Source organism: Segatella salivae DSM 15606 (assembly GCF_000185845.1).
Taxonomy (GTDB): domain Bacteria; phylum Bacteroidota; class Bacteroidia; order Bacteroidales; family Bacteroidaceae; genus Prevotella; species Prevotella salivae.
The window spans coordinates 1168529-1226199 of the sequence record NZ_GL629647.1 but is presented as its reverse complement, the minus strand read 5'-3'; the positions used below and the strand labels follow the sequence as shown (position 1 = coordinate 1226199).

General features: G+C 40.3%; 49 protein-coding genes, 1 tRNA gene and 1 pseudogene (1 of these 51 cut by a window edge). 26 read left to right on the top strand and 25 right to left on the bottom strand.

Going from position 1 to position 57671, the window contains the following annotated elements:
* The 9 genes from HMPREF9420_RS05085 to HMPREF9420_RS05045 form a co-directional block, all read right to left on the bottom strand.
* Nucleotides 1-286: the start of a hypothetical protein gene (locus HMPREF9420_RS05085; RefSeq protein WP_007134406.1), read on the bottom strand. The gene continues 335 nt to the left of window position 1, outside the view; 286 of the gene's 621 nt are visible here — the first part of the coding sequence; the start codon lies at nt 284-286; its stop codon lies off the left edge, out of view.
* A gap of 119 nt (nt 287-405) precedes the next feature.
* Nucleotides 406-1395, bottom strand: coding sequence for a hypothetical protein (locus HMPREF9420_RS05080; RefSeq protein WP_007134405.1), 990 nt, complete (start codon nt 1393-1395; stop codon nt 406-408).
* A gap of 21 nt (nt 1396-1416) precedes the next feature.
* Nucleotides 1417-2781, bottom strand: coding sequence for a BT_3987 domain-containing protein (locus HMPREF9420_RS05075; protein WP_007134404.1), 1365 nt, complete (start codon nt 2779-2781; stop codon nt 1417-1419).
* Nucleotides 2782-2799: 18 nt separating this feature from the next.
* Nucleotides 2800-3945: a DUF1735 and LamG domain-containing protein gene (locus HMPREF9420_RS05070; protein WP_044079108.1), complete on the bottom strand. Its 1146-nt coding sequence runs from the start codon at nt 3943-3945 to the stop codon at nt 2800-2802.
* Between the two features lie 5 nt (nt 3946-3950).
* Nucleotides 3951-4994 (bottom strand): glycoside hydrolase family 18, encoded by a 1044-nt coding sequence (locus HMPREF9420_RS05065; RefSeq protein WP_007134402.1) that lies wholly within the window; start codon nt 4992-4994, stop codon nt 3951-3953.
* 42 nt (nt 4995-5036) lie between these two features.
* On the bottom strand, nt 5037-6611 hold the full coding sequence (locus tag HMPREF9420_RS05060) for a RagB/SusD family nutrient uptake outer membrane protein (RefSeq protein WP_044079106.1): 1575 nt from the start codon (nt 6609-6611) through the stop codon (nt 5037-5039).
* A gap of 11 nt (nt 6612-6622) precedes the next feature.
* Nucleotides 6623-9904, bottom strand: coding sequence for a SusC/RagA family TonB-linked outer membrane protein (locus HMPREF9420_RS05055; RefSeq protein WP_248628128.1), 3282 nt, complete (start codon nt 9902-9904; stop codon nt 6623-6625).
* Between the two features lie 150 nt (nt 9905-10054).
* On the bottom strand, nt 10055-11059 hold the full coding sequence (locus HMPREF9420_RS05050) for a FecR family protein (RefSeq protein WP_007134399.1): 1005 nt from the start codon (nt 11057-11059) through the stop codon (nt 10055-10057).
* Between the two features lie 93 nt (nt 11060-11152).
* Nucleotides 11153-11728, bottom strand: a complete 576-nt coding sequence (locus tag HMPREF9420_RS05045) for an RNA polymerase sigma-70 factor (protein ID WP_007134398.1) — start codon at nt 11726-11728, stop codon at nt 11153-11155.
* A 243-nt stretch (nt 11729-11971) separates the two neighbouring features.
* On the opposite strand from HMPREF9420_RS05045, the gene HMPREF9420_RS05040 reads away from it, so the two are divergent.
* From HMPREF9420_RS05040 to HMPREF9420_RS05025, 4 genes are read left to right on the top strand one after another with little or no spacing between them, the layout of a single operon-like run.
* Nucleotides 11972-12673 carry an ABC transporter ATP-binding protein gene (locus tag HMPREF9420_RS05040; RefSeq protein ID WP_007134396.1) on the top strand — a complete coding sequence of 234 codons (702 nt, stop codon included), beginning with the start codon at nt 11972-11974 and terminating at the stop codon, nt 12671-12673.
* Nucleotides 12666-13436, top strand: coding sequence for a hypothetical protein (locus HMPREF9420_RS05035; RefSeq protein ID WP_007134395.1), 771 nt, complete (start codon nt 12666-12668; stop codon nt 13434-13436). The genes HMPREF9420_RS05040 and HMPREF9420_RS05035 overlap by 8 nt, the downstream gene beginning before the upstream one ends.
* A 17-nt stretch (nt 13437-13453) precedes the next feature.
* Nucleotides 13454-14308 (top strand): hypothetical protein, encoded by an 855-nt coding sequence (locus HMPREF9420_RS05030; protein WP_007134394.1) that lies wholly within the window; start codon nt 13454-13456, stop codon nt 14306-14308.
* A 2-nt stretch (nt 14309-14310) separates the two neighbouring features.
* Entirely contained in the window at nt 14311-14757 is a 447-nt protein-coding gene (locus HMPREF9420_RS05025; RefSeq protein ID WP_007134393.1) for a nucleoside deaminase, read from the top strand.
* Nucleotides 14758-14783: 26 nt separating this feature from the next.
* Here the strand turns inward: HMPREF9420_RS05025 and HMPREF9420_RS05020 are convergent, their stop codons facing one another.
* Nucleotides 14784-15770: an esterase-like activity of phytase family protein gene (locus HMPREF9420_RS05020; protein ID WP_007134392.1), complete on the bottom strand. Its 987-nt coding sequence runs from the start codon at nt 15768-15770 to the stop codon at nt 14784-14786.
* An 813-nt stretch (nt 15771-16583) separates the two neighbouring features.
* Here HMPREF9420_RS05020 and HMPREF9420_RS05015 point away from each other — a divergent pair.
* The 10 genes from HMPREF9420_RS05015 (at nt 16584) to rodA (ending at nt 28758) form a co-directional block, all read left to right on the top strand.
* The gene (locus HMPREF9420_RS05015; protein WP_007134390.1) at nt 16584-17972 is read left to right on the top strand and encodes an SGNH/GDSL hydrolase family protein; all 1389 of its coding nucleotides are present in this window, start codon (nt 16584-16586) and stop codon (nt 17970-17972) included.
* On the top strand, nt 17969-19474 hold the full coding sequence (locus HMPREF9420_RS05010) for an MBOAT family O-acyltransferase (protein ID WP_007134389.1): 1506 nt from the start codon (nt 17969-17971) through the stop codon (nt 19472-19474). The genes HMPREF9420_RS05015 and HMPREF9420_RS05010 overlap by 4 nt, the downstream gene beginning before the upstream one ends.
* A 230-nt stretch (nt 19475-19704) precedes the next feature.
* Nucleotides 19705-20577 carry a sigma-70 family RNA polymerase sigma factor gene (locus HMPREF9420_RS05005; protein ID WP_007134388.1) on the top strand — a complete coding sequence of 291 codons (873 nt, stop codon included), beginning with the start codon at nt 19705-19707 and terminating at the stop codon, nt 20575-20577.
* A 260-nt stretch (nt 20578-20837) separates the two neighbouring features.
* Nucleotides 20838-22217, top strand: a complete 1380-nt coding sequence (locus HMPREF9420_RS05000) for an NAD(P)-dependent oxidoreductase (protein WP_007134387.1) — start codon at nt 20838-20840, stop codon at nt 22215-22217.
* A gap of 86 nt (nt 22218-22303) precedes the next feature.
* Nucleotides 22304-22897: a bifunctional phosphoribosylaminoimidazolecarboxamide formyltransferase/IMP cyclohydrolase PurH gene (locus HMPREF9420_RS04995; protein ID WP_007134386.1), complete on the top strand. Its 594-nt coding sequence runs from the start codon at nt 22304-22306 to the stop codon at nt 22895-22897.
* Between the two features lie 10 nt (nt 22898-22907).
* Nucleotides 22908-23930: a rod shape-determining protein gene (locus tag HMPREF9420_RS04990; protein WP_007134385.1), complete on the top strand. Its 1023-nt coding sequence runs from the start codon at nt 22908-22910 to the stop codon at nt 23928-23930.
* Nucleotides 23931-24000: 70 nt separating this feature from the next.
* Nucleotides 24001-24876, top strand: a complete 876-nt coding sequence (gene mreC / locus HMPREF9420_RS04985) for a rod shape-determining protein MreC (RefSeq protein WP_007134384.1) — start codon at nt 24001-24003, stop codon at nt 24874-24876.
* 24 nt (nt 24877-24900) lie between these two features.
* Nucleotides 24901-25401 carry a rod shape-determining protein MreD gene (mreD, locus tag HMPREF9420_RS04980; RefSeq protein WP_007134383.1) on the top strand — a complete coding sequence of 167 codons (501 nt, stop codon included), beginning with the start codon at nt 24901-24903 and terminating at the stop codon, nt 25399-25401.
* A gap of 53 nt (nt 25402-25454) precedes the next feature.
* A complete protein-coding gene (gene mrdA, locus HMPREF9420_RS04975) occupies nt 25455-27305 on the top strand; it encodes a penicillin-binding protein 2 (protein WP_007134382.1) in 1851 nt (616 codons plus the stop codon).
* Entirely contained in the window at nt 27286-28758 is a 1473-nt protein-coding gene (gene rodA, locus HMPREF9420_RS04970; RefSeq protein ID WP_007134381.1) for a rod shape-determining protein RodA, read from the top strand. Before mrdA ends, rodA begins: the two co-directional genes overlap by 20 nt.
* Before the next feature lie 541 nt (nt 28759-29299).
* Here rodA and HMPREF9420_RS04965 read toward each other — a convergent pair.
* From HMPREF9420_RS04965 to HMPREF9420_RS04950, 4 genes are read right to left on the bottom strand one after another with little or no spacing between them, the layout of a single operon-like run.
* Nucleotides 29300-29770, bottom strand: a complete 471-nt coding sequence (locus HMPREF9420_RS04965) for a gliding motility lipoprotein GldH (RefSeq protein WP_007134380.1) — start codon at nt 29768-29770, stop codon at nt 29300-29302.
* Nucleotides 29767-31122, bottom strand: a complete 1356-nt coding sequence (locus tag HMPREF9420_RS04960) for a PSP1 domain-containing protein (protein ID WP_007134379.1) — start codon at nt 31120-31122, stop codon at nt 29767-29769. Before HMPREF9420_RS04960 ends, HMPREF9420_RS04965 begins: the two co-directional genes overlap by 4 nt.
* Nucleotides 31123-31130: 8 nt before the next feature.
* Nucleotides 31131-32279, bottom strand: a complete 1149-nt coding sequence (locus tag HMPREF9420_RS04955; RefSeq protein WP_007134378.1) for a DNA polymerase III subunit — start codon at nt 32277-32279, stop codon at nt 31131-31133.
* A 2-nt stretch (nt 32280-32281) separates the two neighbouring features.
* Nucleotides 32282-33238, bottom strand: coding sequence for a methylenetetrahydrofolate reductase (locus HMPREF9420_RS04950; RefSeq protein WP_007134377.1), 957 nt, complete (start codon nt 33236-33238; stop codon nt 32282-32284).
* Nucleotides 33239-33407: 169 nt separating this feature from the next.
* Here HMPREF9420_RS04950 and HMPREF9420_RS04945 point away from each other — a divergent pair, with 169 nt between their 5' ends.
* From HMPREF9420_RS04945 to HMPREF9420_RS13125, 4 genes are all read left to right on the top strand, one after another.
* Nucleotides 33408-33782, top strand: a complete 375-nt coding sequence (locus tag HMPREF9420_RS04945) for a YraN family protein (RefSeq protein ID WP_007134375.1) — start codon at nt 33408-33410, stop codon at nt 33780-33782.
* Between the two features lie 20 nt (nt 33783-33802).
* On the top strand, nt 33803-34591 hold the full coding sequence (locus HMPREF9420_RS04940) for a biotin--[acetyl-CoA-carboxylase] ligase (RefSeq protein WP_007134374.1): 789 nt from the start codon (nt 33803-33805) through the stop codon (nt 34589-34591).
* Nucleotides 34592-34751: 160 nt separating this feature from the next.
* Nucleotides 34752-35459 carry a UMP kinase gene (pyrH, locus tag HMPREF9420_RS04935; protein WP_007134373.1) on the top strand — a complete coding sequence of 236 codons (708 nt, stop codon included), beginning with the start codon at nt 34752-34754 and terminating at the stop codon, nt 35457-35459.
* A 293-nt stretch (nt 35460-35752) separates the two neighbouring features.
* Entirely contained in the window at nt 35753-35932 is a 180-nt protein-coding gene (locus tag HMPREF9420_RS13125; protein WP_248628077.1) for a lipopolysaccharide modification acyltransferase, read from the top strand.
* Between the two features lie 856 nt (nt 35933-36788).
* Here HMPREF9420_RS13125 and HMPREF9420_RS04925 read toward each other — a convergent pair.
* Genes HMPREF9420_RS04925 through HMPREF9420_RS04915 form a run of 3 tightly spaced genes read right to left on the bottom strand, consistent with a single transcriptional unit; the run spans nt 36789 to nt 38534 of the window.
* Nucleotides 36789-37061, bottom strand: coding sequence for a DUF4834 family protein (locus HMPREF9420_RS04925; RefSeq protein WP_007134370.1), 273 nt, complete (start codon nt 37059-37061; stop codon nt 36789-36791).
* A 49-nt stretch (nt 37062-37110) separates the two neighbouring features.
* Nucleotides 37111-37821 carry a CDP-alcohol phosphatidyltransferase family protein gene (locus HMPREF9420_RS04920; protein WP_007134369.1) on the bottom strand — a complete coding sequence of 237 codons (711 nt, stop codon included), beginning with the start codon at nt 37819-37821 and terminating at the stop codon, nt 37111-37113.
* A gap of 20 nt (nt 37822-37841) precedes the next feature.
* The gene (locus HMPREF9420_RS04915; protein WP_007134368.1) at nt 37842-38534 is read right to left on the bottom strand and encodes a phosphatidylserine decarboxylase family protein; all 693 of its coding nucleotides are present in this window, start codon (nt 38532-38534) and stop codon (nt 37842-37844) included.
* A 137-nt stretch (nt 38535-38671) separates the two neighbouring features.
* Here HMPREF9420_RS04915 and dnaE point away from each other — a divergent pair, with 137 nt between their 5' ends.
* A complete protein-coding gene (dnaE, locus tag HMPREF9420_RS04910; RefSeq protein ID WP_007134367.1) occupies nt 38672-42379 on the top strand; it encodes a DNA polymerase III subunit alpha in 3708 nt (1235 codons plus the stop codon).
* A 112-nt stretch (nt 42380-42491) separates the two neighbouring features.
* Nucleotides 42492-42806: a thioredoxin gene (trxA, locus tag HMPREF9420_RS04905; RefSeq protein WP_007134366.1), complete on the top strand. Its 315-nt coding sequence runs from the start codon at nt 42492-42494 to the stop codon at nt 42804-42806.
* Nucleotides 42807-43387: 581 nt separating this feature from the next.
* Here the strand turns inward: trxA and HMPREF9420_RS04900 are convergent.
* The gene (locus HMPREF9420_RS04900) at nt 43388-44182 is read right to left on the bottom strand and encodes a hypothetical protein (protein ID WP_007134365.1); all 795 of its coding nucleotides are present in this window, start codon (nt 44180-44182) and stop codon (nt 43388-43390) included.
* Between the two features lie 301 nt (nt 44183-44483).
* Between HMPREF9420_RS04900 and HMPREF9420_RS04895 the strand changes: the two genes are divergently transcribed.
* Both HMPREF9420_RS04895 and HMPREF9420_RS04890 read left to right on the top strand, forming a co-directional pair.
* Nucleotides 44484-46118 carry a glycoside hydrolase family 43 protein gene (locus HMPREF9420_RS04895; protein ID WP_007134364.1) on the top strand — a complete coding sequence of 545 codons (1635 nt, stop codon included), beginning with the start codon at nt 44484-44486 and terminating at the stop codon, nt 46116-46118.
* 28 nt (nt 46119-46146) lie between these two features.
* Nucleotides 46147-48717, top strand: a complete 2571-nt coding sequence (locus HMPREF9420_RS04890; RefSeq protein WP_007134363.1) for a glycoside hydrolase family 88 protein — start codon at nt 46147-46149, stop codon at nt 48715-48717.
* 95 nt (nt 48718-48812) lie between these two features.
* On the opposite strand, the gene HMPREF9420_RS04885 is transcribed toward HMPREF9420_RS04890, so the two are convergent.
* From HMPREF9420_RS04885 to HMPREF9420_RS04870, 4 genes and pseudogenes are all read right to left on the bottom strand, one after another.
* Nucleotides 48813-48885, bottom strand: a tRNA-Lys gene (locus HMPREF9420_RS04885).
* Between the two features lie 302 nt (nt 48886-49187).
* Nucleotides 49188-50174: pseudogene (locus HMPREF9420_RS04880) on the bottom strand (AI-2E family transporter); the annotation flags it as partial.
* Nucleotides 50174-50764 (bottom strand): thymidine kinase, encoded by a 591-nt coding sequence (locus HMPREF9420_RS04875; protein ID WP_044078772.1) that lies wholly within the window; start codon nt 50762-50764, stop codon nt 50174-50176. The gene HMPREF9420_RS04875 and the pseudogene HMPREF9420_RS04880, both read right to left, overlap by 1 nt.
* 458 nt (nt 50765-51222) lie before the next feature.
* Nucleotides 51223-51573, bottom strand: a complete 351-nt coding sequence (locus HMPREF9420_RS04870) for a hypothetical protein (protein ID WP_007134359.1) — start codon at nt 51571-51573, stop codon at nt 51223-51225.
* Between the two features lie 270 nt (nt 51574-51843).
* On the opposite strand from HMPREF9420_RS04870, the gene rsmI reads away from it, so the two are divergent.
* The 3 genes from rsmI to HMPREF9420_RS04855 all read left to right on the top strand — a co-directional run bounded on the left by rsmI (nt 51844) and on the right by HMPREF9420_RS04855 (nt 54055).
* On the top strand, nt 51844-52554 hold the full coding sequence (gene rsmI / locus HMPREF9420_RS04865; protein ID WP_007134358.1) for a 16S rRNA (cytidine(1402)-2'-O)-methyltransferase: 711 nt from the start codon (nt 51844-51846) through the stop codon (nt 52552-52554).
* 6 nt (nt 52555-52560) lie between these two features.
* The gene (locus HMPREF9420_RS04860) at nt 52561-53415 is read left to right on the top strand and encodes a Cbp1 family collagen-binding glycoprotein adhesin (RefSeq protein WP_044079104.1); all 855 of its coding nucleotides are present in this window, start codon (nt 52561-52563) and stop codon (nt 53413-53415) included.
* Nucleotides 53416-53479: 64 nt separating this feature from the next.
* The gene (locus HMPREF9420_RS04855) at nt 53480-54055 is read left to right on the top strand and encodes a manganese efflux pump MntP (RefSeq protein ID WP_007134356.1); all 576 of its coding nucleotides are present in this window, start codon (nt 53480-53482) and stop codon (nt 54053-54055) included.
* 138 nt (nt 54056-54193) lie between these two features.
* Here the strand turns inward: HMPREF9420_RS04855 and HMPREF9420_RS04850 are convergent, their stop codons facing one another.
* The 3 genes from HMPREF9420_RS04850 to HMPREF9420_RS04840 are packed head-to-tail and all read right to left on the bottom strand — an operon-like array spanning nt 54194 to nt 56435.
* Nucleotides 54194-54631: a hypothetical protein gene (locus HMPREF9420_RS04850; protein ID WP_007134355.1), complete on the bottom strand. Its 438-nt coding sequence runs from the start codon at nt 54629-54631 to the stop codon at nt 54194-54196.
* A gap of 8 nt (nt 54632-54639) precedes the next feature.
* Nucleotides 54640-55869, bottom strand: a complete 1230-nt coding sequence (locus tag HMPREF9420_RS04845; protein WP_007134354.1) for an outer membrane beta-barrel protein — start codon at nt 55867-55869, stop codon at nt 54640-54642.
* Nucleotides 55866-56435: an RNA polymerase sigma factor gene (locus HMPREF9420_RS04840; protein WP_007134353.1), complete on the bottom strand. Its 570-nt coding sequence runs from the start codon at nt 56433-56435 to the stop codon at nt 55866-55868. Before HMPREF9420_RS04840 ends, HMPREF9420_RS04845 begins: the two co-directional genes overlap by 4 nt.
* Nucleotides 56436-56642: 207 nt before the next feature.
* On the opposite strand from HMPREF9420_RS04840, the gene HMPREF9420_RS04835 reads away from it, so the two are divergent.
* Complete coding sequence (locus tag HMPREF9420_RS04835; protein ID WP_007134352.1) at nt 56643-57260, top strand: DUF4840 domain-containing protein; 618 nt, start codon at nt 56643-56645, stop codon at nt 57258-57260.
* Nucleotides 57261-57671 lie beyond the last annotated feature (411 nt).

The window sequence follows — 57671 nt, the reverse complement described above, 5'->3', positions numbered from 1 at the left end:
TACCATAATATCTAATCGTTTTGAACATCACATAATTATTAATAGTATCCTGATAGACATTTAAAAAGGAGGCTTTATTTTCTCCCAAAGGGAATTTTTGTACACATTGAAGTGAGTTGTCCTTTAAAGAACTAATTGATTCCCTTTGAGCATGGGTAACGGTTATATTAAATGACATAATTAATAACCACATACACTTTAAAATATTCATTTTCTTTGACCTTTCTTTTTCGATTCTTTTTATACTTCCCTCATTTGATGATACGATTTTAATTGTGTTAACCATATGAGGAGTCTTTCTTACAAGGCATAATCTCATACTTTGATTTCATTCAAGAAAAGGACTTACTCCCCCTAATATATAATGGGGAATAAGCCTTTTTAGATATTTTGTTGTTTATACTTTTATTGTTTAGGTAGACAGAAATAGCCACGATAAAGTCGTTTGTTTTTTATGACGGAGACAATTCCCCATACGTTGATGCCATCATTTTTAATGATCTCAACTTTTGCGGGGGCATAGTGGGTTGTTTCTCCATACCATTGTGGGCAAGCGTCTACTCTTGCATTCTCATATACGCCAACAGACTCATCTCCATCGAAGAAAATGCGAATAAATCTATAATCAGAATACTCGTAACCAACTCGGTTTTCTGTTCCTACTTTGTGATTGAATGCTGTGAGATAATTATAACGCTCAGGTGTCCATTGCTGTAAGTCTTCATCCCAGAAAACGCGTTTGACATCACTATTCATGATTTCTTGTTTTTCTTCGTCTGTGAATGGGATGTCTGTTTCGTTTACTGTTACTTTTACCTGAGCTGTAAGCCCAGCTGCATCTGTAATCTTGATAGTGGTTTCACCTGTATGAATGCCACGGATATGGACGATAGAGTCTTTTTGTATTGTTACAAACTTTACCACATTTTCATCTCCGCTTTCAACTTCGTAATCTCCATTTCCCTTTTTTATGATGATTGTCTTATCATTTAAGTCATGGCCGAGAAGTTTTTTGATACTAATCTCATTCGTATCAAGAACGATTGAAGTGTACATGGATTTTACAACTATACGTTTATAGTTATCTGCATCATCAGATAAGATAAATGCTGTAAAACCTTGTTTAAAGCTTTTGATATTGATATTATCTTTATCAATGGTTGCAACAGCTATTTCTGGAGCTTCATTGATAACCTTATAGTTTCCACCGCCATTAATGATTTTGGTTGAGATTTCTTCACCTACAGGAACCTTCAGCGTGTCAGATTCTAATTTTAGTTCTGTTTCTTCTGTTGCGATATCCTTTGGATTAACTTCAGGGGTGTTACTGCAAGCGGTGAATCCGCTTGCAAGTAACAATGAAATTAATGATGAATATATTAATCGTGTTTTCATCTTCGTTTATTCTTTAAATGTCTACCAATCTTTTTTATATACACCTGTTTGCAAAACGTTTTCCCCATAGAATGCTTGTGCAACTCGATTGAGAACATAATTTGGAGTACGTTTCGGGTCTAAGCCAAACACCATTGTTCCACCATAGCCATTAGCTTTAATTCTCATGTATACAATTGAAGATGAAGCATATCCACGGGCACATTCAATGGAGCCTAAGATCATGCCACTTTTGGGCATGCCCGGATAATTGCTGCTCAGGTCGGAAGTTCCACCATAATCATGGATTCCATAGTCAACAAATTCTCCTGGTTGATGGCCATCGACACTATAGAGAGAGCCTGTTCCACTATATACATAAACCTCGACAAGTTTATTGGGCATAGCTTTTTTCACCTCATAACACAGTCTTGAAGCATTATTACCAGAAACAAACCCAGGATAATTTCCTCTGCTTGAATACTCATCATCAAAGAATACGCCATCAAGGTTGTAGGCTTCAACCTTTGCTTTGAGTTCTTGTGCGAAATGCTTGCAACCTTCATCAGAAAGATTTGTTATTGCCGCACGATCGTGGTTACCCAATATGCCCAAAATAACTTTCATGCCTTTCTGCTGTAACGGCTCTAAATATTTCTCTTTATATTGCAGCACATGAGATATATTTTCATTGTTGTAATTATAAACTTCTTGTGTTTCTAAGTTATAGTTGATATTTCCAGAAAACAAGATAACTTGATCAAAGAGATATTTGCCAGATTGTTCTAATGTAAAACAGAGGTTATAGAGTGGGTTAGTGTCGTTGATTTCCATACAGCTGATTACTTGTAGCCCATTATCTTTATGACAATTAGGCATTTTGGTAATGTCTTGTACGAATAAAACAAACTCACCTTTCTCTTTCGACACATTGTCATGTGTTCCTTTTAGGCGTAATGGAATAGCATAAATCCCATTTTTTTCTAATTCTGTAGCAGTAGTGTACTTCACATTGATAGGTTCAGATGTGTTATTCCCCGCTTCAATAACAGCCTTTCCTTCAATTGTAACCAGGTTGTTTGGTAAGGCTTGATATCGTGTTTTGTGTTTTGTATTGTAGCTTTCAAGGACAGAAGCGTCATATGAAACAGAATACTCTTGTTTATCTTTCGAGGGAGCTGTTAGGTTTACATAAAACTTTGTAGCCCCTTCAACATTAAATAATAAGGAATCACGCAAGCTAACTCCATACTTATCTGTAAGGAAAGCTAATGTTTTTTCAGGATTATTGTAGCCTGATTCGTCAACACCATTCACATCAATGGTATTAGAACATGCTATTGATAAGCCTGCAATCGCAGCACAAATAAAAGTTGCTTTGATGACAGATAGATATTTATTTTTCATTATAATCAGTATTAAAAGTTATTTAGCTGCTGGTAATGAGACATTCTTCCATGAGAGCGTATGATTTGCTTTCAAATCATTTCCATTGCCAGAATAATCTTTTACGACGAGTGATGAATTATCATCAAATTTCCAATAAGCAACCAATCCCGTTGTTGTTGGCTCTACATTATATATATGAGAGGCAATTTCTTCCTGGGTTCTTACCACGTCCCATACTCTAACTTCGGATATACAGCCCTTTAAATCACGGGTATCGTCATAAGATTTTCCTATAAGGAAATTACGATCATAGCCATTACCTTCTAAGTTAATGTTGATGCTTCTGTCTTCTTCATACATCAATTTACCATTGATATATACTTTTAGTGTTTGATCATCTCCATCATACGTTAATGCCACATGTTGCCATGTATTTGTTTGGAGTTGCAGTTTGCTGTCAGTAAAGTTGGAATAAGAAGTTGCAATCTGAATTTGATTAGGGGGCAGGCCGGCATCACCTATGCGCATAAGGAATTTGCCTTCTATTCCCATAATCGTAGAGATAAGTTTGTCTAATTCCCGAGGATAGACAAGAGCTTCCATGGTTAATTTATTCATGTGATCAATACGACCAGGGGTTTTCCATGGATAAATTTCCAAATAGTTTCCCTCTATGTCGCCAACAACATTGATTAAGGCACCCGCCTTGAACACATAGTAGTATTCTTTGGCTGAGGATAACAGGTCTATGTCAGTAGTGCGGACACTGATTGGTAGAACATAGACTTTACAACGATCTAATCCTCCAAGATTTTGGAACTGAATAGCTGCCTCACTACTTTTCACTGAGCCTTTATTGATAGTCATCTGTGATTCTGATATTTTATAACAGCTGTCAGGAAGAAGTTCTGCTGATGTATAATACTTCTTGTTATATAGTTCTAACAATGTGCCATCATAAGTAATGGCTGCATGAATATCTTTCTCTGTCGGGCGTGCAGTTTTGATAGAAATTGTCTTTACAAGCGTCCCGATGCTTCCTTTTACAATGGTTTCAGAAGTCATCCCCTTGGCATCTATAAAAGCTTTATTGGAGAAATTGTCTTCATCATTGTTCTGACAGGCCACAGTCAAAATAAGAATTGTAGCCCATAAAGGAATAAACTTAAATATATTTTTCATCATATTCATATTTTAACGATTGGGTTCATTATAGAGATAGCTTCTCTTATCGTAGGATATACAAACCTTACATGATAGTAATCATTATTAGCATTGTCAATGGCTAACCCTATAATCTGATAATCTGTGTGTTGTTGAGCAGCAAGTTTTGCTGTACCTAAGACTGAAAGAGATTTACCCCAATAGCCAGTCTTCGTATCTGTTTTATCTTTTGAATACATGGATACTAACGGAATTATCTTATTGTTTGGTACACCTTCTACAACAGCTTTATTGATAGAATACACAATGTCACTTGCGCTCGTAGATGCTTGGCAAGGGATAATAATATATTCACATAGGTAGAATACACTTTTGTCGTCAACATTTTGGGGCTTCCCAGCAAGAGCTAAGACCTTATCTGGATGGCGTTGTTTCCAGTCTTTTGCTATACCGAGGAAGATATTCTCTAATGTGCGTTGAGCAGTCTTCTCTTTTTCTGTCATATAGAGCTTTGTCTTAGCATAGAAAGTCATAACAACCCCATCATAATTAAATGTACTACACAATTTTAAGCGCTTCTGAACTTTATCGACTAAATAGGTTCTGAAATCCAAATTAAAAATCTTTCCAGCATTATCTGGATTATCTTCGAAAGCTTCTTTTTCTGCATCATAATCCTCTTTGATTCTTATGAAGTTTATTTCAAAGAGTGTATGGATGCCTTTCTTTTCTTTTATCTCTTTCATTTCAGAAAGTTCTCTATCATTGAGATTCTCAGGTAAGGTAAGAACCAAATAGTCTAAACTGTCGGGGACTGCTATAATATTCTGACCTTGTGAAGCAGGGATCTTCTCACTATTGTCAAACCATCCAAGTACAATCTTGTGTTTCCCACTTTTATATGTGCGTAAGGCTGAGAGATATCGTGCATATAACTCGGGGTTTTGATTCGAAATACCCGGTGTTTTGACTTTAACGGGCTCGTGATCTGTGTCACAACTCTCCATGGAGAAAGCCATGAGCAGTGCGCTAATTCCGAAAATGATATGTTGAATATAATATTTCATAATTTTCTCATTATCAATTTTACATTAAAATTTAGCATAGTTCTATTTTGTAATCCATACATCTGTAGCCATATTGTTAGGGCCTCCAAGTAATTGAAGAGCTGCATCATTATTTTCTTTATTATTGAGACGTTCTTCCTGTGGATAGTACAGACGGCGTGCTCCTCGTTCTGAATTAACGATTCCACCACTATTATTTACAACTACAGGCATTAGCTTAGGGAATCCTGTACGGCGATATTCGGTCCAGGCTTCTTGACCTAATGGAAAATTAGCGAGCCATTTTTGAGTAATTATCTTTTCAAGTTTCTCTTCTTCAGATGCACTGTTGCTCCAAGCAATTGTTGCTGTAGAAACAGAGCCACTATAAGAATTAAGACCTACAGGGTCATTATAAGGCTCTGGAGTACTGGAATTATCTGAAAGATAAGAGTCTATACCTGTTACTCCCCATTGCTCAAATGACAAACGAATGCCTTGCTCATAAAAGTTTTGAGCTGTCCCTCCCATATTCCAACCACGGAGTGCACCTTCTGCACGTAGGAAAGCTACCTCTGCAGCATTCATCCAAAGTAATTTAGAGTCGGTTGCAACTTTATAGTTCGAATACATATTTGAAACGGCTTGGCTTGGAATACTGATGCCTGAGCGTAAACCATGGAATCCATTAGATGCATTAGTAAAGGTTGACTGTGTAAATATTGCTGCACGACGAGGGTCGTTGTAGCCATTCATATAGCTTATAATATCAGCCCCTACACGAGAGTCACCGTGATTATTCTCAACTCCATTATACTCATGCATGACCACATAGAATGGATTTGTGCTTGAAATGGTAAGTTCTGCATTGTCAGCATTGTCTGTAAACACACCAATAACATGATTCACGGCCTCTTCCGCCATTTGTTTAGCTTTGTCAGGTGAAGCTTTTGCTATATGGATAGCTAAGCGGAGTTTTAATGAATTGGCAAACTTAATCCACTTCTCTACTTTGCCGCCATACACGTGGTCCGCCTTAGGGCTGAAATCATTTGTGCGATTGGCAGTCAGATTCGTGATAGCACTATCAAGCTGTGAAAACATGAGATTATACACATTTTCCTGTGAATCGTATGGAGCTGTGATTTTACCATCTGCACCTACCTTAGAATAAGGTATTGGTCCATATGCATCGGTAATGCGATGAATGCCGGCAACTTTGATGATTTGTGCTACAGATCGAGGCACAATATCTTCTGTTACATTATATACCTGATTACTATAGATAAAGAGCTTTGGAATAAAATCAACGAATAATACTCTATCCCAACCATTCTCAGGACTATATTGTGCAAAGTTCTTTCCTGCAAAACCGGGGTTAGAGTCAGAGATGTAGCCACTATATGAGCCTCCACATAAGCATTCTGTAAATTGGTTTGCATTTACGTCGGTTGGTATAACCCAACTTTCAAGGTTTATAAGAGCTGAACTTAAACTATAAGCATTACGTTGCATCTCCTCTTTTGATACTGCATACGGATCTTGATTATAATCTTCGTAGCTGTTCGTACAACTTATTGTTGTAGTCAAAAGCAGAGCACATAAGCCAGCTCCTAAGGTAATATTTATATGTTTCATGTCTTGATACATTAGAATTTAAGTTTGATATTGAAACCAAGGTTTCTTGAACTTGGTGTCATGAACTTGTCTATGCCCTGATAATAGTTACCTGTTGTAGCTGTTGTTTCAGGGTCAAATGGAGCTTTACAATAAAGCATCAGTAGATTACGACCAACGAGTGAGAATGTAAGTTCTCCAAAGCCAAAGAGTACGTTCTTTTTAAGCGTGTAACCTATGCTGGCTTCTTGTAGGCGAACATTAGTCGCACTATAAGTATAGAATATAGGAATACCATCACTGGCTCCAATAGTTGTAAACCAAGTCTCAGGATTAATAATGTTCTCTCCATCGTTAATAGAGACTCCGCCTTTATCACGAATGTTAGCTGTGGTTTTGGATACACCATAGTAATCTAAGTTTGCCTGTGTTGCTGAGTAAACAATTCCTCCAAATCGAGCAGCTATCATCACTCCTATGCTCAACCCTTTCCATGAAAATTCATTACGCCAAGCCATATTACTTTTGGGAAATATTGAACCCAGCTTTATGTCTTCCACATTTGTATTTTTATAAACTTTGCCACTTTCATCAACGTACACTTTCCCATTGCTATCACGTTGTATGTCCGAAAGAGAATATAAATCTCCTAATGTTCCACCTTTTTTGAGAATAAAGTGTGCAGCACCAAGACCTCCTTCGTCGAGTTTATCAACCGTGATTAGTGCTTTTGTTTGAGGATGTACATAGGCTGTTACAAGTTCTTTAATTTTGTTTCGATTCATACTGAATGTATAATTGCTTCTCCATGAGAACTCTCCCCATGTATTATTATATCCTAATGCTAACTCTAATCCTTGATTTCTAACATTTCCTGTTTGAATATACATCTTACTATAGCCTGAAGAAGCTGATATCTTTGGGTCAAAGGTCTGATTGTATGTCTTGGTTAAATAGTAGGTCAGGTCTATATTAAAATGTTTAAACAGCCGTGTCTGTAAACCAAATTCCCAAGAATCAGTTCGCTCTGGTTTTAAGTTATACATTGGATATGTTGTCTGACTGCTCCATTGCTTTTTGTTTTCATCCCATGTGTATTTGGGATTTGCATACCAACGTGGAAATGATAGTCCAACAGAGGCAAATGAAGCACGTACCTTCAGGTAATCAATCTGTTGAGGGAGATTAAACGATTCAGAAATAATCCAGGAACTGCCAATTGATGGATAGAAAAAGGACGATTTGTTAGAGTGAGGTCCTGCTAACATCGATGGCCAATCGTTTCTTCCTGTCATTGTAAGATAAAGTTGACTTCTCCAACCTAACTCAACACTGGCAAAAAGAGATTTGGTTTGATCATGGTAACCTGACTGTTCGGGAATGAGCCTGGCACGATTAATCTGTGTCACAGTAAAAACATTCGGAATTAAATTCTCGTCAATAGGTCCTCTGTTACCAAGTTGATTCCATTTAATATCGGATAATGAAGTACCAACATTAGCAACAAGAGATAGTTTATCTTCAAAGAAGCGTTTATTGATATTTGCTATAACATCTCCATAGGTTTGTTTCCCATCAGATTTCTGTATGTTGTACATTCCATTAGAACTCCCCGTTAGTGTCATGTTTGTTGATGCATAAAACTTTTCTTCATAAGTATTTATAGAGTTATCAATACGTATACGAGCAACTAAACTTAACCAATCTGTAAACTTATAAGTTAAACCAGCATTCATCATATAGCGGTATTTCTTATTTGTTCGTGGTGTTCGATAGTTAATCCAATAAGGATTTTGGCCTACTAATTCACTGATCAAACCATCCCAATTCTGTACATATATTTTACGTGTAGTATCATAATGTTCATACATTGCCATGTCTTGATAATCATTACCACGTGGAAAGAGATAGGCTGTAACAAGAGGGTTATTATAAACTCCCTGATTAATCATGTTTCGATCGTTTTGAATTATGTAGCTCGCACCAACATCCAGTATCATCCTATCTTTCAATAAACTTGTTGTATTGCGTACAGTAAAATTGTAACGATTATACTTATTATTTGGAACAATACCTGCAGACCTCAATGCACTGGCAGATAGAAAGGTTTGGTTCTTCTCTGTTCCTGTTGACATGGTGAAGGCTTCTGTTGTCATTACTCCTGTTTTGAAGTAGTCCTCAATAGGATTATATCCCATGAAATTACTTTCATTTAGCAGTCGTCCCCAACTATATGATTCGGAACCACTTTCCCGTATGCTAGAGCCTGTACCATATTTATTCTGGAATTTTGGAGTATGGAAGGCTGTTGATAGCTCTGTATTTTGGGTAATTGTAAATAAAGTGTGCCCCACGTTGCCCTTCTTCGTTGTAATAACTATGGCTCCATTTGATGCTTTCTCGCCATATAAGGCGGCTGCAGCAGCACCTGTAAGGACAGACATTGATTCAATATCTTCTGAATTTAAGTCAGCTATACCTTCGGATGTACCTGATGATGCGAATTCAGTAGAACCTTCTTTCCCTGTATTTAGCATGGGAATACCATCAATAACATATAAAACATTACTTGATTGCATGATGGATCGAGCTCCACGCATGACGACTTTAGAGGCTCCGCCAGCTCCTGATGAAGAAGCATTAATGTTGACACCTGCAACTTTTCCATTTAATGAATTAATAAAGTTGGCATCCTTATTTACAGATACTGCGTCGCCAGCAACCTGCTGTACATTGTAGGAGAGAGCCTTTTGTTCACGTTTTATGCCAAGGGCTGTAACAACAACTTCATTCAATTCCTTTGAGTTTTCATGCAGTGTGAGATTTAACTGATTACCATTTACACGAGCATCCTTTGTAGTGAATCCCACGTATGAGCATTCTAATATATCACCACGATTGGCACTGATAGTGTAGTTGCCATCAAGATCGGTAACCACTGCATTGTTTGTTCCTCTTACTTTCACTGTAACACCAATCAAAGGATTACCATTTACGTCCTGCACTTGCCCTTTTATTGTTTGTTTCCGGCCAGTTTGTTTCGGCTTTTGAGACGTGCTTTTTGTGATAATCACATGACGTCCTGATATAGTATATTCTAAATCAGTCTCCTTTATCATTGCATCAAGCAATGCACTTAATTTCTCAGTTTTAGAATTTACCTTAACTTGTTTGGTCAGGTCTAAGGCATTTTGTCCATAGTCGATAGACAAATTGGTTTGCTTTTCAATTGTGCTAATAAGCTGTTGGACTGTAGTAGTGGTCTTGTCGAGTTTCACTACTTGATGTTGTCCCTTCATGCCTATAGTAGTCATTGAAAGAAACAAACCTAAAAGAAAGGTTGTTCTTTTCACTTTTATTGCTTTAAGGTTAATAATATTTTTATTGTTTTATTCCATTATGAAAGTAAAACGGATAGTAAATGTATTTGTTTAGATTTGATTGCTAAGGTTCTTTCTGTCTTCTTAATGTGTGTCCTCCTTTCTGCTTTGGATAAGCTTTATTGTTTGACCATCTTTATAATATTCTAAATTGTTTTTCAGTTTGGTGATTACTTTCATTACATCATCAATCGTTTCTCTATTGGTGAAGTTCATTGTAAATCTTTGATTTGTTTCTACAGAACGACCAATGTCAAACTTAACTTTATATTGTTTTTCTATCTCCCGGAGTATTTTACCAAGAGGTTGATTATTAAAAGATAGATTATGAAGCATCCAATAATTGCATTCTGATGCAAGAACAGATTGTTTCAACAATTGTCCATTGGCCCTATTATAGGCGATTTGTTCATTAGGGCTCATTATTTCGTTATGGCTTTCATCATATAGCTTTACGCTTCCTTTTACTAAGGTAGTTGTAATCTGTTCCTCGTTTGGATACGCTTTGACGCTAAACTCTGTGCCAAGTACTTGAATGTTCAACTTTCCTGAATGTACAATAAAGGGATGTTTTGTGTCTTTAGCTACCGAGAAATAGGCTTCTCCTAATAGATATACATCACGATTCCCGCTATGTGCATTGAAAGAAGATGGATAAAGAATATTCGAATTTGAGTTAAGAATAACTTTTGTGCCATCAGAAAGAATTAAAGAATCAATCTTTCCTTCTGGAACATAGAACTCAACCAATTGTTTCTGTTCAAAGAATTTCTCCGCATATAGCCATGGAAGCACTGCACTTATGATTGGTAGAATCAGTATTGCAGCCCACTGTAGTATCTTCTTTCGCTTACTTTTTCGTTGAATCTTGTTCTCATATTCATTTCGATTTGCTTGAAATCGTTGCAAAGCATCTTGAACATTCATGTCCTCTTCATGAAGATTATTCCATATTTGCAGCATGGCTTCCTCTTTCTCTTCGACTTGAATATCCTTCATTAGCCAATATCTAATGTAATTTGAATATTTCTTAGGCGTGATACCATCGAAGAAATCGTTGATTATATGGTTTAGATTCTCTCGTTTCATGCTTATATTGAGGTTTATATCTATAAGACACTAAATAACGATGATACACGTAATCAATGAATGTTAATATAAATTAAAACGCGAATTATCCTTTCATTTAGTTAAGGTGATTAGTTCAAGTAAGGACATTAACACCAGCACTTTTCTTAAATCACGAAGTGCAAGCATGAGGTGTGTTTCTACAGTACGTTTACTAATATTCAATTTTTCAGCGATTTCGGCATTCGATAATCCTTCTCTTCGACTTAAAAGAAATACATTTCGTCTTTGTGGTGCAAGCTTATTAATCTCTCGATCAATCATAGTCTTTATTTCATCATAGTATAAAAGGTCACATGCAGCACTTTGTTCCTCTACTATCAATGAGCTGTTTAGGCTTATGGTTGGATGGCGAAATGCATCTCTTAGAAAGTTAAGCGTTGTATTTTTCAGTATGGTGAAGATATAACCATCAAGATTTTCAATGCCCATGAGCTTTTCACTATTCATCCAAAGTTGCATAAAGACATCCTGAACAATATTCTCTGCATCGTCTTCGCAGCCACATAAACGACTCGCAAAGCACTTCATCTTTGGGTAGAACTGCTTAAAGAGAAGATTGAAAGCCTCTTCATTTTTCTGCCGAAGCGCAGTAAGTAGAAGTTTGTTTGAAACACTTGTGTTTGTCATGTGGTATGAATAAATAAACTATATCGCTGTACAAAGATATAGATTTTACCAATGATGACCAAATTTCTGTTAGAGTTTGAAGTTTCTCATCATGAAATTACTTGGCTAAATAGCTTGTATATGGCTTTCTTTTTCAATGGGAAGATTTTATTTCTAAAATTGTTTGATGATTTATAAAATGTTATTTATATTTGCAATGTCGAATGTAGTGTGAGCTATTCGATGTGATTTTAAGTAACAATTATGGAGATTAAAAACCTAAGTTTCTGTTATCCTAAGCATTCAGATTCTGTGTTTAGTGATTTCAATCTACAGCTTCAGTCTGGCCGAATCTATGGCCTTCTGGGCCCGAATGGCGCAGGAAAGTCCACCTTATTATATATGATGGCTGGTCTGCTGACACCCGATAAGGGACAAGTAATCCTTGATGGTGTAGACGTTCGTAAGCGTCGACCTTCTATAATGCGTGAGATTTTTCTCGTACCTGATGAGTTTGAACTGCCAAATGTAACGCTTCAACAATATATTAAGACGAATAGTGTCTTCTATCCTCGCTTTTCTAAGGACGATATGAACATCTATTTACAAACTTTTGGCATGACACTTGACGTGCAGTTAGGTGCACTTTCGCTTGGTCAACGCAAAAAGATTTTCATGAGTTTTGCCATGGCAACACACACGAAATTATTGCTGATGGACGAGCCGACCAATGGACTTGATATTCCGGGAAAACGCCAATTCCGAGATTTTATCCAGCAAGGTATCAGTTCAGAACGCATATTTGTAATCTCAACGCATCAGGTGAAAGACATTGAAAGCGTGCTGAATCATGTGTTACTCATTGATAGAAGTGAAATTGTTCGCAATGAAGAATTAAAAGCAGGCACTGACCTTGAAGCATATTTTGAGGCTGCTATGCAAGGAAAGGAGGTACACCATGACTAATGATTTCTTTGATTCTAAACGGTTCTTGTGTTATTTAAGTAAGCTATGGACTGAACAACGGCGTACGCTTCTTATTTCTGCAGCCATACTTTTAGGCATACTTTTCGTAATAGAGCTATGGTCTTGCGTTACATCTTATAGTTTTATTTATTATCCTCATGACGGAAGCAATGCCTCAGATGGCGCTAAAGAGGTGATCTCTATATGGGGAACGATATTGCTCTACATAGGAAGTTGCATTTCTGCCATACGATTTTTCACCGATGGTCAACAGAAAGCAGGACGCATTCACGTACTGACACAGCCCGTAAGCATGTTTGAAAATTGGCTTGCTCGCACTTTGTTATTCGTTGTAAGCTATTTGGTTGTGTTTCATATCATTTTTTATGGACTCGAAATTGTGCGTTTTTTACTGTTCGCTCCGGCCCTACCTAAAGTGGATATCGAAATAGCAAGCCCTATTATTTGGATAGTACGGGCGAGTGATATAGGAATAAATATATTGATAACTATGGCATGGACCGTCTTTGCTATTTCGTTTTTTATGCTCGGAAGCTTAGTCTTTCCGCGCAAACCTCTATTGGGAACAACGATATCGGCCTTTATCTTAGTGCTTATTGGAGGTCTTTTATCATTGTTTTTTGCTATGCTAGGCGAGTACTCTTTCTATTTTGTTTCGGCATGGATAGGTATTCTTGGTGTGATGAATCTTTGGCTTTCTTATCGCCGTTTGTGTGAGTTGGAAGTAATAGATCGTATGTAAAGGAAGGAGGAACGGCAATGAAAACAACAACAAAGATAATTATCGGGCTCATAGCAGCAACCTATATGATTATTTTGATAGTATCAACCACTTCACTAAAAGCGCCAACAAAGTATTTCCAAACGAGCACAAGAGGTATACTTAAAACGCAAAACATAACGGCAGTTCAGGCTTTTGTTTCCCTACTTCAATATTCGGATGACAGTCAGGGCTATATCGTGGAATTGATTCCTGACGATAAGACGAATGAAGTTACTATTGATTATCCTTCAGAAGTCCTTGATGTGAAGATGAAAGGCAGCATCTTAGACATTCTAACAGGGCACGAGTTGGCGAAGTTTAAGGCTGAGAACAAAGACTATGAAATCGTGGAAAATAGGGCTAAACAAACGGAGGCGGAAGAGGATGCAACATCAGATACTTATACCAATAATGTGATTGTGCGGATTAAACTGCCACGGGCCATGTTGCTCAAGCTGCTTGCTGATGCGAGGAGTCTAAATCTAAATGGGGGTGTTTTGCAATTAGATAACCTTAGCCTTGAAACATTTGATTTTCAGCGTGACCTTTATTTATCGCTTAACCATTGTAACTTTAAGCAAGCAACCATATCGGTTGGTTCGCAAACATTATATTTAAGTCACACCCATATAGGTAATCTCACCTTCTATGGAAAGGAGGCTCATGATACTTATAGTGAGACAAGTATAAATGAAGTGGAAGGAACGACGATAGATCACCTGTTGTTGAAGACAACAGTGGATATGACTCTTCAGTATTCCTGTTATAAAAGTATTGAGGTTCAACCGCTGGGCCATGAGCCTGTGGATATTCACTTGAGAGGTGTTAAGGGGAATTGTAAGTTAAAATAAGCATGAAAGAAGCAGACGATAAAGACGAACAGTTCATGCGAAAAGCTCTCTATGAGGCTCAAAGGGCAGCCGAAGAAGGAGAGATTCCCATAGGGGCTGTTATCGTATGTAATGATAGAATTATCAGCAGGGCACACAATCTGACCGAGAAACTGCATGATGTTACCGCACATGCTGAGATGCAAGCCATCACCGCGGCAGCCGATTTACTTGGTGGAAAGTATCTTTCCGACTGCACACTTTACGTGACAGTAGAACCTTGTGTCATGTGTGCTGGTGCCATTGGATGGGCACAAATAGGACGCATTGTCTATGGAGCAAGCGATGAGAAGCGTGGCTATCAGTTTTATGCGCCACGTGCCTTGCACCCTAAAGCTGTAGTAACGCGAGGAGTATTAGAAGCAGAATGTAGACAAATGATGCAGGATTTCTTCAAACAAAAGCGTTAAATCGTAAGCTGTTTTCTTGCAGATCATTAGAAGACTATTGTGCGGAAATAGTCTTTTAATACGCCTTTATAACGATCTTGACTATCGGCACAGAGCACAACAACATGTCGACCATCGCTCAATCTCGGTCCTTCGCACATGCCTTCATAGTTTGCAAAGTCATTATCTACAAGCTGAAGCCACGTTCTCCAGCCTGTAACAAACTGCTTATGTGGGTTGCCTGGCTTTATGCGGAAAACCTTATTCATTACCCAACTATTGATTTTCAACGGACGAACATAAAGTTCTCGCTCAAGCACCAACAGCGTTCCGTCGTCTAATGCTAATAAATCTGATACGCCATAAGCATGGCGATTGTCGCATTTTGCAGTCGATTCTAAGGGCTCATCAATAAGATAAGAGAATTGTTTCTCTTCTTTTAAGTCTGTCGTGAGTTGCTTCAAACGCAGCAATAAACCATTATCTCCTGTGAGAGGAGACTCATTGATGGTGAAGAGTCGATTGCGTTTATGGTCATAAGTGAGGCTTTCTATGCTGCGATTCACTTTACTCCGCTGCCGATAATCTTCTATAATGGTCGAATTAACAACCTTTTTGCGCTCCATATCATAGTCGATTATCTCAGAAGGGGCCTCATTTCCAATATAAAGATGATGCGTTGTAGGATTATAAGCCACAGCCTCTTCGTCAAGATTTGCACCAGGAAGTGGGGTAAATCCTTTGTTGTCTACTCGTTTAATCTCACCATTTTCTGTCAGTGTAATATGGAAAGTGAAGAATCCTTCCTGGCTACCTTTGTCGCTGACAACAGCATAATCGTCATTACCCAGATAGGTAATGCCACTATAATTGCCAGGAGGAATCGTCTTGATAGCATGCTGTCGTAACAAAGTAGCATGCAGCGTGTCACTCATTTCGCTTGTATCAATGGGGCTGAAAATGCCATAACCTTCAGTGAAAAAAGTGATTTGAAGGAGGATGATGATAAATAAAACTACGCGTCTCATATTCATAAGCAAACCATTTTAATGAAGGTTGTTTTTTGTTATCCTTGCTACCTCTTTGTATAAACAACCTAAAAAGTAATGATGCAAAGGTAATAAAAAATACGTTTTCAGGTGATATATAACTTATAATGATTATTAATTTGTGCAGTTTTGTGTGGTGTTTGCTTTGTTTTTGAGTGAAAATGCTATCAATTTATAAATAAACAGGCATCTTGTTCTTTACTTTTTATGTTTTGTTCTGGCTTTAGCTTTGATTTAGAACCAATGTGTTTGTTGATTAAAATCTATCGAATGAAAAGGTTTTCTCAATAGAATTGTTTTGCATATCCATAAATCTCATTTCTCTTTCTAATATCAAAAGTTTTATTTATAGACTTAGAAACAATAGAACGGAGTAATCGTTACTGTTTCTACTTCTATGGTTCTGTAATATGTTGAGCATTAAGTGGTTAGGTGAATCAAAAGGGAGAGCGTACAAAGATGCATCAATTGGTGTTGTAATCTGCGCCAAAACATGCGATGATAAGCGTCAAATCACTCAATGATTTGCATCGAATTACGATGTTACTTGATAAGAGTTGGTTTATATAAAGAATTTGTTTTTGTGTAGTTGCGTGATAAATTTATTCGCAAACAGCAATAGTTTATCGGATTTTATGCTTACCTTTGTCGCCCGTCAGAAAGGGTTGTTTTGAAATGTGTGAAGCATTTGAGAAAACCTTCTGCCACAGCTATCTTTGTAAGGTATAAAAGATTACTGATAAATTGTTTTCAACTATCAACAGAACGCATACTCAATTTAGGTAAAAAATATTTGTAATGGATCAGCCAGTAAGAACTTTTACGTTGGCAGGTTTGGTGGTGTTTTTTCTTCTTCTCATGCATCTTATGCCGTCAATCAGCATAGATGGGACCGAACTTCGCCATGTTAATATACTCAGTCAGCTATTTCCCGATAATCAAAAGAGTGAAGGTGATGTATTGCCTGCACCCAAAGCACCGAAAGCAATGGTTGCCGTTACCGACCATGGAAAGGTGATTTCGTTTAAAGAAAAGTGGCCGAAAGGCGTAGAACCAATAGTAGATTACTCAGAAGGAAAGCCTGGCGGAATGACATTCTTTTATGCACAGCTCGGTCGTTCGAAGCAACTTGACAGACCTGTTCGCATTGCTTATTTTGGAGATTCATTCATTGAAGGTGATATTCTAACTGGAGATTTGCGTGCAATGCTTCAGAATCGGTTTGGAGGAGATGGCGTTGGATGGATTGATTGCACAATGCCTTCATCGACAGTAAGGCGTACTATCAGTCAGAAATCAAACGGAATCACTGCTTATACGGCTATAAAGAAACCATTTGATAAGGCACGTCAGGGGATTTCGCTACGCTATTTTGTGGGTGCTGAGGGCGCAACAACATCGGCACATGGGTCTAAAGCTCAGCCCCATGTTGACCATTGGACCAATGCTACCTTGTTTTTCAGTTCGCCACAAGTCATGCGGGTGAGTGTTCAAGCAGGCAGTTTGCCTTCTTCCGACCATCTTACTGCAGCGTCAAATGATGTTCAAATGCTCAAGACTAAAGGGAAAATGAGCAGTGTCAGCTATCGTTTCTCGGAGATAACTCCCCATACAACACTCTACGGAATGGCTTTGGAATCGGATAGGGGAGTAATCCTTGATAACCTATCAATGCGCGGAGCGTCTGGTGTTCAGCTTGAAGCAATTCCACAAAAGACATTGACTGGTTTTGCACATTTACGTCCTTACGACCTTATTATCGTTCATTTTGGACTGAATGAAGCCGTTAAAGGCAACACCATTCCTTTGTTAAAGGGCTATATGAAACGGATGAAGAAGGCCATAGAAGCCTTTCGTTTGGCTTTCCCTGAAGCCAGTATTCTCGTAGTTAGTGTGCCTGATCGTGACCAACGAACAGCAGATGGCATCACCACACTTCAAGAAGTGAAAGACCTTGTGAGTCTGCAAGCACAGTTGGCTGCCGATTGTCATGTGAGTTTTTATAACTTTTATCAGGCTATGGGCGGTCAAGGCAGCATGAAAAAACTTGTTGATGGCAACCTCGCGAATAAGGATTATACGCATTTAAGCTTTGGAGGTGGGAAGTTAGTAGCCAAGAAAATGTACTCATCTTTTATTGCAGGATTTGATAATTATAAGCGCCGTAAGGCATTAGAACAACAATGATAGAACGTCTTATCAGTCTACTTAGTTACAATCCAAAGGAACCGCTCATCTTTTCAAGCGGACTTTTCTTGATTCTTTTCCTTGGATTCTCGTTTATATACATGCTGCTTCGTCATCGTTTGCAGCCTCGTCTCGTCTTTGTGACACTCTTTTCTTATTACTTTTACTATAAGAGTAGTGGATTATTCTTCTTTCTTTTAGCTGTTGTTACGGTCAGTGATTTCTTCATTGCTAAGCGTATTCAACAATTAGATGATAGTTGTCAGAGTGATGAAGCACGTAAAACAATAGATCGAAAACGTAAGGCTCTTGTGGTGTTAAGCCTTATAATAGACTTAGGTTTGCTTGGATATTTCAAGTATACCAACTTCTTTGCTGGGATGATATGCCAAATGATAGGGCATAATTTCCAACCATGGGATATCTTCTTGCCAGTGGGTATCAGCTTCTTTACCTTTCAAAGCATGAGTTATACGATTGATGTCTATCGCCGAAGTCTTAAGCCTCTGCCACATCTTCTTGACTATGCATTTTATGTTTCGTTCTTCCCGCAGTTGGTAGCAGGCCCAATTGTGCGCGCATCGGATTTCGCTCCGCAAATCAGTAAACCTATTGTTATCACGAATGATATGTTTGCTCGTGGGGTGTATTTTATCATTATAGGTTTATTTAAGAAAGCCGTTATCAGCGATTATATTAGTCTTAACTTTGTCGATCGAATCTTTGATAACCCTATGCTCTATAGCGGTTTGGAGAATTTAATTGGGATTTATGGCTATGCGCTACAGATATATTGTGACTTTAGCGGTTATAGTGATATGGCAATCGGTATTGCTTTGTTGCTCGGATTCCACTTTCCACAGAACTTTAACGCACCATATAGGTCGATAAGTATAACAGATTTTTGGAGGCGTTGGCACATTTCTCTGTCCACTTGGATACGCGATTACATCTATATCTCGTTGGGTGGCAACAGAAAAGGAAAGGTTCGGCAGTATATAAACCTGATTATCACGATGCTGTTGGGAGGTCTTTGGCACGGTGCGAGCCTCAATTTTGTGGCTTGGGGAGGTATGCACGGCTTGGCTTTAGCTATTCATAAGTTTTTTAGTCAACATATTATGCATCATGATCGTAATTATGTGTCGCGTGGAATTAAGAAGGTTTTGGCTGTCGTTCTTACGTTCCATTTCGTTTGTTTCACTTGGATTTTCTTCCGGCAGAATACATTTGCTGCAGGATGGACTATGATTAGACAAATATTTATGAATTTCCATCCCGAATTGTTACTGCAATTTGTCAATGGATATAAATATGTATTGGCCTTTATGGTGTTTGGTTTTGTGACGCATTTCCTGCCTGATCGTTGGCAAGAGGCTATCATTGGAGCTCTAAAACGTAGTAATGTTGTGGTTTATGCTGTACTGATTACGGCCGTGATTTACATTGTTATTCAGGTAAAGAGCTCAACGATTCAACCATTTATCTATTTCCAATTCTAAATGATTTCATCTCGTGCAGAAAGTTTTCTCATTGTTTTTGAGCTAAGTTTCAGTATGAGCGAAATCTTAAATAACACAAAATAACTTTGTGAATTTCATAAAAAACAATAATAATTCAGAGCATTACTTGTTTGGTATATTAATAATGTGTACCTTTGCAAGCCTTTTATACTGAGGTAATGCGTATAGAGTTGGTTATCAGGTTATAAAGAAAGAATAAGGTAAGAAGGATGAGACAGCTAAAAATTCAGAAGAGTATTACGAACCGTTCGAGCGAAGCCTTGGACAAGTACCTTGTAGAAATTGGTCGTGCTCCATTGATTTCAATTGACGAAGAAATTGAGTTGGCGCAAAAGATCAAAAAGGGTGGTCGTGATGGTGAGCGTGCAAAGGAAAAATTAGTCACTGCCAATCTTCGATTTGTTGTATCAGTTGCCAAGCAATATCAGCACCAGGGACTCTCTCTGACCGACTTAATTGACGAGGGAAATATTGGACTTGTCAAAGCAGCGGAGAAGTTTGATGAGACCCGTGGCTTTAAGTTTATCTCGTATGCTGTATGGTGGATTAGGCAAAGTATACTTCAAGCAATAGCCGAACAGAGTCGTATAGTGCGTCTTCCGCTTAATCAGGTTGGCTCATTGAACAAGATTAACCGCGAGATTAATAAGTTTGAACAAGAATATCAGCGTAAACCTTCGTTGTCAGAGTTGTCACATGCTACGAAGATTGAAGAGGAAAAAATTGATCAAAGCTTAATGGCTGACAGTCATCATGTGAGTATTGATGCACCTTTTCAAGAGGGTGAAGACAATAGTATGGTGGATGTGATGGCTGGAGGTGACGATAGTCGCACGGATAAACAGGTAGATCACGAATCAATGGCACTTGAGTTGGAGTCTGTTTTGCGTAAAGTTTTGAAGGAACGCGAGATTACTATCATACGCGAATGCTTTGGAATAGGTTGTCACGAGAAAGGACTTGAAGAGATTGGAGACCAACTTGGTCTAACTCGTGAACGCGTTCGACAGATTCGTGAAAAAAGTATTGCAAAACTTCGTGATAGTGGTTATGCAAAGATATTGATGAAATATTTGGGTTAAAACATCGGCTTTAGATGGAAAGATAATAAGAGAGGCTTCGGTCTCTCTTTTTTATTTGTTAAGCAATTGGATTAGAGTGTCAGTCAAGAATGTTTTAACGCTGTTGTGTGTACCTTTGAATGAATATATGAAAGCATAACTTGTTTGGTTTAGTTTGCTTTATATTTAATTAATGTTAATATGAATTCTAAGCCTTGTTCTTTTGTTCTTAATTTGTAATTAAATGCTTAGTTTTGCAAACTCAACATTACAAAATTGATATGTTAGCGAGTAAGAAAGATAGTATGAGTGTTGAAGAAATCAATTCATTTCAAGCAGTTGACGAAGGGTTTAGTATGCGCGAGGCTATTGCTGAGGCTCAAAAATGCTTGCAATGCAAGGTCCCACAGTGTCGGAAAGGCTGCCCGATAGAGAACGAAATTCCTAATTTTATCCATGCATTGAGTATGGGTAATATGGGAGATGCTATGCGCATTATCAATGAAAAGAGTAATCTTCCTGCTATTTGTGGCCGGGTTTGTCCGCATGAAAAGCAGTGCCAAGGGCATTGTGTGATGAATAAGAAAGGACAACCAATACAGATTGGGAAGATAGAACAGTTTATTGCAGACTTTGATACCAAGATGAAGCTGACGCGTGAAAAGCTTCCTCAAAAGGATAGAGGCAAGATTGCTGTTATTGGTTCGGGGCCCGCGGGTTTGACTGTAGCTGGTGATCTTGCCCGCAAAGGCTTCAGTGTAACTATATATGAAGGGCAAAGTGAGCCAGGAGGTGTATTGATGTATGGTATTCCCGAATACCGATTGCCCAAAAAAGTGGTGCGTGCAGAGATTGAAAAAATAGAAGCTTTAGGCGTAAACTTTATATGTAATGTGCTTGTTGGGGAGCATGGTGTAACAGTTGATAGCTTGTTTCGTCAAGGATTCGATGCTATTTTTATGGGTACAGGAACTGCAATACCTCAAGATATGAATAGTACTCCTGGCGCACAATTACGTGGAGTTAGTCAGAGTACTTACTTCCTTCATAATGTAAATAGTTACAATGAGGGCGCTATAGGACGTGATATGGTGCCTTTAAAAGATGGTGAAAAGGTAGGTGTTATCGGTGGAGGTAATGTCGCAATGGATGCAGCTCGCACTGCTATTCGCCTTGGTGCGGATGTTACAGTGCTTTATCGTCGCACCCAAGAAGATATGCCTGCCATCAAAGCGGAATATGAACAAGCTGTTAATGAAGGTGTAAAATTCAGATGGAATACCTCTGTAACAGAGTTTATTGCAGGTGAAAATGGTCGTTTATCAGCATGCCGTTTGAATACCCCTAAAGGCGAAACTATAGAACCTTTTGACCGCATATATCTCGCGATTGGTAGTCGTCCAGCTAACAGAATTGTAAGTACTACAGAGGGGATTGAAGTTGATGAGAAAGGTTATGTGAAAGTAGTTGACTTCCCTTTTGGCATGACAACACGTCGTGGAGTGTTTGCAGGAGGTGATGTAGTTCATCGTCCTCAGACAGTTGTTTTGGCTATGAAAGCGGCTAAAGATGTGGCACAAGGTATCGCACAATATGTAGATGCGATTAAGTTACTTGAAGCTGCTAAAAAAGTTGAAGAACTGCATTCAGTGGACAAATAAAATACAATTTTTTGTTGTTTTAGTGGATTCTATCAGCAGTTTTTAGTAACTTTGCTCCCAAATATATTATATATTTCGAAATTATAATGGCTGAAACAAAAAAAATTAAGACCGCGTTGATTTCGGTCTTTCACAAAGATGGTTTAGAGGAATTACTCGCAAAACTACATGAAGAGGGGGTAAAGTTCCTATCAACAGGTGGTACTCATAAGTTTATAGAGTCTTTGGGATACGAATGTCAAACAGTAGAAAGTGTTACAACTTATCCCTCTATTCTCGGTGGTCGCGTAAAGACGTTGCATCCGAAAGTGTTTGGTGGTATCTTGGCTCGACGTGAAAATCAAGGTGATTTGGCTCAAATGGAAGAATATGAAATTCCATCTATTGATCTCGTTATAGTTGATCTTTATCCTTTTGAGCAAACAGTTGCAAGCGGAGCTGACGAAGCAGACATTATAGAAAAGATTGATATCGGTGGTATTTCACTTATCCGTGCTGGTGCGAAAAACTTCAAAGATGTAGTTATTGTGCCAAGTAAAGCGGAATATAGTGTGTTGCTTGATTTGCTGAAGCGCAATGGTGCACAAACTGAAATCGAAGATCGTAAGTTGTTTGCAGAACGTGCATTCGGTGTAAGTAGCCATTACGATACTGCAATTCATAATTGGTTTGTAAAATAATTAATTAAATATGGGATTTTTTTCTTTTATTCAAGAGATAGCAATGGACCTTGGTACAGCGAACACTATCATTATCAGTGATGATAAGATTGTAGTTGATGAACCTTCCGTTGTAGCCCTTGACCGACGCACTGACAAGATGATTGCAGTGGGAGCCAAGGCAAAAATGATGTACGAAAAGACTCACGATAACATCAAAACCATTCGCCCTTTGCACGATGGAGTTATTGCTGACTTCACCGCTTGTGAGCAAATGATGCGTGGATTGATAAAGATGGTGCATTCAGGCAGACGTCTTTGGTCTCCATCTTTACGCATGGTAATTGGTGTACCATCTGGTTCTACCGAGGTAGAACTACGTGCTGTGCGTGACAGTGCTGAGCATGCAGATGGTCGTGACGTTTATTTGATTTTTGAACCGATGGCTGCTGCTATCGGAATTGGAATTGATGTGGAAGCTCCAGAAGGTAACATGATTGTTGATATCGGTGGTGGAAGCACTGAGATTGCTGTCATCTCACTTGGTGGTATCGTTAGTAACAACTCTATTCGCACGGCAGGTGATGACTTAACTGCAGATATTCAAGAATATATGAGCCGTCAACACAACGTCAAAGTGAGTGAACGTATGGCTGAACGAATTAAGATTCATGTAGGTTCTGCATTGTCGGATCTTGGTGATGAGGCTCCTGAAGATTTCATTGTTCATGGACCTAACCGCATCACGGCCTTGCCAATGGAAGTTCCTGTATGCTATCAAGAGATTGCACATTGCTTGGATAAGACTGTGGCAAAAATCGAAAATGCTGTTCTTTCAGCATTAGAAAATACACCACCTGAACTTTATGCTGATATCGTTCGAAACGGAATATATCTCAGTGGAGGTGGAGCTTTGCTGCGTGGTCTTGATAAACGACTGACAGATAAGATTAATATACCTTTCCACATTGCTGAAGATCCATTGCATAGTGTGGCAAAGGGTGCTGGAATTGCTCTCAAGAATATAGATCGTTTCTCATTCTTGATGCGATAAAACAAATGTTAAGTGTTGGCAAGTAAAAAGTTCTTTGCTAACACTTAATATTTCATGATAAGGTCTGGTTATGCGTAATCTCTTAGATTTTCTTGTTAAATATAATTATTGGTTTCTGTTTTTATTTTTGGAAGCAGTCAGTTTCGTATTGCTGTTTCAATTCAACAGTTATCAGGGGAGCGTATGGTTTTCATCTGCCAACGCTGTAACGGGAAAACTTTATGAGACAAGTTCTGAGATAGAATCTTATTTCCAATTATCTAAAATCAATTCAGAACTGACCCAACGCAACCTCTATTTAGAACAAAGACTCCACAAAGTAGAGAAACAAATAGGTGACTCTGCTGCAGATTCAACGATGGAAAAGAGTCTGTTAGTGAAGAGTTTGCAGCCCTATCGACTAATCCCAGCCAAGGTCATTAGTATGACAGCGGGGCGCCTTGACAATCTCATTACGATTAATAAGGGCGAAGTTGACGGCATAAAAAAAGACATGGGAGTGGTCTGTGGAACGGGAGTTGTGGGTATCGTTTACCTAACTTCAAAACATTATTCCATTGTAATTCCAATCTTAAACTCGCAGTCTAACATCAGCTGTGTTATCCAAGGGCGAGGCTATTTCGGTTATTTGCATTGGACAGGTGGGGATGTTTCTCAAGCATATGTAGACGATGTACCTCGTCATGCGCATTTCCGTCTCTATGATAATGTGGTTACCAGTGGTTATTCTTCTGTCTTTCCTGCAGGCATTATCGTTGGAAAGATTTTACATGTCTATAATTCCGCCGACCAAATGTCTTATCGTTTACGGGTCAAACTGTCTACCGATTTTGGCAAATTGCGTGACGTTTGTGTTGTTGATAACTCGGCTTTGTCTGAACAAATCGATGTTCTTCGTGCCGCACAAGATTTAATTCGTACGAAAGAATCAGGCAAAGCTAACTAAGAATGATATAAGGAGACACGATACATGAATATAGAATCATTAAGAGAAGCATTGATTTTTGTTGTGTTGTTGCTTGTACAGGTGCTGGTGTTCAACCATGTCCATCTGTTCAATTGTGCTACACCATTGCTTTATATCTATGTCGCGTTGTTGTTTCCTCGTAATACTCCCCGATGGGTTGCATTGATATCATGCTTTGTTATGGGCTTTCTTGTCGACATCTTTTCCAATACCCCAGGAGTTTCTATGGCTTCACTGACATTCCTTGGACTTATTCAACCGCTCGTGTTGAAACTCTTCCTGCAACACGATAGCGCTGATGACATGAAACCATCAATGCGTACTTTGGGTATAGGGCGTTTCGTTTATTACACTATTTTGATAGTGTTTGTTTATTGCCTGCTGTTCTTTACTCTCGAAACTTTTAACTTTTTCAATTGGATTCAGTGGTTAGAAAGCATCGTAGGAAGTTCAATCATCACAATAATCCTTATCCTAACACTTGCGAATTTCCGTTCACGTTAGCTGTAAGGAACGTGATATTGTCATTCAATCAGTTATAAATATTGTTTCATTAAGTGAAAGATTATACTCTTGAAAATAGGCGTTATGTTATAGGTGGTGTAGCTTTGGCGATTGTGCTGGTCTATATCATTCGGCTCTTCACGATTCAATTGCTCAGCGATGACTTCAAAAAGAATGCCGATAGTAATGCTTTCCTCAAGAAAATCGATTATCCTTCTCGTGGCGCTATTTATGATCGGAATGGCAAACTGATGGTATATAACCAACCATCTTATGATATTATGGTGGTCATGAACGAGGCAAAGGACCATATTGACACGCTCGAGTTGTGCAAAGCCTTAGGAATCAGTAAGGAGTTTTTCATCAAACGAATGGATGATATCAAGGATCGTACGAAGAATCCTGGCTATAGTCGGTTCACAGAACAGCTCTTTATGACGCAGCTTTCTGATAAGGAATTCAGTGTCTTTCGCGAGAAAATGTTTCGCTTTCCAGGCTTTTATGTCCAGAAAAGAAGCATCCGTCAATACACCTATCCTTATGCAGCACATGTGCTTGGAGATATTGGTGAGGTCTCTCCGGCTAATATAGAAGAGGATGATTACTATCAACCTGGAGACTATATTGGTAAACTTGGTGTTGAGAAATATTATGAAAAAGAACTCCGAGGCGAAAAAGGTGTGCAGATAATGCTACGAGATGCCCACGGAAGAATACAGGGAAGTTATCGTCATGGAAAGTTTGACAGGCGCCCAGTTGCAGGTCGTGATCTCACGTTGAGCCTTGATGTGAAACTCCAAGCGCTTGCCGAACGTATGCTTCAAGGCAAGATTGGAAGTGTCGTTGCCATTGAACCTGCCACGGGAGAGGTACTTGCTATGGCTTCATCTCCTACATACGACCCACGAACGCTTGTTGGAAGACAACGCAGCAAGGTGCATGTTGCCCTATCAAAGAATGTGTGGAAGCCACTGCTTAATCGTTCTATCATGGGACAATATCCACCGGGTTCGACATTCAAAACAACGCAGGCACTGACCTATCTAACTGAAGGAATTATCACACCCAATACGATGTTCACCTGCCATCATGGGTTCTCATACCGTGGTTTGCATGTAGGCTGTCACGGACACATGTCACCTTTGAACCTCATCGAAGCCATTAGTACGTCTTGTAACGCCTATTTCTGTTGGGGACTCTATTATATGATGGGCAATCGACGCAAATATCATGACGTGCAGGAGGCCATGAATCGATGGCGCGACTATATGGTGAGTATGGGATTTGGCTATAAACTTGGGATAGACTTACCTGGAGAGAAGCGTGGACTCATTCCAAATGCATCGTTCTATGACCGCGCTTACCATAAATCTTGGAATGGTTTGACCGTCATTAGTATCTCTATAGGTCAGGGAGAGGTTAACCTCACGCCGTTGCAGATTGCTAATCTTGGAGCAACGATAGCCAATCGAGGTTACTATTATACGCCTCATGTTGTGAGAAAAGTACAGGGACTACCACTTGATACTGCTTTTACGCATCGTCATCGCACGATGGCCAGCGAACGAGCATACAGTGCTGTCGTTGCAGGTATGCGCTCGTCAGCACTCAAAGGCACGTGTAAGGCACTCGGACATCTGCCATTTACAGTCTGCGGTAAGACGGGAACAGCGCAAAACCGAGGTCAAGACCACTCGGTGTTCATGGGATTTGCGCCGATGAATAACCCTAAAATAGCCATTGCAGTCTATGTAGAAAATGGTGGATTCGGTGCAGATTTTGCCGTGCCAATTGCCGGAGTGCTCTTCGAACAATATTTAACAGGGAAACTTTCGCCGTCGGCTGAGCGCATGGCCGAGGCCTTACAGAATCGCAGAATAGCTTATGGTTCGCATAACAGATAAACAACCCAGTGTGCTTCGTTCGCTTGATTGGTGGACGGTTGCCATCTATATAGCGCTCCTTATCTTTGGATGGGTGAGCGTTTGTGGGGCAAGTTACACCTATGGGGATACCGATATTTTCAGTCTTTCTACGCGTTCGGGAATGCAAATTGTGTGGATTGGCACTTCATTGTTTCTCGGATTAGTGTTGCTTTTGCTTGATGATCGCTTCTATGACACGTTCTCTTATGTCATTTATGGCATCCTTTTGCTCCTGCTTTTCCTAACAATCTTCAATCCACATGAGATTAAAGGTTCGCGTTCTTGGCTCGTATTGGGTCCTCTTCGCCTACAACCTGCCGAGTTTGCAAAGTTCGCTACTGCCCTTGCTATAGCCAAATTGATGGGCTCTTACGGCTTTAACATCCATCGTTGGAAAGACTTTGCCGCTGCATGTGGCGTTGTTTTGCTGCCAATGTTATTCATTGTGGCTCAGAAAGAGACGGGATCGGCCTTGGTATACCTGTCTTTCTTCTTGATGTTCTATCGTGAAGGAATGCCGGGAAGCATTCTGTTCACAGGAGTAGCCATGATTGTTTATTTCGTCGTGGGCATCAAGTTTGAAAGTGTTTCATTATTACATACGCCAACATCTCTCGGTGTTTTCATTGTTATTTTGCTTATCCAGACATTCTCATCTGTAATGGTTAACGTCTATTGTCGCAACAAAAAACTGATGTATTACATGTTGGGAGGCAGCTTTGGTGGAACGCTTTTAGCGCTTCTTTTCTCGCTTTATGTACTCCCGTTCAACATTGTTTGGGTGCAACTTATCATCACTGCGGTGATTATTGTCTATCTTTTGGTGGAATGGTTACGCACGCGTTTTTCCAACTATTTCTTCATTTTGGCCTTTACTATCGGTTCAATTGCCTTCTTCTATTCGGCAGATTATGTGCTCAACAATGTGCTTGAACCTCACCAGCGTGTGCGTATCAATGTGCTTTTAGGCTTAGATGATGACCTCAGTGGAGCGGGATATAATGTGCATCAGAGTGAGATTGCAATTGGATCTGGCGGACTTCAGGGAAAAGGTTTCCTCAATGGAACGCAAACTAAGCTAAAGTTTGTCCCCGAACAAGACACAGATTTCATTTTCTGTACTGTTGGAGAGGAAGAAGGTTTCTTGGGTTCTGCAGGCGTACTCCTATTGTTTCTGCTGTTAATTTTACGCTTAATTCATCTTGCCGAGCGGCAACCCTTCGCGTTTGGACGCATTTATGGCTATTGTGTTTTAAGCATCTTCCTATTCCATGTGTTTATTAATGTCGGCATGGTACTTGGACTTACGCCGGTAATTGGAATCCCGTTACCTTTCTTTAGCTATGGAGGTTCGTCATTATGGGGCTTTACACTGCTGCTGTTTATCTTCCTTCGAATTGATGCCGGTCGTAATCTTGTGCGCATGGATTAGTCGATAGGGGAGCGAGAATGGCTTATATTGCGTTGCATTTGTGCATGATTTGTAATGTGACTTTGTAAAGTTTATTGGCCGTTTTTTAACATTTCATAGGGTGAGTAAATAGAAAATAGCATTTGGAAAATCAGCCTTTATTTCTCCTTTTTAGAAGATTTGAACCTTGTTTTCATTGCAATCAAGTCGCCGTTTGCCTCATTTCATAGAACTATTTGCCTTGTATTATCCTGTGAAAGCATAGCTTCTATATAGTTAAATGCCGCAAATTGTGATTCTTTTATCATCATTTTGAATGATAATTTGTGTTTCTCTGTTTAACCTTTTGATAGTCAATATGATGCGAAAGGACAAAAAATGGTGCGTATTCAGAACAAGAAGGTGTCTCGTTTAGAATACGCGCGTATAGTAATCTCTTTTGTAAAGCCTTTTGATAAGTATTAACACATCTTCCTTTTCGCAGCTATTTAAGGCTTGTTTTGCTTGTTAATAAACATCATTCTGAGGCGTTTTTAGAGCATAGTTCAGCCTACTAAAGGACTTATTTCACTTTAACCAACATAAAACCAATATCACTTATGCCAGGAAGTATCTCGCGTTTCATGTTATGTCTGACACTAACCACGATGCTATCTCCCTTTGCTACGCGGATATTCTTAAGCTTCATATTGTATTGATAATAACTGATTCCGCCTATTCCCTGGCTGTTTCCGTGACGATCCAATAGCTTGCAGTTAATCGTATCACTGTCAATGGTGTGTGAAGGCAATGTAGTCTTGTCGATAATCAGGGTCAAGCCCATAAAAGGATAATAGCCATTGATGCGCAATCCCAAGTAGGTCGCGTAGTCACCTGCCGTTTTGAAACGCTCAATATCATCGAATTTAAGCGTATCATTGCGTTCCCATCCTGTCACAGGAGTATGCTGATAGCTGTCGTATACCTTTTGTTTGTTACACGAAGTCAACAGCATTGCTGTCAGAATGACGATGAACACCCCTTTTATCTTCATGCTTTTGCCTCTGGATTGTCTTTTAGTTGCGCCTCATTTTGACGTGGTTGACGCTGACTATCATTGCGTTTTTCGCCATTTTGTTGGCGTTGTTCGTTTCTGTTTCCACGATTGTTGCGACGCACATTATTATTGTTGCGTGGCTGATTATTATCGCGTGGTGCCTCGTTGTCATTGGTCTGACGAGGTCGACGCTCGTTCTCTGCCCCAGGAGTAGCGTTGTTTGGAGTGTCTGTTTCTTTGTTATTACGTCCAGTAGGACGTTTTTTCTTCTTATGTTTAGCCTTGTCAAAGCGGTTAATATCATCCTCAAGGAGGTCTTTTGGCTTGTTAGGCGTCTTGCTTTTATTATCTTCAGGCAGTGAAAGGGGCTTTTCTCCACGTCGGTTCATCGCAATGATTTGCTGTGCGCGTTGTGCCGAAATAGTCTCTAAATTTGCGGCAAGATGTTTGTCCGTTGAATAGGTAATGAGACCTGCAAGGATATCAGTTTTGAACTGATAATAGTCACTGTCCTGTGTCTGTAGAACGATATCACGAGGCGGAATGCGTTTCCCTGCTTCAACATAATCATCTACTTCATAGTTCAAACAGCATTTAAGTTTGGCGCACATGCCTGCAAGTTTCTGAGGGTTTAGCGATATATCTTGGAACCGAGCGGCATTCGTGCTGACGCTAACAAAGTTCTTCATCCATGTGGCACAGCAGAGTTCACGTCCACACGGGCCTGTACCGCCAATACGTCCAGCCTCTTGTCGTGCGCCGATTTGTTTCATTTCAATGCGCACATGGAAAGCACTTGCGAGATCTTTAATGAGTTGTCGGAAGTCAACGCGCTCGTCGGCAATATAGTAAAAGATGGCTTTATTGCCGTCACCTTGATACTCTACATCTCCAATTTTCATTTGAAGGCCGAGACGCTTTGCTATCTGTCGGCTCTCAATCATCGTGCTATGTTCACGTGCTTTTGCCTCATTATATTTGTCAATATCTACGGGTTTAGCGATTCGATAGATGCGTTTGATGTCATCAGCTGACTTGATATTGGCTTTCTTTATCTGTAATTTTACAAGCCGACCTGTTAGGGTTACCACGCCAATATCATGGCCGGGATTAGCTTCAACGGCTACAATGTCGCCCTTCTTCAAGTCAAGGTTGTTCACGTTATGATAGTAATCCTTGCGTGTATTCTTGAATTGTACCTCTACAAGATCCGTTGTTTCATTGTTCCCCGGCACGTCCGCTAACCAGTCATACGTGTTTAGTTGTCGGTCCTGTCGACTGCAACCTTTGTGACAAAGGCCTCGATCGCAGCCGTTTGCCAATTTGAATTTCATATTCTTGAAGTCCATTTCACTCTTTACTTTCTGATTAATAATACAATCATTTGCAGTGCCAAATCGAAGAAAACGATTCTTGCATTGGCGTTCTGCCCTATATCTCGTCTTGCCTTTTGCAACAGATCATTGATATCTATCACGTTAGCTTCGTTGATAAATCGTGCGAATTTGCGAGAGAAAGTCTCTTCTTCCAGCGTCATAAAGCATAGTTCTGGCACCTGAAAGTTATACATAAAGTTCTCTCTTATCAAACTCATTGTGTAACTGATAAAGCGTCTTTGCTTCTCACGTCCATATGAAGCAATGACCTCACTCCACTTCTTTAGTTCCCTAATGTCACGCTGATAAGCTAATCGCATGAGCATAATGAACATGTCAAGAAAGGCTCTATTCTCATTGCCTGCATCGAGATTCTCTAATGCGCGAAGCCAGTTTCCGCTGGCAATACGTGCAATTCGGTGTGCATGTTCAGTGTCAATGGCGCGTCGTTCGATAAGCGCTTGCTCTATGTCTGCATCATCTATGCGTTTGATATCAATGCGTTGAGTACGACTTTTGATAGTGTCGAGCAGCAGTTCTGGCTCTTCACACACCATGATAAAAATAGTTTGGTGGGGTGGTTCCTCAAGAAGTTTCAGGAGTTTATTGGCACATTCCACATTCATTCGCTCTGGAAGCCAAATAATACTCACTTTATATCCACCCTGACTTGACTTTAGTGACAACTTCTTTATTAGCTCATCACTTTCTCCTGCGCCTATAATTGCCTGTTGATTTGCCGCTTCCATAGCCGATAACCAGCTATCCATGGTGAAGTAAGGTGACTTTAACAGCATCGCATTCCAACGTGAGATGAAGTCGTCACTTGACATCTTATGGTCGGGTGAAGTGCCTGTAGGTTTGATGACAGGAAACGTGAAATGCAAGTCAGGATGCTCCCATTTAGCCAGCATTGCCTCTGCATTTGCGATGGCACGAGGGTCAGAAAGCAATGAAGTTTCGCCGTCACGCTCTCCTAAAAGATAGCTTGCAAAGGCAAGAGCAAGGGCCATTTTCCCACTGCCTGCTGGTCCACAAAGCATCAAAGTGTTAGGAATGCGATGCTCTTTCACTAAGTCTCGCAACCTATTCTTAGCCTCTTCTTGTCCGATTACGTCACTAAACTTCATACTTATAATAGCTTTCTAACGATTTCTCTGACGCTGTCTGCTGCAGAAACCGTATAGAAATGGATGTTATGGAAACCTGCTTCATAGAGTTCCCGACATTGATTGATGCCCCATTCTATGCCCAAGTGTTGTGCATCTTCATCGGTTTTACATTTCAAAACCTCACTTGCGAGTTCCTCAGGAAGGTCACATCGGAAGGTGCGTGGCACCACTGTGAGTTGTGAAAGCCGTGCCAAAGGCTTGATACCCGGTATGATTGGAATGGTGATTCCTATCTCTCTTGCTGCCTGAATGAAGTCAAAGAATTTTTTGTTATCATAGAAAAGCTGAGTCACTGCATAGCTTGCGCCCATGTCTTGCTTTTCTTTTAACCATTCCAAATCCATCTTCATGTTGGGTGCTTCCTCATGTTTCTCGGGATAAGCTGCCACACCATATTCGAAAGGTACACCTGGATGATTGATAGAAGTGCCGTCGTTAAACAAGCCCTTATTAAAGCGATTGACCTGCGAAATGAGTTCTGTTGTATGCGAATGTCCACCTGGTGTTGGCATGAATACACGGTCGTCTTTCGCTTTATCGCCACGTAATAGCAACAGATTCTCAATCTCTAAGAACTGCAAGTCAAGCAGTTCGTATTCTATATCCTCTGCCGTTATGCCACTACATATTAGGTGTGGAATCACCGGAAGCTGATAACGGCTTTGAATAGCAGCTGCAATGGCCACTGTTCCTGGGCGTCGTCGTATACGGTTTCGTGTGAACTGACCATTCGGAAGCTCCCGATACACAAACTCACTATGGTGAGTTGTGATGTTAATATAAAGCGGATTGAGTTCTCTAAACTTATCAATCGTGGCAAAAAGTGTTGCAGTTCCATTCCCTTTTAGGGGTGGAAGTACCTCAATAGAGAACCTTCTTCGGTCTTTATTTTGTTGGATGATGTCAGTTACTTTCATACATTTTATTCTTTGCAAAGGTAATAAAAAAAATGCAACTGACGCAACATTGAATCCAAAAGGAAGTCAAGGAATAATGAATAAAGCTGCAAATGGAATGATTTTTCTCAATGAATCACTTGACGAAACAGAATAAATGTCGTAATTTTGTAGTCCATATTTATAGATAATGGCACGGCATAATGAACTTGGAAAGATAGGAGAAGACTATGCAGCTGAGTTTCTTGAGCATGCAGGTTACGGCATTATAGAGCGCGATTGGCGTCAAGGTCACCGCGATTTAGATATCGTTGCGCGCACGCCTGATGGCACTACGGTCGTCTTTATCGAAGTAAAAACGCGTAGTTCTGACGTTGTTATGCATCCTGATGAGGCTGTAGATATAAGGAAGATACGCAATCTTGGTCATGCCGCGAATGCCTATGTGAAGGAAAAAAACATTGTAGAGGAGTTGCGTTTTGACTTAATCACGATTGTCGGAACAGCCCCAGAGAACTTTAAACTCGAACATGTTGTCGATGCCTTCAACCCACTTTTAATTTAGATTTCGTACAATTCCTGCAAATGAAGATAATAGATTGGTTCAAAAAGAAACAGAAACAAAAGGATAAACCCAAGGTGGTGTGGCTCGAAGAAGCCGATTCTACCAATGACGAGATATGCAGATTGGCTGATGAACAGACGCAAAGAATGGTTGTTGTCGTGACAGATTATCAGCGAAAAGGACGCGGTCAGGCGACAAACCAATGGGAGAGTGAGGCCGGAAAGAACTTGCTTTTCAGTGTCATGGTCCATCCGTTGATGGTTCCTTTGCGTTGTCAGTTCTTGCTTTCTATGGCAGGTGCGCTTGCGTTGAAAGAGGTGTTAGACCGTTATACAAATGATATTACACTGAAATGGCCTAATGATGTCTATTGGAAAGACCGCAAAATTAGTGGCACTTTGATTGAAACCACAATCTCGGCGGGCCATATTAAGGACTGTATCTTTGGCATTGGACTCAATGTTAACCAGCAAACTTTCACGAGTGATGCCCCAAATCCCGTTTCGTTGGCACAGATTTTAGGCCATGAAGTGGAGCGAAAGCCGGTGTTGGATGCTTTCCTTGAATGCTTTGATAAGTATTATTCGTGGATTGAAAATGGGCAATATGGTGATGTTTCTGCCTGTTATCATGAGGCACTTTATCGTCGGAAAGGATTTTATCCCTATCGAGAAGTCGCTTCAAATGAAGTTTTTGAGGCTGCAATCATTGAGGTTGAAGACGATGGAACCATGGTAGTCAGAGACCGAGAAGGTGTTATTCGAGAATATAAATTCAAGGAAATAGAGTGCATCTATCGCCAGTCTTGACAGTCATCTCACTTTTATTTGCAAACGAGTGGGCGGGAATAGTCCTACAAACGGCATCAAATTAAACAATAATATAGAAGAAATTCAATCGTTAAATCATAAACTCAAGTCTCTTTTTTCTATTTCATGATAAACAGAAGAGGCTGTTAATAAAAAATATATGAGATTCAAACGTATTCTACTTAAATTGAGTGGTGAGAGTTTAATGGGTGAACAGGGATTCGGAATCGACCCACATCGTCTCTCAGACTATGCTCAACAGATTAAGGAAGTCCATGAAATGGGCGTTCAAATTGGTATTGTTATCGGTGGCGGTAATATCTTTCGAGGTCTCAGTGGCAGTCAAGAAGGCTTTGATCGCGTAAAGGGTGACCAGATGGGTATGTGCGCAACGGTCATCAATTCGTTAGCGCTCAGTAGTGCTTTAGGTGCGATTGGCGTCAAAACAAAAGTCTTAACGGCTATTCGCATGGAGCCAATTGGTGAGTATTATAGCAAGTGGAAGGCCATAGAAGCAATGGAAGCAGGCTATGTTTGCATCTTCTCTGCAGGCACAGGAAGCCCATATTTCACCACCGATACAGGCAGTTCTTTGCGTGGAATAGAGATAGAAGCCGACGTGATGCTTAAGGGAACACGCGTTGATGGCATTTATACTGCTGACCCAGAAAAGGATGCTAACGCTACAAAGTTTGCCGATATCACGTATGATGAGATTTATACGCGCGGACTGAAAGTGATGGATCTCACCGCAACTACAATGTGCAAGGAGAATAATTTGCCTATTTATGTGTTCAACATGGACGTATATGGCAACTTAAAACGCGTGCTTGACGGAGAAGAAATAGGTACGTTAGTGCACAACTAACATTCTTTTCTTGCACAACATTCTATTAGTTCATGTCGGAAGATGACGTGAATTATATTATGGAGTGTGTGAATTAACGTCGTTGGTGTTGTGCTTTCTTTGTGCAATCTGCTAATAAATACTTCGTTGTAAGTGTGCGTTTCAAGGAAAGCTCAACACTTTCAGCGTTAGAATCTCATGCGGACGCTCACCTAAGGTAGGGTCGCTTATACCATGATTTAATAGTTATTTATGAGAGGAAGCACTATACTTATGGCGTTATCTCCATGCAATAGATATTAACTTTGCGTTTATTGAGATTGCAACGCTGTAAGCGTTGTACTTTTGGTAGCCCAGGGTTGACGAGCGAAAGCGAAGTCTACCCTGGGTTGTTTGTCGTTAGAGGGAACAACGCTGTAGGCGTTGTACCTTTTATTTATTGGCTTTTTATCGCGGCATTCCACGCAGAAAAAGCACAACACCTACGGCGTTGATCTCCTCATTACATGCATAACCCAGGGTAGGCTGACGCCAACCCTGGGCTATCAAAGGTACAACGCCTTCAGCGTTGAACTATGATTGCATGATTTATTACAGCTCTTTACGATATAGTCTCAGCCATTCCGCTCAATCTTTTCCGTCATTTTACGATGTGAAATAGCACAAATCACACGATGATTTGCGTCAAATTATCGTGTGATTTGATGCTAATTGTTGCGTAAAATGCAGCACTTTGTTAAGATAAATATTATCGTGATGGGAGCGCAATGTTATGTCTCACGATAAGGGAGAATCCGTATGAGGGAATGATTGATATGGAAAATCATTTGTGTTTGCATGACATTGGCGCATATTATGATGGTAGTATCCGTTTAATTGGAAGCGGAAAACCAGGCGATTCATGTTGTTAAATATTATCGAATAGCAGTGTTTCCCATTCTTTTTTATTACTTTTGCAATGTATTAATCGGTTAAATCAAAGGAAAAGACATGACAATCATCTTTGTTTTTTATGCAATTTGCATGTACTTCTTCATAAAAAAGAATAATGATTCGCCTACTTGGTTGAAGTTCTATGCCTTGTCTCCATTGGTGCCTACACCATTATTACAATTTATATCCATTTTCTTTCTTGACGCACCAACTGATTCTTGGAAACCCTTTGCAGCTTTTCTGTTGGTCAATAGCCTTCCTTTGTTTATCTTTATTGGTGCATTTGTGGCGTGCAAATGTTATCGGAAAGGATATAAGCGGTGTGCACTTGTGCCTCCAGCACTGTTTATTTTGCTTGAACTTTCAGCCTTTGCTTTTCTCTTTTTGGTATAAAACACCTGTTTAGGTGGGGCTTGTTTATTGCTCTTCTACGTAATCTACGTATTCACCTTCATTCTTTTTGAAAATCTTTTTGTTTGCATCCTGAGGCTCACGCGTGTCAAAGACCTGACCATCTTGACCATAAGTGCGTCGCTGTTGATTGCCTTGTTGTTGCTGACCGAAGCCTTGTGAACGCCTATTAAATTTGTTCATATTACTTCGAAACGTGCTGATGAAGCGGAAAGCTGTAAGCAAAATGAAGATAAAGAATGCTATGAAAAGCAGGAAAATGAATTTTATTAAAAACATAAATAAGCCTCCTTGAATACAAAAATGTGTTGAGTAGCGCCTCGGTTAGTTAGGCTCTGGCTCTCCACCAAAGTAAAATTGAACCGAGAAGATACAGGGAAATGATAATCCACCAAGCCTCAAAGATACCAAAAACGACAAGGCAGATGAGCGAAAGTGCTGCAAAGCAATATTTAACTTCATTGCCTTTCCATCCCCAATGCTTGAATTTCAATGCAAACATTGGTAGTTCTGATACTAACAAATAACAGCTGATGGCCAACATTACCAATAGAATGGCGAAGGAATATGATGTGCCTTCAATCCATGAAGGGTTGCTAACAATGAGTGAACCCCAAAATAAAGCGTTAGCCGGTGTAGGCAAACCAATGAATGAAGTGGTTTGTCTTTCGTCGAGATTAAACTTTGCAAGGCGCAAAGCGGAAAAGGCAGCCATAAGAAAAGCGACATAAGGAATGAAATCCTTAATACCGAGTAGTGGGCCAGGATACTCCAGAACATTAAGCTCTGAGAATAGAATTGTGGCAGGAGCAACGCCAAAAGTGACGTCATCGGCTAAGGAATCGAGTTCCTTTCCTATGGGAGATGACACATTCAACAGACGTGCCGACATCCCGTCAAAGAAGTCAAATACCGCGCCGATTACAATCCAACAGAGTGCTAATTTGGCATCTCCGACGAAGGCAAATGTCGTGGCAATACATCCTGAAATGAGGTTACAGCAAGTGATACTGTTAGGAATATGTTTTTTGATACCCATTGTTTTAGTTGACCAATTGTCTATTTTAATTTTGCAATTATCGTCTGGTCGCCAGTTGTAGTCTGTCCCATCTTCACGCAAACTTCCGTTCCTATGGGCAGGAATACATCTACTCGGCTTCCTAATTTGATAAATCCTAAGTGCTCATCTATATAGCAATCTTCGCCTTCTTTGGCATAAGTGACGATGCGACGTGCCATGGCTCCTGCAATCTGTCGACAGAGAATGTCTTCTCCATCGGGTGTAGTAATCATCGTATCAGCACGTTCGTTCTCCTCACTTGCCTTTGGTAACCATGCTTTATGATAGTTTCCGTCTTTATGATGCACAAACTTTACCTTGCCATCAACGGGGAACCAGTTGGCATGAACATTGAAAAGACTCATGAAAATGCTAATCATCAGGCGACGATCATGGAAATATTCGTTCTCATCTACTTCCTCAATAACGACAATTTTGCCGTCAGCGGGAGCGACAACTACCTTTTCTGTTTCGTCGGTTTCAGAGAAACGGCGTAGAGGACAGCGGTAGAAGTTGAGTACAACTCCATAAACTGCGCCGAAAATTACAAGGAAAGACCAAAAGAAAAGCTTGTTATCTAACCGGTATAATAATAGGGCAATTGCCGCATAGGCTATGAAACTATAGAGAAGAGTGTCTGTCCCTTCGCGATGAATACGTATTTTCTTGAATTTCTTTATCTTCTTAATCATAGTCGTTTTGATGCAAACTAATTAATGGCAAAGGTAATTATTTTTTGTTTTATGAGCAAATATCTAAAATAAAAAACCACGTTTTATTTTGTAATCCCTGTTTTTTGCAGTACCTTAGCGACCCAAATTATTATCTTATGCAAGACTTTATACACCTTCATGTCCATACATATTATTCGATACTTGACGGACAATCCAAGATATCCCGACTCGTAGATAAAGCTGTAGAGAATGGGATGAAAGGCATGGCTCTAACAGATCATGGCGTGATGTTCGGCATAAAAGAGTTTGCCGACTATTGTGCCGGTGTCAATAAAAAGCGTAAAGCTGAAGGACTTGAACCCTTTAAACCGATTTTTGGATGTGAGATGTATGTGGCACATCATAGACTTCATGACAAAGTTAAAGAGCATGGAGACAACTCTGGCTATCATCTCATTGTGTTAGCAAAGAACTATAATGGTTACAAAAACCTCATAAAGTTAGTTAGTAAGTCTTGGATTGACGGATATTATTACCGCCCTCGTACTGACAGAACAGAGCTTGAAAAGTATCATGAGGACCTGATTGTGTGCTCAGCATGTATTGCTGGTGAGGTGCCTTCAAAGATAATAAAAGGTGATTTGGAGGGAGCACGCGAAGCTTGTGAATGGTATCATCGTGTGTTTGGAGACGATTATTATCTTGAACTGCAGCGACATGAAGTCAAAGATCCTACAATTCTCGCGAATCGTGAAGCTTTTCCATTGCAGCAAAAGGCTAATAAAGTCTTGTTAGAATTTGCAAAGGAGTATGGCATTAAAGTCATTTGTACAAATGATGTGCATTTTGAGGACAAGGAAACAGCCGAGGCACATGACCATCTTTTGTGTCTTTCTACGGGCAAAGATCTTGATGATCCCAACCGAATGCGATACAGTAAACAGGAGTGGTTTAAGTCTCGTGAGGAGATGAATGAAGTCTTTTCTGATGTCCCCGAGGCTTTAACGAATACGCTTGAGATATTAAATAAGGTTGAACACTATAGCATAGAGCATGGTCCTATCATGCCTTTCTTCCCGATTCCAGAATCATTTGGTACGGAAGAAGAGTGGAAATTGAAGTTCTCAGAAGCTGATCTTTATAAGGAATTTACCTCAGATGAAAACGGCGAAAATCAGCTTTCACCAGAAGAAGGCCAAAAGGTAATCGAGCGACTTGGTGGCTATGATAAAATCTATCGCATCAAGTTTGAAGCCGATTACCTTGCAAAGTTGGCACATGATGGTGCTAAGAAGTTGTATGGAGACCCCATTCCATCCAATGTTCAAGAGCATATTAACTTCGAACTTCACGTCATGAAGACGATGGGTTTCCCTGGATATTTCCTCATTGTTCAAGACTTTATCAATGCTGCCCGCACTGAATTGGACGTCATGGTAGGGCCAGGTCGTGGTTCAGCGGCAGGCTCTGTAGTGGCTTATTGCTTAGGAATCACGAAGATAGATCCATTGAAGTATGACTTACTTTTTGAGCGTTTCCTGAATCCAGACCGTGTAAACCTACCAGATATTGATACCGACTTCGATGATGATGGGCGTGGAAAGGTGTTACGATGGGTTATGGATAAGTATGGGCATGAGAATTGTGCACACATTATTACGTATGCAAGCATGGCCACGAAGAACTCAATTAAGGACGTTGCTCGAGTTGAAAAGTTACCTTTAGATAAATCAAACTTCTTGTGTAAGGCTATTCCTGATCGTCTGCCCGATGGCTTAAAGATGAATCTAACGAATGCAATTAAGTGCACACCAGAGCTTCGTGATGCCGAAGTTTCACAGGATTTGCGCGAGCGAAACACGATTAAGTATGCAAAGATGCTTGAGGGAACTGTACGTGGAACGGGTATACATGCGTGCGGATTCATTATTTGTCGTGATCCAATTAGTAACTGGGTGCCAGTTTCTACGGCTGATGATCCTGATTATCCAGGCTTTAAGACGGCCGTAACTCAATATGATGGACACGTCATTGAGTCTACTGGTCTCATCAAGATGGACTTCCTTGGGCTCAAGACTTTATCCGAGTTGAAAGAAGCTTGCAAAGTTGTTAAGAAGACGAAGAATATAGATGTAGACCTTGATACTATCCCTATTGACGACGAACTGACTTATCAGCTATACCAACAAGGGCGTACCATAGGAACGTTTCAATTCGAATCTCCTGGTATGCAGAAGTATCTTCGCGAGCTACATCCTACCGTTTTCGAAGATCTTATCGCCATGAATGCGCTCTATCGGCCAGGTCCTATGGACTATATTCCTGACTTTATTAAGCGTAAAAACGACCCAACTCAAGTGTCTTATGATATTCCTTGTATGGAGAAATACCTCAAAGACACTTATGGAATCACTGTATACCAGGAGCAAGTGATGTTACTTTCTCGTCAGTTAGCTAACTTTACGCGAGGTGAAAGCGATGCTCTTCGTAAGGCAATGGGTAAGAAGAAGAAGGCCATTGTAGATGCAATGAAGCCTAAATTCATTAAACAAGGAACGGAAAATGGCCACGATCCCAAGATCTTAGAGAAGATTTGGGGAGATTGGGAGAAGTTCGCTTCTTATGCATTCAATAAGTCTCACGCCACGTGTTATTCGTGGGTAGCCTATCAAACGGCTTATATGAAGGCGCATTTCCCGGCAGAGTATATGGCAGCTCTTATGACTCGACGCTTCAGTCAGATAACAGAGATAACGAAATTAATGGAGGAATGCCAGAGTATGAAGATAGCAACTTTGGGACCAGATGTTAATGAAAGCTACTCCGAATTTGGCGTAAATAAGCGTGGAGAGATTCGTTTTGGCCTCTCTGCCATTAAGGGAATGGGCGAAATGGCAGCGCAATCTATCGTTAAAGAGCGTGAAGCCAATGGCCCATTCAAGGATATTTACGACTTCGCACAACGCATTGATTTCAGTAATGTCAATCGAAAAGCGTTTGAATCTTTAGCACTCAGCGGTGGGTTTGATGGCTTTGAATATCGTCGTGAGCAATATTTTGCACCAGGAATGAAGGGAGATGTTTTCTTAGATACACTCGTTCGTTATGGTCAGCTCTATCAACAAGAACAGCGAGAAGCCCGCAATTCGCTCTTCGGAGGCGAGAGTGCAGTCGAAATTTCGCGTCCAATCCCAGGAAAATTTGAGGAATGGAGTACGATAGAACGACTGAATCGAGAGCGTGATTTGGTTGGAATCTATCTCAGTGCTCACCCATTAGACGAGTACGGAGTTATCTTAAAGTCGCTTTGTAACACGCATTGCACGGAGTTAGATAAAAAAGAAGAGCTCGTAAAGAAAGAAGAAATATCTATTGGAGGCATAGTAACAGGAGTGAAATCCAAGTTTACCAAGACCGGAAAACCATGTGGTTTTGTCACCATAGAGGACTTCGAAGGCAGCGGAGAACTGGCATTCTTCGGTGAGGAATGGGGGCGTTGGCGCGGTATGTTGACTGAAGGCTGCATCGTATATATAACAGCTAAGTGCCAGCAACGATACAGAGATAGCAACTTTTACGACCTTCGCGTGCAAGATATTCAATATATGCAGACGATAAAGGATTCGCGTTTGGAAAAGATTACGATATCCATTGATAGCTCAGAACTAACAGAAGACGTTGTCAATGACCTTACAACACTCGTTGAAAAGAAGCCAGGCAAGGCGCAATTCTATATACAAGTGGTCGATAGAGAGCATAATGTCAGCCTGATGTTGCGGTCGCGTAGTCACACCGTAGACGTCACTAAGGAGTTGATTAGCTATGTAGAGAGCAATCCATACATGTCATATCACATTAATTAATGGTGCTCAAGGCAGACTGAATATTGTTTTTTGGCATAACGTTTGCTTTTATCAAACTGAATGCTTACTTTTGCAAAAGTAAATAAGATTAATAACATTAGAATATAATAAGATGGAAGTTAAAATCACAAACGAGAACTTTGAAAGTTACAAAAATGGCGAATTACCATTGGTAGTAGACCTATGGGCAACATGGTGTGGCCCATGTCGCATGGTCGGTCCTATCATTTCTGAACTGGCAGAAGAGTATGATGGCAAGATTGTTGTAGGCAAATGCGACGTTGAAGAGAATGATGATGTGGCAGCAGAATATGGTATTCGCAACATTCCTACTATCCTTTTCTTCAAGAATGGCGAGTTAGTTGATAAGTTTGTTGGTGCTGCAAGCAAGGCAATTCTTGACGAAAAGTTTAAGGCTTTGCTTTAATCAGCACGCTATTTAACATTTAGCAGTTATTCAAAAAATATGATATAGTCTGTCAGTTCATGAGAACTGACAGACTTTTTTTATTTTGTTTATACTCCATATTGATTGCCAAGTGAGGCGTTTCCCATGTGTTTCTCGTCATTTTTTGTCTTAAAACAAGGCCTTTTCTCGGTTCTTTCTCAAAGAAAAATGAGACTTGTCAGTGTTGAAAGTGAGGGAGCTTGTGTAACGGGGAATAGGAAATGTTTACTTTGTTGATAATTAAAAGGAAAATGATTTAAGCCAAATCATCGTGTAATTAGACTCATTTTACTCGATGAAATGAGGCAGATTACAACGCAATATGACGCAAATCATTTTTTGCTTCCACATCCGTTATATTCTTCTTTAAGCCATCCTGCTGATAGAAGGATAGCAAACATATTGCAGAACGCATGAAAAACCATTGCTTTTATTGATGTTTCATCATCACATTTCAAATATATATTTGGTCTATACGCTATCCCATAACTTCATGAAATGTTAGAAGTAGAGGGATAAAGCCAAGGATATTTGTCAATGGTTAGCGTTCATTGATTCTATTATTCATGCCATATCTTACTGATTCCTGCAATAGTTTGTGTGCTGTCTTCTTGCATTTTCAGCGCTAATTCATAGTGAACAGAGTCAATCTTTTGCTTGAAATTGTGCGTATAAAAGCATACAATTCCGCGGTTAGTCAAATAGTTTTCTGAGACAAAAGAGGTCTTAGCGTCTACTTCTATGTCTGTATTAATTCGATTGACAACCTTCTTTGGCAATATCTTTTGCCAGTTTTTATAATCTAATTGCTTAGCAAGGTTTGGCAAACAAAACTCATTTGCAACCATCTTTAATGAGCTTACATCGATAGGTTTCAATTGACATTCGTGTATCCATGACCTGAAAAACTCGGCCACGCCATCCGAATCGTCCATCTCTATCTTTATAAGTTTCTTCTTCATCCTGCCATCTTGTCCATAGAAGAGCGTGTAAAGCCAGCATTCATCGCTTTCAGGGAAGCAGTTGCTAATGCCAATCTGAGCCGTTGTTCGTGTGATAAGATTGACCCAGGCGGGGTAAAGTTGTAGGTAAGGTTGAGGCTTTTTATGCAGATTTTTGGTTGTAATCTCTTGCCGATTCACTAATAGTTTGCCGTTTTTATAAAGTGTAATAAGAACTATTTTGTCATAGAAGTCTTCGTTTTTCACTTTATATGGGGCATCTGCCGATTGCAAAATGATGTGCCAACCAGCGCAGGTGGTATCGGCATCTGTTGTTAGATTCTTATAGGCTTTAGTGAGTTTAAGCGCCTTAATCGTTTGTTTGGGCTGAGACTTTTTGTTTGATTGTGCCACTGATTTTGTTTCTTTGCACGCTGATAACAATAGGATTATTGAGCATGTAGCAAGCAACAGAATGCTCAATAGCGGTGAATGTTTTGATTTCATGTGTCAAAAGGTGTTGTTATAGGGGCAAATATAGTGCAAAAACCAATATGTTCAAAACATTTATATAACTTTTTTTAATAACCGGTTCAGGCTTTATCTCGTGCTTTTTCCTTATCTTTGTCAACATAAGGTCGTGAAGATCAAACTTAAACAAACACTTAATAACTATTTCAAAAATTACTAATCAAGAAATAATCTGACAGCAACGATGAACAAACTGCTTTGTATCTTGCTTGCGATGATGTCCTTAACAGTGGCTGGGCAATATCAATCGAGGGTGTGGTGTGCCGATAAAGGCAATGGCACCTATGTCAATCCTGTGATCAATGCCGATTATAGTGACCCCGATGTTGTGGCAGTTGGTGATGACTATTACCTCACTTCGAGCTCTTTTAATTGTGTTCCCGGACTGCCGATTCTACATTCTCGTGACCTCGTTAATTGGGAGATAGTTGGTCATGCGCTTGAGCGTGTGTGGCCAGATAGCTTATTTGGGGGACTTCCTGCACACGGAAAGGGTGTTTGGGCGCCCTGTATTCGCTATCATAATGGTTCATATCGCATCTATTGGGGCGACCCCGATCAAGGTGTTTTCATGGTAAAGGCGCAGCGTCCTGAAGGACCTTGGGAGTCACCACGACTAATATTGCCTGGTAAAGGCATTATCGACACGTCGCCATTATGGGATGATGATGGGCGATGTTACCTTGTAAATGCGTGGGCTAACAGTCGAACGGGCTTTGCAAGTGTTATCACTGTGCGTGAGATGGATGCCGATGGAACGCGTGCTATCAGTGAGCCCGTGATAGTGTTTGATGGGAATGGCACGGAAAATCGCACGTGTGAAGGGCCTAAATTCTATAAACGTGATGGGTGGTATTGGATATTTTGTCCTGCTGGAGGAGTGTCAACAGGATTCCAACTGGCTTTACGTGCGCGGTCACCCTTTGGCCCTTATGAGGCAAAAAAGGTGTTGGCGCAGGGCAATACGCCTGTAAATGGGCCACATCAAGGGGCTTGGGTGCACACGAAATATGGCGAAGATTGGTTTGTTCACTTTCAAGATAAGGGACCATATGGGCGTGTTGTGCATCTGCAACCACTTACATGGAAAGACAATTGGCCTGTCATTGGCCGCGTTCCTCAGCGTGGTTATTGTGGAACACCTTATTTATCATATCGTAAACCAAAGGCTGAAAGCCGCTTGATTGTAACTCCTCAGGAGAGCGATTCATTCAATTTGCCTCGTTTGGGCCGTCAATGGCAGTGGCAAGCTAACTATAATCCTTCGTTCGGAATGCCTACTTCGTTGGGCTTTTTCAGGCTATATACGTATAAAACCAACGACAATTTTTGGAATGTTCCCAATCTTTTATTGCAGAAAACTCCTGCAGATCGCTTCACCGTTACAGCCAAATTAACCCTTATAAGTAAGGCAGAAGGTCAGTTAGGTGGACTCATAATGATGGGTCTTGACTATTCTTCTTTGGTGGTAAAGCGCGTGGGTGATGGCTTTGTTTTACAACAAATGACTTGCCGAAATGCCGATAAAGGTGGGGCGGTTATAGTCACTCCGTTGGCTCATTTGGCAAAAACGGGGCAGGATGATAATGATTATCAGTTTGCAATCTATGAGGAAGTATTCCTTCAAATGAAGGTAGATGGCGGCATAGTTCGATTCGCTTTCAGTCGTGATGGCAAGCATTTTAAGGATGTAGGTGAGCCATTTAAGATGCGAGAAGGTAAGTGGATAGGAGCAAAGATGGGCTTTGTTGCACAAGAACCCAACGTGAAATCAAATCGCGGTTGGATAGATATTGATTGGTTTAATGTTACAGATTAATCTATAAAAAACAAACAACTTAATAACAATGAACAAATTATCATTATTGATTTTCTTCGTATTCTTTCCGTTGTTCGCATTGGGCGATGGTTGGAATGAAAGCGAATACCAAGCTATTGAGCATGCTATTGAACAACCAAAGATTGCCGATAGGTCTGTAGTTATCACGAAATTTGGAGCAAAGACGACGGCCTCGGCAGCACAAAATCAGCGTGCTATCCAGAAAGCTATAGCCTTTTTGGCTCGTCAAGGCGGTGGAAAAGTGGTGGTTCCTGCAGGAAAATGGCATACGGGAGCATTGCGTTTATCTTCTGGAATCGAACTTGTTGTGAGCAAAGATGCCTTACTTCAGTTTGTGTTTGAACGTTCACTCTATCCGTTAGTAAAGACATCTTGGGAAGGAATGATGTGCTGGAATTACAGTCCTTGCATTTATTCTTTTGGCTCAGATGACGTTGTTGTGTCGGGAGAAGGCACGATAGATGGCGGTGGTTCGAATGAAACGTGGTGGCCAATGTGTGGAAAAGAGGTCTTCGGATATGTCAAAGGAGTTACTAAGGAGGCACAAGTGTTAGGCTCACGCAGGCGACTTCAGCAGATGGCTGAAGACGATGTACCCTGGGATGAGCGTCGTTTTGGGTTGGGATATGGGCTTCGTCCCCAGCTCATTAACTTCGTAAAAGGAAACCGAGTGCGTGTTTCGGGCGTTACTTTACTAAATTCTCCTTTCTGGGTTATACACCCTTTACAATGTAAGAACGTGACGGTTGATGGCGTAAAGATATGGAATGAGGGACCAAATGGAGACGGATGTGACCCAGAAGCGTGTGAAAACGTGCTGATTCAGAATACACATTTCCATACAGGGGATGACTGTATAGCCATTAAAAGCGGTCGAAATAACGACGGAAGACTTTGGAATCAACCTTCAAAGAACATCATTATACGCCGTTGTGTGATGGAAGATGGCCATGGAGGTATTGTGATTGGGAGTGAGATTTCAGGCGGATGTATGAATGTTTTTGCCGAAGATTGTACGATGGATTCACCGCATTTGGATCGTGTTTTGCGTATCAAGACAAACAATTGCAGGGGTGGTCGTATCGAGAATATTAATGTTCGGCGCGTTAAAGTGGGGCAATGTAAGGAGGCAGTAGTTAAGATTAACCTTGACTATGAGCCTCAAGAACCATGTTATCGAGGCTTTGAACCAGAGGTAAGAAACGTGAATGTAGAGCAGGTTACATGTCAAAAGAGTGCTTATGGTGTGCTGATTGTGGGACGAGATAGCGTAGAAAATGTCTCAGATATACGCTTAAAGGATTGTGAATTCAATGGAATAAGCAAACAAGATGTTAGAATTACGGGGAAGACTCGAAACGTTTCGTTCGATAATGTCAAAATGAATGGCTCGTTAGTATTGTCTACTGACAAGAAGCCTTATAAGCATTTGTCTGAATGGATGGCTTATTCGGAGATGAAACGAACGCCAAAACCCTGGCTACTTGACTTTGCTTCGGCCCCTCGTTGGAGTTATACTGTGGGCATAGAATTAGAGAGTTTATTAGATGTTTACCATGTTTATGGGGGCGATTCTATTAGGAATTACCTGACGGCGTATTGCAAAAAGATGATTGATCAGCAAGGAAAGGTGACAGGGTATGACTATAATGCCTTTAATCTTGATAACATTCGGCCGGCTAAATTCATTCTCAAGATGCAGCAATATGCCTCTACTCAGGGTGAGAAAAAGGCTTTAAAGACTTTTATGAAGCAACTACTTAAGCAGCCAAGAACGTCAGATGGCGTCTTCTGGCATAAGGCAATATATGCTAATCAAGTGTGGCTTGACGGCATCTTTATGGGCTTACCATTCTATTGTAACTATGCTTTGACAAACTATTCTGACCGAAAAGCACGTGCGATTCTTGACGATGCGGTTCATCAAATACTACAAACCGATTTGCGAACTTATGACAAAACAACTGGTCTTTGGAAGCATGCTTGGGACGAAACTCATAGTCAATTCTGGGCAAATCAAGGCAATGGACAAAGTCGTCACACGTGGGCTCGTGCGTTGGGTTGGTACGTAATGGCCATTATGGAGTGCTTAGATGTCATGCCGAATGACTATCCTCGCAGGGCCGAACTTGTGGCTTTATTACAGAAAACAATGCAAGCGGTTGTGCAATATCAAGACAAAAAGAGTGGGGTTTGGTATGATGTGATGGACGTTAAGAGTCCAAAGAACTACTTGGAAAGCACTGCTTCGTGCATGTTTTCTTATGTCTTACTGAAAGGTTCACGTCAAGGCTGGCTCAGTTCTGATTTCCGTGAGGCAGGGAAGCGTGCCTATCAAGGTATCTTACAGCATTTCATTCGGGTGAATAATGACTTGACTCTTTCACTAACGGATTGCTGTAGTGTGAGTGGTTTAGGGCCAGGTAAGGGCCCGTTTGTGCCAAAAGGTAAGGAAAATTATCGTAGAGATGGCAGTTTTGACTATTATATGAGCGAGCCAGTTCGTAATAACGACCCCAAAGGAATAGGCCCTTTTATCTGGGCTTCGCTTGAAATGGAGCAACATAATGCCCAATAATATAAGCTTTTTGGGCTCAAATAATAAATCAAACCCATTCAAAGAATAACATAAGAAAAGAGGAGTTCACAAATGAACTCCTCTTTTCCGTTTTGTGACTCGCATGGGGCTCGAACCCATGACCCCAACATTAAAAGTGTTGTGCTCTACCAACTGAGCTAGCGAGTCAGTCAACTTCCTGTTCGAAAGCGAGTGCAAAGGTAGTTATTTTAATTGAAATAAAGAAATGGTTACAAAGATTATATGATTTAATTTAATATATTTAACAAATCAAACCTTGTCTAATGGTGACTTCATTTCTATTTTTAAGCAACCTTGTTTGGCTGAATTTATAACTTCATCACCACTGTTTATTCCTTTATTTCAATACCAACGTTGGGCTTATCTTGGCCTTGATCCTCCTTGGTTACATAGCGTTGCCAGTACGCAATGATGAGCGTTGTCAACGGAAGTGCCACAATCAGTCCAATAAATCCCAGTAAAGCACCCCACACAGAGAGTGATAACAGCAAGATAGCAGGGTTTAATCCCATCGCTTTTCCCATGACTTTAGGTGTCACAATAAAGTCAGTTATCACTTGAACTACAGCGAAAACAAGCAGTGCTAAGCCAAAGATTACCCAGAAGTTTTGACCCGTATCAGCCGCTTTTAGCATAGCCAAGAAGGCAGTAGGGATTAGTGCAAACGTGTGAAGATAGGGCACAAGATCGAGTATTCCAATAAGGATTCCAAGACCGATTGCCATGGGAAAGCCTATGATAGTAAAGCCAATGCAGAACATTATGCCGAGACATAGCGCCACAAGTCCTTGTCCTCGCACATAGTTATTAAGCTCGTGTTTCACATCTTGCATTAGTTCCTGCCAGAAAGGACGGTTCTTTTTGGGGAAGATTCGAATCCAATTGGCTGTCAGATACTCATAGTCCATGAGGATAAAGAACGTATATAATAAGGTGATTGCAGATGCAACGATACTCCAAATGATGCTTGCTGTCTGACTAACAAACGAGAAAACCTGGGGCATTGCGGTTTTAATGGCATCACCAAAGTCCTTACTTTTGAAGAAACGTTCTATCTGGTTTTGATTCGCTTGCACCCATTCCGAGATGTAATTTGTTATGTCATTGGTGTGTGTTGTGTGGTGAACCCAACGCATAAGTACGTCTTGCAGTCGGTCAAACTGCGCTATCATAGGAGGAAAGATGAGGTAACAAACGCCCCCGATGACGCCAATCAGCAACAGAAAAGTCAACACAATGCTGATTGCCCGCACATGAATGTGGAGCCTCTTTTCAATGAATTGCACGATGGGATAAAGCAGATAGGCTATCAACCATGCAATAAAAAAGGGTAGAAGTGCACTGCTTAGGTAGTTAACCAAAAGCAAAACACCGATGACAAGCAGGCCTGTTCCTGCCCAACGGATAAAGCGATCGAACGTAATTTCCTTTTTCATTATTCTTGATTCCTTTCTTCTTTCAAAGCTTTTTGATAGCAGTCGCGACATAATGGCTCGTATTCTGTCTCCTCGCCAAGCATCACACGGTGTTCATTTTGCACCAATCGATGACTTACATAGGCAAGCGCGCCGCAACGAACACATATTGCATGCACCTTCGTTACTTCGTCGGCGATGGCACAAAGGGCTGGAATCGGACCAAAAGGCACACCTTTATAGTCCATGTCTAAGCCTGCAATGATGACTCGGATGCCACGATTGGCCAACTCGTTACACACTTCTACGAGGTTATCATCAAGGAATTGAGCTTCATCAATGCCTACAACGTCGATGTCAGATGCCAGCAACAATATCGAAGCCGATGAGCTTATAGGAGTAGAATGAATGGAGTTCTGGTCATGACTCACCACGTCTTCTTCAGAATATCGCGTGTCAATAGCCGGCTTAAAGATTTCAACTCTTTGCTTAGCGAACTTTGCCCGCTTCATTCTTCGAATCAGTTCTTCGGTCTTTCCCGAGAACATTGAACCGCAAATCACCTCAATTCTGCCCGGGCGATGTGCCTCTATAATTAGATTTTCCACCATGATGGCTACAAAGTTAAGAAAAAAATAGGATATTGTCATAGCGGAATTGCAGAAAAAGTATAATCATTTTATGAGCCATGTTGAATGGTTCTAAAAGTCAAATTCCATCAGATGGCTATGTTGTTTTCATGAAATTAGTTTGTGTTTCTTGTTTTCTTCTGACCTTAAGCCTTATTTGTTATGAGCTGTTTTGTATTAAATAAATAGCTTTATTGCTACCATTTAGGTCCAAGCAATTATGATTTTCGGTTTCAAAAGTTCTCATTTCATTCACCTCTTATGTATGAATGATGTTATAATCTAAAGCGATTCTTTACTTGTTTTGGTGCATAATTATCTACGATAAGCCTTGTGTTCCTGCATAAGATGATTCAAACTTCTTATTTGTTTTGTAAATTTATAGTGCAAAATTTAACACTTCACGCAGGCACCAAATAGAAATAAGGAAGTGGTAAATCTCATTTTTTGTCGTTGTTCAGCGCAATATATTTCACAGAATCATAGCTTTTCCATTGCAAGATGAGGCGTTTTACGTGGTGTTTTGCATCAAACAATCGCGTAAAATCATAGCGTTTGGCTTGTAATCTGATAGAGATTGCTGAGAAATTCATGTGATTTCTCGGAGTGTTTTGAATCTTTGTGGCTAACTGACTGATAGTGAGCGGATTGTGAGGAACGCTAAAAGGCGGTTTATTTCGCCTGAAGTTGTAAGGTGTTTCAAATTCGCTCGTATTTTGAAACCTATTGTAAGGAAAAGAGATTTGTATTAACATATTTTCTTCATCGTGGTATTTTACAACTTTATTCATTCGGATTTGCACTTTTATTCTTGGCAAACTAAAACATTATTTTATAGGAAATTGTGTGTAATCAGCCTGTTTTCGTGTGATGATGAGGGAAACTTTATGGCTTAGTTTCTTCAATTTTATGGTATTTGTAGGCCTAAAAATGCAAATTAAAACATTTTGTTCGATAAAAGAAACAATTGTTTTCACTTCATGAATAAGGTTTTAAAAATTGCAAAGAAATATCATGTTTTTTTGTAAATAATAGATAATTGTTTATATTTGTGAGTGATTATGGGAACATTATACATAGTACCGACACCCGTAGGCAATATGGAAGACATGACATTGAGAGCCATTCGGGTGCTGAAAGAGGCCGATTTGGTGTTGGCAGAAGATACTCGTACATCGGGCATTCTATTCAAACACTTCGACATCAAGAATCATTTGATGGCCCACCATAAGTTTAATGAACATGGTACTTCGGCTGGAATTGTTGAACGACTTAAGGCTGGTCAGACGATAGCATTAGTCAGTGATGCGGGTACTCCGGGGATAAGTGACCCAGGTTTTTACCTTGCTCGCGAGGCCGCCAAAGCCGGAATAACGGTTCAAACCTTACCCGGTGCAACGGCATTTGTACCTGCTTTGGTCTCATCGGGACTGCCGTGTGATCGTTTTTGCTTTGAAGGTTTCTTGCCACAAAAGAAAGGTCGCCAGACGCATCTGCTTGCTTTGCAGAACGAAACACGTACAATGGTGTTCTATGAATCGCCTTATCGATTGCTGAAGACGCTGCAACAGTTTGCTGAAGTGTTTGGAGACGAGCGCCAAGTGAGTGTTGCGCGTGAGATATCTAAGGTATATGAGGAGCATGTTCGTGGCACATTACGTGATGCCATCGAACATTTCACTGAGAAAGACCCACGGGGCGAGTTTGTAATCGTAGTCGCGGGAGCAAATATAAAGAAAGAAAAAGAAAAGAAACTAAAATTAGAGGAGTGAATGATTATGAAGAAAATGTTTTTTATTTCAGTTGGTATGATGATGCTGGCTGTTACTGGTTGTAACCAGAACAAGACGAAAGAGGGTGCTGTTAACACTGAACAGAATGACTCAATACAGCAGATTCTCTCTCAGAAAGATAGCGAAATTAACGAGATGATGGGCCTAATGAACGAGGTTCAAGAGGGATTTCGTCAGATTAATGAGGCCGAAAACCGAGTTACTATCGCTAAAGACGGCGAAGGTTCTGATAAGAAACAGGTGCTAAGAGATAACATAAAGTTCATTACAGAGCGTATGCAGAAGAACCGAGATCTCATTGCTAAACTGCGTGAACAGCTTGCAAACAGCTCGTTAAAAGGTAGCCAACTCAAGTCAACTATAGACAACTTGGTTAAGCAATTGGATGAAAAGGATCAGCAATTGCAGCAACTTCGTGCTGAACTTGATGCCAAAGATATTCATATTGGAGAGCTCGATGAGACGATAAATCATTTGAATACCAACGTAAGTAACCTCACAACAGAGAGTGCACAGAAGTCGGAAACAATCTCAGCACAAGATAAACAGCTCAACACGGCATGGTATGTGTTTGGTACAAAGAGTGAACTTAAAGAACAACGCATTATCGCTGACGGTAAGGTTTTACAAGGAAACTTCAACAAAAACTACTTTACTAAGATTGATATTCGCGTGGATAAGGTCATCAAACTCTATTCAAAGTCTGCACGACTGCTGACACTTCATCCTGCAAGTAGTTACACTTTGGCACGTGATGCCAATAAAGAGTACGTGTTAACCATAACAAATCCGCAAATATTCTGGAGCACAAGTAAATACTTAGTCATCCAGGTTAAATAATTATTAGAATCAAACGAGACTCCCCTTTGTTTCTACATGGGGGAGTTTTTCTGTGTAATCATTAATGAATCAGCTTGATATTTGGTTCCTTGCAGTGGCATTAGCCACCGATTGTTTCACTGTTTCGATCGCCTGTGGCATAATAGTTAAGCGCATGGAGTGGGGCATAACACTGCGTATGGCCTTACTCTTTGGCGTGTTCCAAGCCTTGATGCCGCTGATCGGATGGCTTGGAATAAGTAACTTTTCCCATTATCTTGAAGAGGTAGATCATTGGATTGCTTTCGGACTTTTAGCCTTTTTAGGAGGTAGAATGATTCGAGATGCGTTTCTTCCTGTTGAAGATCATTCGATGAATCCACGTCGCTTTAAGACGCAATTCCTATTGGGTGTAGCCACAAGTATAGACGCTTTAGCCATTGGAATATCGTTTGCTTGCATGGGATTTAAGCAGGTTTCATCTCTTGATTACCCTCTTTTTGTGATAGGAATCGTTGCTTTTGTGTCTGCAATTATAGGCATGTGGCTCGGTGTTCGCTTTGGAAAACCTTTGGAAAGGCGCTTGAAACCTGAGCTGTTGGGAGGCATTATATTGATTATTATTGGTGTAAAGGTATTGATTTCTCACCTTTGTGGCTGAAACTTTTGAATTGAATCAAAGCGTGTTTTATTTCAAATAATAGCGTTAAGACCTATTGTTCATCTTACATAATGAATCAAAAAAACGCACATTCTCTTTCAAAGGAATGTGCGTTTGCTTTGTTTTAATGATGTTATTTCATTCTTTTGAGGCATTGTTCTCAATCACTTCTTTGTCTATGTATTTACGATTGACTACGAGAATAAAGAAGGGTTGCGTGTAGTAAGATTGCTTTTTACCACGTATTACCTTATAGTTTAGCAAGAGCGTATTGCCTTTTTGCACCAGAGATAAAGGCTGAATATCTGTCGATATGTTTGTTTCTGGCAGCACTTTAGCAATGACAAACTGCTTCTTAAAATCTATTTTAGTTGGTTCTCCGCCTTTACCCATGACGGCAGCCATGCCAAAATAGTGATTAAACTCATGCTCGTTAGTCACCTTTAATGGCGCTGGAAGCGACGCATTATTACTGAAAAAGTAGTTCTTTGCCACGTTATATTGAATTGTCTTTTGACTGCAAGTACAACCCCATAACAGGCAAGCTGTCCACAAAAGCATAATTAGTTTCTTCATTCTTTGATTTATTTTGAAGTGTGGATTCTTATTCCTAATTGTATTTGGAAGCCCGTTGGACGATGTTTATAGCTATTTTCAATGTCACTTCCATTATTGAAATAGTGACTCATTCCAGGCTCAATATATAACCCTGTGTTATTATTTATTCGATATTCTAAGCCTAAGGATGCATTAACGGCCCATTGAAGAGGAGATTCTTTGAGGTCAATGGTCTTAGGACTGAAGTCACTCTTTATTGCAGGTTGAGGCAAACGGAGTTGGCCTTTGACAAGTTTCTCTACCTCACCTCCTGCTGTTGCATAGGCATTTAGCCGCTTATATTGCCACAACCGATAACTAACCGATAGGGGAATACCAATATAATGCAAGCGCTGTTGCCCCTCTTCTCCTTGCTCTTTGCCTTGATTTGTGATGCTTGCAGACAGGAAACTATAGGTCAATCCCGTGTGAATTGTCCAATCATTACTTAGTTTTCTGCCCACCGATACACCTATTTTAATCGGTAAATGATGGTGATATTGCTTTGTAGAAAGCCCTGGAGCACTACTCAAATAATGGCCTTTCTCATTGGGATTTGCCATGACATCAGCCACGAATCCATGGTTAAATGCATTGCCAATTGCCTGCGTTGACATGCCTCTTCCACTCATATATACATCAAATGTAAGGCGTTGAGGCGTAGAAGAAACAAGCCTTTGCGATAAGATTTCCGTAGGATTGCTGTATGTTTCATCCTTTGTTACGGGCCGCTTCGTTGGCTTTTGCCTCGTGCTATCAGTGCTGTTTACGACTGCTTGGCTTTCAACCATATCATTATCTGAGGTTGAAGCCACTGTTGTTTCAGTCATTCCAAGCGTTGATACAACACGACTATCCTTTCTTTTTGCCCACCAAGACATTGCTGTTTGAGGCATATTCTCATGCAAAGTGGGGCTATCCGCGTCGCGTTGCCCTTGTTTTACGCTCTCCTTTGGCTGCTGTTGTGAAACAAGCGCATTCGTTTCAGGTGCAGAACTACGTAGCCACCATACGCCAACTCCTGCAATGATCACGGCAACAGCAGCTGCTGCAGCCCACCATTTAGACAACTTTCCAACATGAGACGAAACAGATGGTGACGCAGATACAAGGCCACGACGAACCATTTCGACTTTAATGTCGTCGAGTAATCCCTTTGGTGGCTCTTGCGTATGCCCCTCGAAACGGTGTCTTATGTCGTTAATCCACTTGTTCATTCTGTCATTCTGTCTTGTTTCTGATATGATTTTATCATACGGGCCAACATGACTTTAGCCTTATAAAGCTGTGAAGCTGAGGTGTCAGCCTTTATGTTTAACTGTGCAGCGATTTGCTGATGACTTAATCCTTCGATAACAAACAGGTTGAAAACTGTGCGATATCCTGAAGGCAACTGACGTATCATTGCCGTAATTTCTTCGGCACTAAGTGAGCCAATTTCGGGCTCTTCGTCTACTACATCAGGTGGTTCTTTATCCAGAAAACATTGCTCTTGTTTTGCTTGTTGACGCAAAAAGAGCAGCGATTCATTGATAACGATGCGCGTAGCCCATGCTTTTAATGACCCCTTTCCACGATAGTTGAACGTGCGACCTTTATCAAACATCTTAATGAAAGCCTCCTGAAGTATATCTTTTATGTCTTCATTCTGGGCGACATATCGTGCACATACGGCCGTCAGTAGAGGCGCATATTCAGTATACAACAAGTCTATAGCAGTGGCATCTCCCCTGTTTAACTTGCGAACAATAGTCTGTTCATTATCTCTACTGAATAGTTTCATGCCACGCGCAGCTCTTTTTCTTTAGTCTTATAGCGTCATTCTAAGCCTTGTTTGACTTCATTTTCTTTAGTCCTTTCACTTAGTAAATGCAAAAATAAGATAATCTTGTCTATGTAATTAGAATTTAACAATCATTTAACATAACGTGAGGCAAGGTTATGTTTTCATAGGTATTTAAGGAGTAGATGAATCAAATATAACAATAAAATGATGAAAAAGCAAACAAACAAATTATCTTTTTGGCTGGTGGGATGCCTTGTAATGTTAGGTCTTTCCTTTGCAGCTTGCAATCCAGGTGGGGATGATAATCACACACTTACCCCCGAACAACAACAGCAAGCCTATCAACAGGCGAGAGGAAACTATGCAGGTAAGCTCTTCTTTAGCCGCTTGGATGCTACTAATGGCAATATCGTTAAAGACTCTTCTGCCATTCGTTGGGAAATCAATACAGACTCAACGTTGATTATTAAGGCCTTTCCTATGCGGTTATTTGCCGAATATGTGAACGACAATGCATTGAAAAATGCACTGCGTAATGCACCAGATCAGGACATCAAATGCTTCACCTATTATTATAATCTCAATCCAGTAGGCTTCTTTATCAGCCCTGTTTCGCCTGTTTTTAACCTCAATTATGGTGGTCAAGACCATAAGATTAGCATAGCTTTCTTTATTCGTAACAGCTATTCTTTTGGCGTTTTGAACAGTGCTCGCCTATCACAGATGCAGATTATAGCAGCTTCTTTGCAGGTAGATGCAATGTCGTCAACCTATCTGAAGGAAAGCGTTGGCTTCGTTTTCCAAGGAAATGGGAGCCGATAATTCGGTTAATTGGCTTGCTTTTTAAGGCAAGTTGAAGGCTGACTTCAATTAAAAAGTCCGCACAAGTCTATCGTATAGATTTGTGCGGACTTTTGTTTTATGGGCTGAAATGTAGGAATGTTGTTTATGGATTGTAAAGATATATGGTCTAAAAAACGATACTTCGTAAGCTTGCAAATAGGAAAATAATGGTTGAAAAAACGGGGATTGTTGCCTCTGTTGATAGATTTGGTGAAGGTAAAACCTTCGCTTTCGCGTATGAAGTGGGGCATATTGGCCTACAAAGTGTAGCAAACGACAGCGTGTTTTCAGTCATATCTGATTGTTGTTTGCGTCATATTGCGTTGTGAAATGCGGCAGATGAGGTCATACGATGATGATATTTGGATGGAAAAATGACGCTGTTTTGTT

Excerpts from the sequence above, each read along its gene's own strand:
- HMPREF9420_RS05080 (WP_007134405.1), bottom strand. The coding sequence starts at position 1,395 with ATGAAAACACGATTAATATATTCATCATTAATTTCATTGTTACTTGCA.
- HMPREF9420_RS05005 (WP_007134388.1), top strand. The coding sequence starts at position 19,705 with ATGAGACAGCTAAAAATTCAGAAGAGTATTACGAACCGTTCGAGCGAA.
- HMPREF9420_RS04960 (WP_007134379.1), bottom strand. The coding sequence starts at position 31,122 with ATGGACTTCAAGAATATGAAATTCAAATTGGCAAACGGCTGCGATCGA.
- HMPREF9420_RS04995 (WP_007134386.1), top strand. The coding sequence starts at position 22,304 with ATGGCTGAAACAAAAAAAATTAAGACCGCGTTGATTTCGGTCTTTCAC.
- HMPREF9420_RS05020 (WP_007134392.1), bottom strand. The coding sequence starts at position 15,770 with ATGAATATGAGACGCGTAGTTTTATTTATCATCATCCTCCTTCAAATC.
- HMPREF9420_RS05065 (WP_007134402.1), bottom strand. The coding sequence starts at position 4,994 with ATGAAATATTATATTCAACATATCATTTTCGGAATTAGCGCACTGCTC.
- HMPREF9420_RS05050 (WP_007134399.1), bottom strand. The coding sequence starts at position 11,059 with ATGAAACGAGAGAATCTAAACCATATAATCAACGATTTCTTCGATGGT.
- HMPREF9420_RS04920 (WP_007134369.1), bottom strand. The coding sequence starts at position 37,821 with ATGGGTATCAAAAAACATATTCCTAACAGTATCACTTGCTGTAACCTC.
- HMPREF9420_RS05025 (WP_007134393.1), top strand. The coding sequence starts at position 14,311 with ATGAAAGAAGCAGACGATAAAGACGAACAGTTCATGCGAAAAGCTCTC.
- HMPREF9420_RS04890 (WP_007134363.1), top strand. The coding sequence starts at position 46,147 with ATGAACAAATTATCATTATTGATTTTCTTCGTATTCTTTCCGTTGTTC.
- HMPREF9420_RS04950 (WP_007134377.1), bottom strand. The coding sequence starts at position 33,238 with ATGAAAGTAACTGACATCATCCAACAAAATAAAGACCGAAGAAGGTTC.
- HMPREF9420_RS04845 (WP_007134354.1), bottom strand. The coding sequence starts at position 55,869 with ATGAACAAGTGGATTAACGACATAAGACACCGTTTCGAGGGGCATACG.
- HMPREF9420_RS05040 (WP_007134396.1), top strand. The coding sequence starts at position 11,972 with ATGGAGATTAAAAACCTAAGTTTCTGTTATCCTAAGCATTCAGATTCT.
- HMPREF9420_RS05015 (WP_007134390.1), top strand. The coding sequence starts at position 16,584 with ATGGATCAGCCAGTAAGAACTTTTACGTTGGCAGGTTTGGTGGTGTTT.
- HMPREF9420_RS05030 (WP_007134394.1), top strand. The coding sequence starts at position 13,454 with ATGAAAACAACAACAAAGATAATTATCGGGCTCATAGCAGCAACCTAT.
- HMPREF9420_RS04925 (WP_007134370.1), bottom strand. The coding sequence starts at position 37,061 with ATGTTTTTAATAAAATTCATTTTCCTGCTTTTCATAGCATTCTTTATC.
- mreD (WP_007134383.1), top strand. The coding sequence starts at position 24,901 with ATGAATATAGAATCATTAAGAGAAGCATTGATTTTTGTTGTGTTGTTG.
- HMPREF9420_RS05010 (WP_007134389.1), top strand. The coding sequence starts at position 17,969 with ATGATAGAACGTCTTATCAGTCTACTTAGTTACAATCCAAAGGAACCG.
- HMPREF9420_RS04840 (WP_007134353.1), bottom strand. The coding sequence starts at position 56,435 with ATGAAACTATTCAGTAGAGATAATGAACAGACTATTGTTCGCAAGTTA.
- HMPREF9420_RS04955 (WP_007134378.1), bottom strand. The coding sequence starts at position 32,279 with ATGAAGTTTAGTGACGTAATCGGACAAGAAGAGGCTAAGAATAGGTTG.
- HMPREF9420_RS05070 (WP_044079108.1), bottom strand. The coding sequence starts at position 3,945 with ATGAAAAATATATTTAAGTTTATTCCTTTATGGGCTACAATTCTTATT.
- HMPREF9420_RS04945 (WP_007134375.1), top strand. The coding sequence starts at position 33,408 with ATGGCACGGCATAATGAACTTGGAAAGATAGGAGAAGACTATGCAGCT.
- dnaE (WP_007134367.1), top strand. The coding sequence starts at position 38,672 with ATGCAAGACTTTATACACCTTCATGTCCATACATATTATTCGATACTT.
- HMPREF9420_RS05035 (WP_007134395.1), top strand. The coding sequence starts at position 12,666 with ATGACTAATGATTTCTTTGATTCTAAACGGTTCTTGTGTTATTTAAGT.
- HMPREF9420_RS04990 (WP_007134385.1), top strand. The coding sequence starts at position 22,908 with ATGGGATTTTTTTCTTTTATTCAAGAGATAGCAATGGACCTTGGTACA.
- HMPREF9420_RS05075 (WP_007134404.1), bottom strand. The coding sequence starts at position 2,781 with ATGAAAAATAAATATCTATCTGTCATCAAAGCAACTTTTATTTGTGCT.
- HMPREF9420_RS04860 (WP_044079104.1), top strand. The coding sequence starts at position 52,561 with ATGAAGAAAATGTTTTTTATTTCAGTTGGTATGATGATGCTGGCTGTT.
- HMPREF9420_RS05000 (WP_007134387.1), top strand. The coding sequence starts at position 20,838 with ATGTTAGCGAGTAAGAAAGATAGTATGAGTGTTGAAGAAATCAATTCA.
- mreC (WP_007134384.1), top strand. The coding sequence starts at position 24,001 with ATGCGTAATCTCTTAGATTTTCTTGTTAAATATAATTATTGGTTTCTG.
- trxA (WP_007134366.1), top strand. The coding sequence starts at position 42,492 with ATGGAAGTTAAAATCACAAACGAGAACTTTGAAAGTTACAAAAATGGC.
- HMPREF9420_RS05045 (WP_007134398.1), bottom strand. The coding sequence starts at position 11,728 with ATGACAAACACAAGTGTTTCAAACAAACTTCTACTTACTGCGCTTCGG.
- HMPREF9420_RS04875 (WP_044078772.1), bottom strand. The coding sequence starts at position 50,764 with ATGGTGGAAAATCTAATTATAGAGGCACATCGCCCGGGCAGAATTGAG.
- HMPREF9420_RS04850 (WP_007134355.1), bottom strand. The coding sequence starts at position 54,631 with ATGAAGAAACTAATTATGCTTTTGTGGACAGCTTGCCTGTTATGGGGT.
- HMPREF9420_RS04940 (WP_007134374.1), top strand. The coding sequence starts at position 33,803 with ATGAAGATAATAGATTGGTTCAAAAAGAAACAGAAACAAAAGGATAAA.
- HMPREF9420_RS04895 (WP_007134364.1), top strand. The coding sequence starts at position 44,484 with ATGAACAAACTGCTTTGTATCTTGCTTGCGATGATGTCCTTAACAGTG.
- HMPREF9420_RS04835 (WP_007134352.1), top strand. The coding sequence starts at position 56,643 with ATGATGAAAAAGCAAACAAACAAATTATCTTTTTGGCTGGTGGGATGC.
- HMPREF9420_RS04965 (WP_007134380.1), bottom strand. The coding sequence starts at position 29,770 with ATGAAGATAAAAGGGGTGTTCATCGTCATTCTGACAGCAATGCTGTTG.
- HMPREF9420_RS04855 (WP_007134356.1), top strand. The coding sequence starts at position 53,480 with ATGAATCAGCTTGATATTTGGTTCCTTGCAGTGGCATTAGCCACCGAT.
- rsmI (WP_007134358.1), top strand. The coding sequence starts at position 51,844 with ATGGGAACATTATACATAGTACCGACACCCGTAGGCAATATGGAAGAC.
- HMPREF9420_RS04870 (WP_007134359.1), bottom strand. The coding sequence starts at position 51,573 with ATGAATAAAGTTGTAAAATACCACGATGAAGAAAATATGTTAATACAA.
- HMPREF9420_RS05055 (WP_248628128.1), bottom strand. The coding sequence starts at position 9,904 with ATGACTACTATAGGCATGAAGGGACAACATCAAGTAGTGAAACTCGAC.
- pyrH (WP_007134373.1), top strand. The coding sequence starts at position 34,752 with ATGAGATTCAAACGTATTCTACTTAAATTGAGTGGTGAGAGTTTAATG.
- rodA (WP_007134381.1), top strand. The coding sequence starts at position 27,286 with ATGGTTCGCATAACAGATAAACAACCCAGTGTGCTTCGTTCGCTTGAT.
- HMPREF9420_RS05060 (WP_044079106.1), bottom strand. The coding sequence starts at position 6,611 with ATGAAACATATAAATATTACCTTAGGAGCTGGCTTATGTGCTCTGCTT.
- HMPREF9420_RS04915 (WP_007134368.1), bottom strand. The coding sequence starts at position 38,534 with ATGATTAAGAAGATAAAGAAATTCAAGAAAATACGTATTCATCGCGAA.